Consider the following 57,671-nt stretch of genomic DNA (forward strand, 5'->3'; position numbering starts at 1 on the left):
AGCAAGGTATTTTTGCGTGATGATTTTTTCCAGTTTTAGTTCATTGCCATCAGCTGCATTCCAGGCCACTGTAATGGTAGAAAGTGCTGTGAAATTATTTCTGCTATCTTTTGGGTCAACATAGTTGATGGGTTTGCTTGTCGCATCAGCGAGGTAGGCGTCAACACCGGCTGCTCCCCAGTCTGCAAACGAGAGGCGTATTCCATTTTCATAATTTGTTTTGGCATCTCCTGCATTTGCCCATCCCCTTAAAGCCGCTTCTGCTTTTAAAAAGGCAGTTTCCGATGCGGTAAAACCTCTTCTGTTTTGGACAGATTTGAAATCGGTGCTCACGGTAGAGTATGGAACCCTGTCATCTTTGGCATTGATGTAAGCACCGCCGCGAATACCTTTATATTTGTATGTAGGATGGTCAGCAGCTAAAGTTGCATCACTTACTTCTGCAAAATATTTGGTGATGCGCCCATCTTTAAGCCCTACCAGAAATGATTCCATCGTTGCGCCCATACGGGTGTCGTTCCAGTCAAAACTGATCATCGAAACAGGCATAACCTCTCCATTTAACGAAATCAGAAAATTCTCGGCATTGGTGGTAATTAACCCGGCAGGATCAGCCAGAGCTTTTTCTCCTTGTGTTTTCGCAATGGTAGGGCTAACCTTAACCAAACGCATGGCCAAACGCAGGCGTACTGAATTGAGTAATTTTAGCCATGAAGCGATGTTTCCTTTATAGCTGGGATCGAATTTGGTGAAGCCGATATAAGAGCTGTTGGCTTTGAAGTTGGTTTCGATCTGATCCAACTGGGTAAACATATTGTTGTACAAATCCGACTCTTTGTCGTATTTGATCGAACCTAAACCCGGAGTACCATAGTTCGAATAAATTACGGGACCGTAAATGGCTGTTAATTTAGATATCGCCAATATCCTCACTAATTTAGCCCAATCGCCAAATAATGGCAGCTTTTTTTCTACGGAAAGCTCTATTACCTGTTTTGACGGAGACATCACGCTACCGTATATACGGTTCCAATAGGCATCAATCCAACGCAGGTAATAGGTTGTATTATTAACATTCGCTACAAAAGGGGTTGGCGTACCCATATATCCCATCCAGTTATCATAGCACAGATCTTCTTCAATCTGATGCCCCATCAGGTTAAATAACATACCTGAGAAGGAAGATCCAACCAGATTAAAATCCTGCTCTAACATTTTATCAGATATCTGATTAGGATTTGTATTTATCTCTTCGAAATTCTTAGTGCAGGAGTTGAGTAAGATCAAAGCAAGCACCATTAAACATAATTTTTTCATTATTTAAGATATTAGAAGTTTAACTTAAGATTTAGCCCGTAAGAACGTGTACCAGGTACTGCAAAGACGTCGTTAGCCTGCATGCTATTGCTTGTGCTCATCGCTTGCTCCGGATCGAAAGGTGATTTTTTATAGAAGAAAAATAAGTTACGGCCGATTAAAGAAACAGATGCCGATTTAATGGCCGAACCTTTAACAGGAATGGTATAGGCAAGTGATACCTGCGCTAAACGAACATTGGTCCGTGAGAATACGTAAGGCTCCATAATTCCATTTCTATCACCAATTGTCGAGTAGTATAATGCCGGGTCAATGGATGTTTGAGCGGTAGTGCCTTTAACGGCATTAATCGGGATACTTCCGGCATCCCGTGCGTCGCCAGTTCTTTTGCTTACACCATACGAATCAAGGAATGCCTCTGTTTTAGAGAAAGCCACACCGCCGAACTTAGCCGCTACCAAAGCACTCAAACTGAAGTTTTTGTAGGTGAACGTGTTATTCCAGCCGGTTATGAAATTTGGATTTAAATTTCCAACATATTCTTGTGTCGCCGCCTTTGTTGGTTTTCCTGCGTCATCCAATATAATCTGACCTGATGCATTGCGTGCAAATTTGTAAATATATAAGTCATTGAAAGAGCCGCCAGCTTTAATGATGGAGTTAAAACCTTCGCTATCGCTTCCTACCTGATAAGTAGGATTATCGGCAATCAACTCTACAATCTTGTTTTTGTTTTGCGAGAGGTTTACGGAGGTATTCCACTTGAAATTTTCATTTTTTATAGGATCTCCGCCTAATGTTAACTCAAAACCCTGATTGGTAACTTTACCCGCGTTCACGTAGTAAAAGGTGTAACCTGAACCCGAAGGAGCTGGTAAAGATAAAAATTGGTTGGTACTTGTATTTTTATAATAGGTGAAATCGAGACTTAATCTATCGTTCAGAAAGCGGCCTTCCAAACCAATTTCATTACTGGTTATTTTTTCAGGAACGAGGGTTGCAAAAGGTGTCTGCGTATTTCTGGTAATTCCTCCTATACCATTTGGTCCACCTGCACCACCAATAGTGTTGCCTGGGTTTACAATATTATAGGGAACTTCGTTTCCAACCTGCGAGGTAGATGCCCTTAACTTTAAAAAGCTGATTTCTTTCGGCAGGCTTAACATCTGACTGATGATAGCGGAAAGTCCAGCCGAATAATAAAAGTAAGAATCGTTTCCGGTAGTTGCCAGGGTAGACGCATAGTCGTTACGCCCTGACAGATCTACATAAATCATATCTTTGAATCCCAGAGAGGCGTTGGCAAATAAGCCCTGTTTCTGAACTCTGCTGTAAGTCTGGTTGATAACCAGGTTATAAGGCAGGTTGGCAAAACTGAAAAAGTTCGGGTACTGAAGCGGCGTGGTGCCGTTGGCAAAAATCATCCCGTCATTAAATGTGTAATCCTGGATACTTCCTCCCGCTACACCATTTAAGCTGAATTTGCCAAAAGTATTGTCGTAGCTTAAAATGGCATCACCATATAAGGCCTGGTCATTATACTTGGCGTAATTCCATGTGCCATTAGAACTGACACTTACTGAGTTGCCGCCAGCGGCATAACGATAGTCCAGTAGTCTGTCATTATAATCAATGTTTCCACGGACATCAAATTTAAAGTGTGGTAAAAACGCATATGATGCTTTTGCCGTAGCAATTACCCTTTTGCTGGTAGATAGTTTTGGGTCGTTATTTAATTCCCAATAAGGGTTGTTTTGCTTTTCTTCAGTAGAGTACCAGTTTTGTACATACAGGTTCCTGGTGTCGCTAAATTTTTGATAATTGCTTTTGAAATCATCAAAATTTCTTTCCCTTGCAAATAAATACAATCCCGTTAACGGGTTGTTATAATAACCTGCACCTGGTCGGTTCTTTGATTTTTCGTATGAGAACCTCACATTTCCACTCAATGTAAGTTTGTCATCAAATAACTTTGTTTCCTGACTTAAGGTAACGTTGTGTTTATTGTAAGTGCTGGTTGGCACAATGCCTGAGGCGTTATTATTTCCATAAGAAAAATAGGTAGTTGTCCGTTCATTTCCACCAGATACTGATACTGAATTAATAGTATTTACGCCCGTCTGAAAAAAATCATCAATATAGTTCCGCTGGTAATTCCCTTTCGTTTTAGACCAGCTGTAATCGCTACCGGCTATTGCGCCATAATCAAATTGAAATTCAGGTAATGTTGCGGCCTGACTAAAATTTACAGTAGAATTTAAGGCGATTGCGATCTTGCCGTTCTGGCCTTTTTTAGTGTTAATTAAAATCACGCCATTTGCGCCCTGGCTACCATATAAAATGGCCCCGTTCGCGCCTCTTAAAATGGTAACCGACTCAAAGTCATCCTGATTTAACGCAGAAAGGCCATCGCCACCATCGGTACCGCCATAAGAGCCGGGCTGCCCACCTTTGTTGTTTACTACAGGTACCCCATCAATTACGAAAAGTGCTTCGCTGTTTCCTGTAATTGATTTTGAACCCCTTAATACGGTTTTCGTTGAACCACCTACGCCAGAGTTACTGATTCCGACATCAACACCGGCAGCCTTGCCGCTTATAGCTTCCATAAAATTGGGACTTCCGGCCTTGGTTAATTCTGTACCTGCGAGTTGCTGAGCAGCAAAAGTAAGTGCCCTTTTTTCACGTTTTACACCTAAAGCGGTAACCACTACTTCAGTTAAATTCGAATTACCTGATGGAAGTAACTTAATGGTCACATTGGTCAGGTTGCTGATGTTTACTTCCTGCGAATTCATGCCGATATAAGAAACCACCAATACTGTGGCGTTATCGGGAACGGTTAACACGAACTTTCCATCAGGTCCTGTGAGTGTTTTAGCATTGGTTCCCTTGGCCACCACGGTTGCGCCGGGTAGTGGAAGCCCGGTTTCATCAGTTACTAATCCATTAATCGTTTTGGATAGCCTCTCGCTGATGCTATTAGAATGGTTTAGCGTAGCGAATGGAATTGGAATGATCTTTTTGTTTCTTGCAATGTCTTCGCCCTTGGCCGCATTTTGTAAGCCAAGGCCGGCAACAGCTACGAGTGTTAGTTTCCGCAGGCCTCTGGTTGCGCTAGGAAATTTGATCTCTAGGGCACTGATTGCGGAATAAATTTTCCTCATTTTCATACAATTTGTTGGTTTAGTTTAGTTTAATAATGCCCTCAATTAAATTTCGGTACTTCAAGCAATCTCTCTAACGAAAGACCTTTTGCTTATGAAAAAAAGACCTAAAACGTTTTACGCATCCATTAAAATGAATAATGGTGATCTATGCGATGAATAATAAAATTTTAGTCTTTAATTAATAAGTAATTAAAGGTTAAAGTTGATAGTTGTTTGTTATTCGGTTGTTATACCGATATTTAATTTGGTTGACGTAATTTAGTAAAAATCTTGATACAATGAAAAAAACAAAAAATAAATTTTAATTATTTCTGCTAACGCTTAGTACCCAAAAAGATTAATACTATAAACAGAGGACCTATAGTTTATTATTTGTTGCTAAACTGGTCGAAATGATACCATTTACTTACCATTATTGGGCTTAAAAAATAAATTATATCTTAATAATAATTATCTTGGTTTTCCAGCAATTGGCGATTTTAAGATTAATATGAAACATTTTATAAATAAATTACATCGATGAGAAAAAATATCTTTTTGCTTGGTATAGGCTGTCTGTTGATTGCGGGCCTTACTGAAAAAACGTTTGCCACAACAATCACAAAACCTGAGCGTACCGAACTGGTAGCAGAGCCTAATCAACTGATTGGCCGTTGGGACATCAGTGTTGATATAAATGGAAAACCGGCACCAGCCTGGCTGGAAGTAAAATTATCCGGAGTGAAAACACTGGTGGGCTATTTTGTATCTACTGCTGGTAGTGCCCGTCCGGTTTCTGAAGTGAAATTTGCCGATGGTAAATTTAAATTTGAAATTCCGCCACAATGGGAGAGTGGCACATCGAACCTCATTGTTGATGGAAATCTGACCGATGCCGGAATTCAGGGTAAAATGACCGATTGCAATGGTAAAGAATATAATTGGAAAGGTGTTAAGGCACCCTACCTGAAAAGAACAGCTATGCCTACCTGGGGAAAGCCGATCAGCCTGTTTAACGGTAAAGATCTTTCAGGCTGGAAAGCCAGTGGACAAAACCAATGGATTGTGAAAAACGGTATCCTTACCAGTCCGAAACCAGGATCAAACCTGATCACCGAAGAGAAGTATAACGATTTCAAACTTCATGTTGAATTTAAATATGCAAAAGGGGGAAATAGTGGGATATATTTAAGAGGCCGTTATGAAGTGCAGATTGAAGATAGTCAGAAAGATGCCCATCCCAACAGCGTATTGTTTGGTGGCGTTTATGGATTTTTAGCCCCAAATGAAATGGCTACCTTTGGTCCGGATGAATGGCAAACCTATGATATTACCCTTGTTGGCCGCTTGGTAACCATAGTGGCTAATGGTAAAGCCATTATCAGCAACCAGGAAATTCCGGGCATTACCGGAGGGGCATTAGATAGTAACGAAGGCGAACCAGGCCCGATATACCTACAAGGTGATCATGCACCAATCGAATTCAGGAAAATCGTGATTACACCTGCAAAATAAAAAAACGCTATGTCAAGTGTCAGATGGCAACATCTGACACCACGGCTGGCTAACACAAGGGTTAAACTAAAAAACTTCGAAACCCGTATTCAGCAGTAACATATAAACGGCTAAATAGCATACCAAAAATGCCGTAGATAAGGCAAAATACCTTGTCACTTTATGGCTCCCTTTCTTAAATGGCCAAAGAAATAGAATATTAAACATTTCGGATAGTAAAGCGCATATAAAATTCAAACAGACCATCACGCAGCTAAAAGCCACCACAAAAATAGCAGGTTGTATTATAATGCCCGATGGAAGACCATATAAGGCACCCATTACAAAACTAATTGGGAGAATAACCAATGCATATTTTAACCCTGATTTAAATTGAATAATAAAATATCTTCCCAATTTTGGAAGGGGTAATTTGGTTTTTGCTGGCTTTAGCACTTTGTCAGTTATATGATTTTCTTGATGCCCATCTAATGCCAATTGCTTTTTCTTGCCCTTCTTTTGCTTTTTATAACGCGGCCACCATATGATAAACCCTGTGATAAATAGTGCAAGTGGTATTAAACCCGCAATTATGGCAATCACCTGCGTAGGCCTGCCACCGAAACTACCATAGTGGATCGGGGTTAACCAGCTCAGATAAGCATTGCCCACGTTCGGGAAATCCTTCCGGCTGTTCAATAAAGTTTTTCCAGTGTACTGATCCACAATCAGCATTTCTCTTTTTCCAACCTTTGGTAGGTTTCCGCTTACCATATCAAGGCGATAGGTGCCCATTTTATCTGCCGGGAAGGCAATACCGCCGATGTAAGCATTGGGCATTTTTTCTTTTGCTGCACCAACAATAGCTGTAAGTGGCAATGGAGTTGCCTGAGCATGCCACGCAGATTTCGCCCCCAATAATTTTGCTACGCCCTGTGGCGATTTGCCGCTCAATAAGAACAACAACGGGATTACCAATGTAGAAAAAGTAATGGAGAATCCGGTTAAACTTAATATGGCTACAATAGGAGAGGAGTAAAACCCAAGTGAATTGTGCCAATCGTAATTTTGCCTTTTAAACGAACCACTAAACCTCACGGTGAGTACCGATTTTAATTGTTTCCATTTCTTGGGTATCCATAAGCGCAGGCCTGAAATGGTTAAAATTAAAAGGCAAAGAGAAGCCAGACCGCAGATATACCGGCCCGCAACAGGAATAAGTAAAGTTCTGTGCAGTTCGGTTACCACACGGATAAAAGAGCTGGTATATATTCTTTTCCCACTTATTTTTCCATTGTATGGATTGATAAAAGTTTGTTCGTTGGTTTTTAGATTTGTGATACTGTATGCCTCAATTGGATTTTTAATGTCGCCTAAAAACAGGTAATCTATTTTTAGTCTGGGATAATTCTTTTTTATTAAAGGCACAATTTCTTCAACAGGCATTTTTTGTTTTCCGGCAATTACTTCGAAAAGGTTTGGGTTTAGTGCACGGTCAATATCATCCTGAAAAACTAAGATACTACCTGTAAGGCCAACAAAAGCAACAATTGCTCCGGCGATAATACCAATATAGAGATGCCATTTACCAAACCACCTTTTCTGGTGTTTTGCCCAGTTTAAACTTTTAGGATTATGTTCTGATTTCATTTTTGAGCGTAGTATTCTCCCTACTTCTTATTATGAAAAGGAGAATTAGTTTTCGCTTACAAAGAAATCGTTTTAATTGCTTTTGTCCAAATTATATTTAATAAGTCTAAATAAGTGATTTCTTGAATTTGAAATTTTAATTCTGACAATTATTTCAATATATTAGTCATTAATGCAAAATAACTTATCTTTGATTTATGGTTAAAGGAGTAAATAAGCGTGTTATAGTGGTACAGTGGAAAAGGTTTGGTGGAAATGAATTCGACGTTTTTACAAGTTTAAAAGGATTTTGTGAAAGCTTTCCGAGTTATAATTACAACACACTGAACAATTATCTTTCAAAAAGAAAAATCCCTTTTGAAAATGATGAAGTGAAAATAGAACGTCTTCCGCTAATTACTAAAGTGAAGAAACCGGATTTACCTAAAACACTTTTCTGGGACTTTGACTTTGAAAAAATCGATTGGCGCAGAAGCTATAAAACTGTAATTGAGCGTGTATTAGATAAAGGGAGCTTAGTTGAGTGGGGGGAAATAATCCGTTTTTATGGGATAGAAAATATTCTGTATTCATTAAAAAATGAGATCAATTATCTTAGTGACATAACGGTTGACGAGGTTTGTAAATATTTTCATTTAACTGAAGATGAGCTTAAATGTTATACAAGGAAGCAGTTGAAGCAGGAACACTGGATCTGATTTTCAGATTAATGCGTGATCCCGAATTAAGTTTTTTTTACCTGGTTGGAGGTACTGCGCTTTCGTTAAAAATTGGGCATCGGCAATCTATAGATATAGATATGTTTTGTTCTGTTAATTTTGATGGAAACCTGTTGGCTCAGCATTTGATAAAGCAATATAATGCAGAGATTAAACGTGTCAAGTTAAATTATGTAAGTGGTAATATTGGTCTTGTCGCGTTTGACTTTATTTGCCATAATTACCCTGAAATAAAACCAATTGAACAAATAGAAGGGATAAGAATGATGTCGGTAGATGATATTTCTGCCATGAAAATAAACGCAATCGTAAATAGCGGGCAGCGGGTTAAAGATTTCATAGATATTTACTATTTATTGAAAATAGTGAGTTTACAAGAAATATTAGATAACTACTGTCTAAAATATCCTGACGTAAACACATCTATGGCTAAATCATCTCTTTCTTACCATGCTGATATTGATCTAAATGTACCGGTTATCCTGATGGATAAAACCCTGAAGTGGAAAAATATTGCGGATTGTATTCTGTTGGCAGTTAAAAATCTTCACTGACAATAACACTTAGGGATAAAGAAAAGATAGCGGCTGAGCTATCTTTTCCTGAAATCATATTTAAAATTATAATAATGATGATTAATTATCTCGGCTCAACCACATTCAACCGATTATAAGGGCTTAAATTATAGGTGAAATTTCCGTTGCTATCTGTGCCATTGATGCCTTTTACACTAGCCTTAAGTGTATATTTTGCTTTCGGGTTATAGTTGTTCAATTGTAAATGGTACAAAAAGCTTTTCGTTTTGTGTGTTCCCCTAAATTTATCGGCAATTCCGGTATGCTCATCCTGAACAACCACTTTTCCGTTTTCTAACAGTTCTACTTTTTTAATTTCCATAAAATTAGCTCCGCTGGTGTAATAAAAGCCGGCCATAATCCTTCCTTCGGAATAGGTTTTTTTGGTTACATCCCATTCTAAGTTCTGGTAATCGTTGCTCAATTGCTGCGGTCCCCATTTTCCTGTAATATATCCGCCTGGTTTATAATAGTCGATTTTTAGCGCATCAAGGCGGTTTAGATTTAGGTTAAGGCGACCCTTGAAATTCTCCAGATCGCGTTTCCCTTTAGGGATCCAGCCGATTTCGGCAAGCGCCAAAAGCCTTGGGAAATTTTGGATATTCATATCTTTCAGCTCTTGAGTAATCGCCGTCCACTGATTGGCCTGTACCCCTAAAACAAACTTCCCTTCGTCAGGGCTCAATCCCGTTTCTGGCTCATAATTGTACACTTTTTCCAATGAATTGATGTTGCCATAAGCCAGGTCACTCATCGTGCCATCGTTCCTGTCGGCCTGGGTAATGTCGAAGTAGAACGGATCGGTCGGGGTAGCCACTGCATAAAAGCCATTTTTCGCAGCATCGGCAATAGCCTCGTCACCCAACCACGACATAATTGCCGTTTCTTTCGTCAGGTTTTTCGCATCGCTTAAAATATCGTTCCAACCAATCGGTTTTTTCCCTTTTTGCTTAATAATGCTTGAAATTCTGCTCACGAAATAACTTTGCAATTCGTTGGTGTTTTTGAGTGATTTTTCTTTCATAAAAGCTTGCACATGGGGTTCTTTCTCCCAAAGTACGTGACGCACTTCATCACCACCAAAATGGATATATTCTGCCGGGAATAGTTGCGCAAGTTCGGTGAATACGTCGTCCAAAAATTCATAAACCTTTTCGTTTGTCGGGTCTAAGGTATTCGGTGTAAACTGGTTACCCCAGTGCGACCAGGAATCTAAAAACGGAAAGATATAATCGGGTTTGCGGTTTTGGTTTACGCCAAGTTCAGGGTAGGCCAGTACTGTTGGCCACGAATGCCCCGGAACATCAATTTCGGGTATAATCCTGATGTTGCGTGCTGCAGCATATTTAACCAGCTCGCGGATTTGTTCCTGGGTATAAAAACCGCTTCTTTCTGCAGGCTGTTTTGAACCCGCATCAAAAACTGTTGTTTGTTTAGAAGTAAGTTTAGGGTATTTCTTGATCTCGATCCTCCAGCCCTGGTCGTCGGTTAAATGCAGATGGAGCACATTTAATTTATAAAGTGCCATTACATCCATATATTTCTTCATTACATCCACGCCATAAAAGGTGCGGCTAACATCCTGCATATATCCCCGCCAGCTGTAACGGGGCTTGTCGATAATTTCGCCGCAGGGAATAGTCCAATTTGCTTTATTGCTCTTTTTGCTTTCGATCTGGCTTGGCAGGAGCTGCCTTAAAGTTTGTGTGGCATTAAAAATTCCTGCTCCTGTTTTGGCATAAACCCGGATAGATTGTGGACTGATCTTTAAATGATAACCTTCATTGCCCAGGCTGTTCAAGGTATCAGATATAATGAAGAGGATGCCTTCCTGTTCATTTTTTGCAGGAGTGGTTTTGAAGTTGATGCCTGTACTGCTTTTTAATAAGGCGGTAAATACACCGATTGGTGCCAGTGCATCCTTAGTATAATAAAATGTTGTGTTTGGTTTGAGCTCAAATGTCCCCTGACTGGCATTCACCGAGAGTGGTTTTGGGATAATATGGTTTGAAGGTAGGCTCTTCGTTTCAGTTTGCTGAGCAAAACAAACGGAGTGACTTATGCTCAGTGCGAGTGAAATTTTTAGAAATTTGGTTATCATTTGTGGTTTTTTGTTTTGGTTACCCACCAAATTAGAGATAAACAACCGATAAAGAAAGACAAAATAATGGGCAAACGTTTGCGTAATCGTTTAGTTCATTGCTGGAATTTTTGTTGTGGCATTTTTTCCCCCACATCCGATATTAATTGAGGTAAAAGTGGGCGGATCTCCCACTTTATGAAGGCTATAGGTGAGCGCTTTTTGATAAAAATCAGAAAATATGGACAAAAATGGGCGGACGTGACATTTTGCTTTAAAATATTTTAATCAGCTAATTATCAGTGTTTAATGCGCTTTTAGGTATGCTGAATAGTTTATTATAAGTATATTGTGAGGCCATTTATGTAACAAAAAGGATGTGGAAAACTTTTTTGTGGTAAAAAGTGGTAAAAAGTGGTAGAACTCTTTACTTTTACACTAGATAAAAAGTGTAGATACCACTATGACCCAACTTTTAGGAGAATTCGATTGTAAACTTGACGCAAAGGGCCGCCTTATGGTGCCTGCTGCGCTTAAGAAACAATTGCCTAATGCCGAAAATGATGGGCTCATTATAAACCGTGGTTTTGAGAAAAACCTGGTGATCTATCCTAAGCAAGTTTGGGATGCTGTTGTGGCCGATCTTGCCAAGCTTAATATTTACGATCAGGAAAACCGTGCTTTTGTTAGGGCTTTTACGCGTGGGGCAACCGAGCTGTCGCTTGATGCAGCCGGCCGTGTGTTGTTGCCTAAATCTTTGGTAGAATATGCCGGGATTGGTAGCGATCTTGTGTTGGCTTGTCAGTTAGATCGCATAGAAGTATGGGATAAAAAATCTTACGAAGATATTTTTGATGATGTTCCGGCCAATTTTGCAAGCCTTGCCCAAAAAGTAATGGGTGATAAGAAAGGAGGTGCAGATGGCGAATAATTACCATGTTCCTGTAATGTTGCAGCCTTGTATCGATGGTTTGAATATCAATCCTGATGGCGTGTATGTTGATGTAACTTTTGGTGGCGGAGGTCATTCAAAAGAGATTTTAAAACATTTGGGTCCAAAAGGAAGATTAATTGCTTTTGATCAGGATCCTGATGCGCAAGCCAATATTCCGGCTGATGACCGTTTTATTTTTATCGATCAGAATTTTGGTTTCTTAAAAAATAACCTCCGTTTAAAAGGTTTCAGGCAGGTTGATGGTATTCTGGCTGATCTTGGTGTTTCCTCGCATCAGTTTGATGTGCCGCAACGTGGTTTTTCTATCCGTCATAACGCTGATCTCGATATGCGTATGGATCAACACCGCGATTTAACCGCCGCCGAAATTTTAAATACATACACGGAGGATAAACTGCATAAAATTTTCGGGATTTATGGTGAGGTGAAAAATGCAAAATCTTTGGCTCGTGCCATTGTTACTTCGCGTTTGGAGCAGCCTTTTACTGATATAGACAGTTTAAAATCGGCTATTGCGGGTTATATCCCCAAAGGGAAAGAAAATAAATATTTGGCGCAGGTTTTTCAGGCGCTGCGTATTGAGGTGAATGCTGAAATCCAGGTGCTTGAAGATTTTTTACAGCAAGCTGCTGAGGTGTTAAAACCTGGAGGTCATTTGGTGGTAATGTCTTATCATTCATTGGAAGACAGGCCGGTTAAAAACTTTATGGCTAAAGGTAAGTTTCAGGGCGAGGTAGAAAAAGATTTTTTTGGCAATCAGCAAAAGCCATTTAATGTAATAACAAGAAAAGCGATTATTGCCACTGATGAGGAAATTGCCCTGAATAACCGGGCACGCAGTGCGAAACTTAGAATTGCGGAGAAGATATGAACAGGTTTAGGGAAGAGATAGAGGAAGAAGAGATTGGGCCCGAACCAGAGCTGAAAGCTGCGCCCAAACGGCCAAAAACTGCTGAAGAAAAAATGGATAGCAATTCATTTATCAGCAAGCTTTTTAATGATGGATTAGTAAGTAAAGAGGCGGCAACTGATGCTCTGCCTTATTTGTGTTTTTTGGCCCTTTTGGGAATGGTATACATTGCCAACAGCCACTTTGCGGTAAACAACGTTCGCCGTATTGATAAATTAAATAAAGAAGTAAAAGAATTAAGATGGGAGTATAAATCGTTAAAGGCCGACCTGATGTTTAAAAGCAAATTGACAGAGGTTGCCAAAAAGGTTGATACCCTTGGAATAAAAGAACTGATTGAACCACCAAAAAAAATAATTGTTAAAAGCGATGAATATTAGAGCAAACATCTTGCTTCGTGTATATCTGGCATTTGGCTTAATTGTGCTTTTTGCTTTCGCGGTGTTTTTACGCCTCGGTCAGGTACAGTTTGTGCAAGGAAAAAAATGGAAAGCTATGGCAGATAGTCTTTCTACAAGGTACGTAAATGTTGAGGCTACCCGTGGCAATATCTATTCTAATGATGGCAGTTTGTTGGCTACTTCGGTGCCTGAGTACGAACTGCGTATGGATATGTTTGCTGGTGGTATCGCTGAAGATAAAGTATTTAATGAGAAGGTAGATTCGCTGGGATATAAACTTTCGGAGCTTTTTAAAGATAAAACAGCGAAAGAATATGCCCGTTATCTGCGTTTGGGCCGTCAGGATAGTGCCCGTTATTTATTGATCCATCGTAAAGTAGGTTATGCCGATCTTAAAACCATCAGAACTTTTCCGTTATATAATATCGGTAAGTTCAGTGGCGGTTTAATCGCGGTTCAACAGAACAAACGTATTCTTCCTTTTCAGGCTTTAGCTGCCCGTACCATTGGTTACAAAAATGAAAATGTTAAAAACGGTGTAGGTCTAGAGGGTGCGTATAAAGAATATATTAACGGTGAAACCGGAAAAAGATTGATGCAGCGTATTGCCGGTGGTGTTTACATTCCGGTTAACGAAGAAGCTGAAGTAGCGCCGAAAGATGGAGCGGATATTATTTCCACCATTGATGTAAACATGCAGGATTTAGCGCAAAGTGCTTTAGAGAAACAACTGATTAAATCGCAGGCTGATCATGGTACAGTGATTTTAATGGAGGTGGCAACCGGAGAAATCCGGGCAGTGGCCAATTTCTCTAAAGTGGAAGAAGGCGTATATAAAGAGCAGTTTAATTACGCTATTGCGGGTAACCAGGATCCGGGTTCGACTTTTAAATTGGCTTCTTACATGGCGCTTTTAGAGGATAAACTAATTGATACCAATACCATGATTGGTACGGGATATTATCAGATTCCAGGTAAACTGATTACAGATTCGCATCCAAAAATTGAAACGGTTACCGCAAAAAAAGCATTTGAAACGTCTTCCAATGCTGCAATTGCAAAGCTGATCAATACACATTATGGTAACGATCCGATAAAATTTACCGACCACCTTTATGATTGGCAGTTGAACAAAAAAATGGACCTGCAGATTCCGGGTGAGGCAATGCCGGTAGTTAAAAACCCTAAAACAAACAGAAGTTGGAATAAAAACATGACCCTTCCTCAAATGGCTTATGGTTATGAAATGCAGTTAACACCATTGAAAATGCTTTCATTATATAATGCGGTGGCCAACAATGGTAAAATGGTAGCGCCAATTTTTGTAAAAGAGATCAGAAGGCTGGGTAACCCGATTGAGCAGTTTAAGGCAAGGGTAATTAACGATAAAATATGTTCGGATGTTACCTTAAGTAAAATAAAAAAAATGCTTGAAGGGGTAGTAACCGAAGGGAGTGGTAAACAGATTGTTTATAATCCGCTTTATCCGATTGCTGGTAAAACAGGTACTGCTCAGGTGGCTGATGCGAATAAAGGATATAAAGGGAAAAAACAATATCAGGCTTCTTTTGTAGGGTATTTCCCGGCTGATAAACCCAAATATTCTTTGATTGTAGTAATCAACGATCCAAAAGGTGCTTATTACGGTGCTACAGTTTCGGGTCCGGTGTTCAGGGAAATTGCCGATCGTATTTATGCCAGTGACATGCAGATGTATAACGATGTGCCAACCCGTTTAGTGGGAAATACAGGTAATCCGCCAACAAAAGCAGGACAGAGTAAAGCGACTCAGAAAGTATATAAAGCATTTGGGTTTAAACCGCTTTTTGCTTCAAAATCTGAGTATTATAATATTATAGATACCAGTGCCGGAACAGTTTTTCAGGAAAACAACGAACGTAAAGGTGTAATGCCTAACGTTTCGGGGATGGGCTTAAAAGATGCATTGTACCTTTTGGGTAATGCGGGTTTAAAAACCAAGGTTTCGGGTTCTGGAAAAGTAATCAGCCAATCCATTATCGCCGGAACAAAGGTGGGTAAAGGCGTTGGTGTACAAATAGAGTTGAATTAAGGTATAAGGTAAAAGGTACAGGGTTTAAGGTCTTGCTACTCAATACTTATTACTTGCTACAAAAAGAATAAAAAAAATGCAATTACAGGATTTACTTTATGGCGTAACGATTAAAGAATTGGTTGGAAAAACCGATAGGGAAATCAATGCGCTTAATTTCGATTCGCGTAAAGTGGCCAAAGATGATGTTTTCTTTGCTGTAGTTGGCACGGTAGCGGATGGACATCAGTTTATCGATCAAACCGTAAAACAGGGAGCAGGGGTAGTTATCTGTGAGAGTTTGCCAGAGATCGACGATTATACCGTAACCTATGTTAAAGTAGAAAATACTTCGGTGGCCCTTGGCATTATGGCTGGTAATTATTTCGGAAATCCATCGGCAGATTTAAAACTGATCGGCATTACCGGAACAAACGGCAAAACCACTATTGCTACGATTCTATTCAAGTTATTTAAAGATTTAGGGTATAAAACCGGGCTTTTATCAACGGTTGAAAATTATATTAACGATACTGTTGTTACGGCAACACATACTACACCGAATCCGATTGCGCTAAACGAGCTGTTAAGGCAGATGGTTGATGCAGGTTGCGATTATTGTTTTATGGAAGTGAGTTCTCATGCGGTATCACAGCACCGTATTGAGGGATTAACATTTGCTGGAGGAGTTTTTTCTAATATCACTCACGATCACCTGGATTTTCATAAAACTTTTGATGCTTATCTGAAAGCGAAAAAGGCATTTTTTGATGGTTTGCCTAAATCAGCATTTGCATTGACCAATATTGATGATAAAAACGGTATGGTGATGTTACAGAACACCAAAGCGTATAAAAAAACTTATGCGCTGAAACAACTGGCCGATTTTAAAGCAAAAATTATCGAAAACCAGTTTAGTGGTCTGCATTTAGATATCGATAACGAAGATGTTTATTTCAAGCTGGTAGGTTCTTTTAATGCCTATAACCTTTTGGCTGTTTATGGAACGGCAGTTTTATTGGAACAGGATAAGTTAAAGGTATTGACCTTGTTGAGTCGTTTATCAGGCGCTGAAGGTAGGTTTGACTACATCACTTCTGAAGATAAGATTATCGGTATTGTTGATTATGCACATACGCCTGATGCCGTTCAGAATGTATTGAGCACCATCGCCAATATCCGTAAAGGAACCGAACAAGTAATTACGGTGATAGGTTGTGGTGGCGACCGCGATAAAACTAAACGCCCGATAATGGCACAGGTGGCCTGCGATTGGAGTGATAAAGTGATTTTAACTTCTGATAATCCACGCACTGAAGATCCGCAAACCATAATTAAAGAAATGGAGGAAGGTGTTTCACCAACCAATAAGCGTAAAACCTTATCCATATTAGATAGGAGAGAAGCAATAAAAACAGCTTGTCATTTAGCAAAGCCGGGAGATATTATCCTGGTGGCAGGTAAAGGACATGAGAAATACCAGGAAATTAATGGCATAAGGAACCATTTTGATGATAAAGAAATTTTACTTGAACAACTAAAACCAATTAGCTAATGTTATATTTATTATTCGAATACCTACATAAGCATTACGATATCCCCGGATTGAGGTTGTTTCAGTACATCACCTTCCGCGCTTCCATTTCTATTATTTTGTCGCTGATCATCACTACGGTATATGGCCGTAGGCTGATCGATTTTTTGCATAAAAAACAAGTAGGTGAAACCGTAAGAAACTTAGGTCTTGAAGGCCAGATGCAAAAACAGGGTACACCTACCATGGGTGGTATTATTATCCTGTTGGGTATTCTTATTCCAACTTTATTATTTGCAAATATTTCCAATATCTATGTGATTTTGATGATCATTACTACGATTTGGATGGGTGCCATTGGCTTTTTAGATGATTATATCAAAGTTTTCAAAAAAAATAAAGAAGGCTTAGCTGGTCGTTTTAAAGTGGTTGGTCAGGTAGGCCTGGGGTTGATTGTAGGCACCACCATGTATTTCCACCCGAATATTGTAGTAAGAGAAACCGTTCAGGATAATGTAAAAAATACTTCAAGCGTACCTATGGTATTGCGTCAAAAAGGAGAAACATTTTATTATACCCAGGATGTAAAATCGACTAAAACCAACATGCCTTTTTATAAGAACAATGAGTTCGATTACGCGAAGGTGTTAAAGTTTTTAGGCGGCGATTATCAGAAATATGCTTTTATCATATTCCTGGCATTTACGGTATTTATCATTACAGCAGTTTCTAATGGTGCCAATATTACTGATGGTATCGATGGCCTCGCTACCGGAACCTCAGCGGTAATTGGGATCACCCTGGGTATTTTGGCTTATGTATCGGGTAACACCATTATGGCTGATTACCTGAATATCATGTATATCCCCAATTCGGCGGAGCTGATGATTTTTGCAGGTGCATTTGTCGGCGCGTGTGTGGGTTTCCTTTGGTACAACTCTTATCCCGCCCAGATTTTTATGGGTGATACCGGAAGTTTAGCCATAGGAGGCATTATAGCAGCATTTGCATTAATGATCCGTAAAGAACTTTTGATCCCGATTTTATGTGGAATCTTCCTGGTAGAGCTGGTGTCGGTAATTATGCAGGTATCTTATTTTAAGTATACCAAAAAGAAATTTGGCGAAGGACGGAGGATTTTCCTGATGTCGCCTTTGCACCACCATTACCAAAAGAAGGGTTATCACGAAGCAAAGATTGTAACACGTTTCTGGATCATCGGAATTATGCTGGCAATTATGACGATAGTGACATTGAAGTTGAGGTAGGTTGAGGTTGAAGGGAAAAACTGAAAGATAAAGAGAGAATAATAAAAATAAAACGTGGTGATATTAATGTCTATGTGCTTGATAATAACCACTTGATACTAAAAAATAAAATGTAATAGTATTCCTGTCTTGATACTCGATACCCATTACTTGATACTAGAAAAAATAAAAATGAGCACAAATAATACCACATCAGGCAATACTAGGTCAGCGATGGCAGGGCATGGCCGTGTAGTTATTTTAGGTGCTGGCGAAAGTGGTGTTGGCGCGGCAAAATTAGCCCAGGCAAAAGGCTTTGATGTTTTTGTGTCTGATTACGGTGTCATTACCGATAAATATAAAGCCGCTTTAGAAAAGTTAGCTATTCCCTTCGAGTCTGAAAAACATACCGAAGAGCTGATTTTAAATGCTAGCGAAGTAATTAAAAGCCCTGGTATTCCGCCAACCGCACCAATCATTAAAAAATTGGTTGCTAAAGGGATCTCAGTGGTTTCGGAAATAGAATTCGCTAAAAGATATACTAACGCAAAGACCATCTGCATAACCGGTTCAAATGGTAAATCGACCACCAGTTTGTTAACCTATCACATTTTAAAAAATGCTGGTTTGAACGTGGGTTTAGCGGGTAATATTGGGCAGAGCTTTGCTGCGCAGGTGGCTACAGAAGATTACGAATACTATGTGCTTGAGATCTCGAGTTTCATGCTCGATGATATGTTCAAATTTAAAGCCGATATCGCGGTTTTATTGAATATTACACCAGATCATTTAGACCGTTATGATTATAAACTGGAGAATTATGCTGCATCTAAAATGCGCATCGTTCAAAACCAGACCATAGATGATGTTTTTATTTACTGTGCCGATGACGAAGAGAGCCTAAAAGCCATCGCGTTAACTAAACCTTTGGCAAAAACCTTTCCATTTTCAATTATCCAAAAAGTTGAAACTGGTGCTTATTTAGAAGAAACTACTATACATATCCTTACAGAACCAAATAACGAACTAACCATGTCTATTTCAGATTTAGCCTTACAGGGCAAGCACAACATTTATAATTCTATGGCATCAGGCATCGTGTCGAAAGTTTTAGAATTAAGAAATGAAACCATCCGCGAAAGCATGGGCAATTTCAAAAATATTGAGCACAGGTTAGAGCATGTGGCCAAAATTTCGGGGATTGATTTTATTAACGACAGTAAAGCTACCAACGTAAACTCTACCTGGTATGCTTTAGAGAGCATGACCAGTGATGTGGTGCTGATTATGGGTGGCGTAGATAAAGGGAACGATTATAACATGCTTAAAGATCTTGTTAAAAGTAAGGTGAAGGCTATTGTATGTTTAGGTAAAGATAATAAACGTATTCACGATGCTTTCGAAGATGATGTTGAGGTAATCGTAAATACTTTTTCGGCAGATGAGGCGGCGCAGATTGCTTTTCATTTAGCCAAACGAGGTGATGCGGTATTATTATCGCCGGCCTGTGCAAGTTTTGATTTGTTTAAAAATTATGAAGACCGCGGTAACCAGTTTAAAGCGGCAGTTAGAGAATTATAATAGGAGGCTAAAATATGTTTCAGGCATTACTTAATAAAACAAAAGGCGACAGGTGGATCTGGTTGATCATCATCCTGCTTTCGCTTATATCAGTAATGGCTGTATATAGTGCAACAGGTACTTTGGCCTATAAAAAAGGGGAAGCTGTAGAAAAGCTTCTGCTCACCAAACACCTGATTTTTGTATTGATGGGCATAGGCATGATCTATATAGCCCATTTGCTCGATTATCGGTATTATGCAGGTATTTCTAAAATATTAATGATTATTACCATCCCACTTTTGGTTTATACATTGATTTTTGGTACAAACCTGAACGATGCATCCCGTTGGGTAAAAATTCCTGTTATCGGATTGACTTTTCAAACGTCCGATTTGGCAAAACTGGCGCTGATTACTTTTTTAGCAAGGATGCTGACCAAAAAGCAGGAAAATATTAAAGATTTAAGAGAATCATTTATTCCCATTATGGCTTCTGTTTGTACAGTTTTCGTGCTTATTGCATTGGCAAACATGTCTACAGCCTTAATGTTATTCGGCGTAAGTATTCTACTGTTAATTATTGGTCGTATCAGTATCAAGCAGATTTCAATTGTTTGCGCTGGTGGTTTAGTGTTATTGTTAATTGTAGGTTTCTTAGGTCCAAGGAGAGAAACTTATAAATCACGTATAAAAACCTTTATGCATCCCGAATTGGTGCATTCAGATAAAACTTTCCAGGCAGATCAGGCAAAAATTGCTTTGGCTACTGGTGGTGTTTTTGGTAAAGGACCAGGTAATAGTACGCAGCGCAATTTCCTGCCACACCCATATTCCGATTTTATTTTCGCCATTATTATTGAAGAATGGGGAACCTTGGGAGGAATTGTAATTATGGTGCTTTACCTGGTGCTTTTATATCGATGTATCAAGATTGTAACCCGGGCACCCAAGGCATTTGGGGCACTCCTGGCAGCCGGACTAAGTTTCAGTTTAACCATCCAGGCTTTTGCCAATATGGCCGTAGCAGTAGGTTTAGGCCCGGTAACTGGTGTTCCACTTCCATTAGTGAGTATGGGCGGTACATCGATGATTTTTACCAGTGTGGCCTTCGGGATTATACTGAGCGTAAGCCGTGATGTAGAAGAGAATGCAAAACTGACACCGAAAGAAGAGAAGACAAATAATAAAATAATTGTTGGAGAGATTCCGGCGATAGCATAAGAAGATTAATCGTCATTGCGAGGAAGCATGACGAAGCAATCTATTTAAAAAGGATATAAAGAAAATAACCACAGAGGACATAGAGAAAGGCACAGTGAAACACAAAGAAATGTTTGTATAGTTGTCCAATCTTTAATAAACTTGGTAATAAACGCTTTGTGCCTTGGTGAACTTGTGGTGAAATATAAGCTTAGTGAACTCGATGGTAAAAAAAATAAAACTTGGCTCTCTTTGCCGTTGAAATAAAAAATACTCAGTGCCCTCTGTGAAAACTAAGTGTACTCTGTGGTAAAAAATAGATAAACAATAAAATGAATAATTCCCCAAAAATTATCATATCAGGTGGTGGCACCGGCGGGCACATTTTTCCCGCCGTAGCCATAGCCAACGCGCTAAAGCGCTTGGTGCCCGCTTGTGAAATTTTATTTGTGGGTGCTAATGGCCGCATGGAAATGGAAAAAGTTCCTGCTGCCGGATATAAAATAATTGGTTTAAATATCAGTGGGATGCAACGTGGCTCGATCGTAAAAAACCTGTCGCTTCCATTTAAAGTAATTGGCAGTGTGCGCAGGGCCATGCAGATCATTAAAGATTTTAAACCAGATGCCGTTGTTGGCGTTGGTGGTTATGCTTCGGGGCCTTTATTGTATGCAGCCTCTTTAAAAGGGATTCCGTACCTCATCCAGGAACAGAATTCTTATGCAGGTGTAACCAATAAGTGGCTGGGAAAAAAAGCATCGAAGATATGCGTTGCCTTTGATGAAATGGATCAATTTTTTCCTGTAGATAGGATCTTAAAAACAGGAAACCCTGTGCGTAAGGAAGTGGTTGATATTCAGGGGAAACACTTTCAGGGTGCGGAGCTGCTAAAATTAGATCCTTTGAAAAAGACCATTATGGTTACCGGAGGAAGTTTGGGTGCCGGTACACTGAATAAAGCAATTGAAAAACATTTGCCCGAAATCCTCGCACAAGATGTGCAGGTGATCTGGCAAACAGGAAAATATTATTACCAGGGGATTATTGAAAGATTGGGATTAGAATATCACCCAAATGTTCGCATCCTGGAGTTTTTAAACAAAATGGATCTGGCATATGCCGCTGCAGATGTAATCATCAGTAGGGCTGGAGCAGGAACCATTGCTGAGCTTTGTTTGATTAAAAAACCGGTGATTTTAGTGCCCTCGCCCAATGTTGCAGAAGACCATCAAACCAAAAATGCGATGGCTTTGGTAAAAAACGGAGCAGCACTATTAATTAACGACCGTTCTGCTGAAGATACTTTGGTTAAAGCGGCACTTGAACTTTTAAATAATAAAGAACAAAGCGAAAAGCTTGCGGAAAACATAGGTAAAATGGCCTTGCAAGAAGCCGACGAAATTATTGCGGGCGAAGTATTGAAATTGATTAAATAAGGCATGAAAAAATAGATGTGAGATATGAGAAAGAAGATTTGAGATTAGGCATTACGTCGAAAATCTCACATCTCAAATCTCAGGTCTCACATCTCAACTCAAAAAAAATGGAATTAAGCAAAATAAACAGGGTTTTCTTTGTAGGTATCGGTGGTATCGGCATGAGCGCGCTTGCCCGTTATTTTGCTAAACGCGGACAGGTGGTTTGCGGTTACGATAAAACACGTACCAAGCTGACCGAAACTTTGGAACAGGAAGGAATTTTGATTACCTATCTTGATGACGATGCTTCTTTACCATGCGCATTTTTGGATCATCATGAAGATACCCTTATAGTATACACGCCCGCAATTCCTAAAGATTCTAAAATTTTAAATCATTTTATTAATAAAAGCTTTTCGCTTAAAAAGCGTTCAGAGGTTTTAGGTATTATCAGTAAAGGCATGTTCTGCATCGCCGTTGCTGGTACGCATGGCAAAACAACAACATCATCTATTGTAGCGCATATTTTAAAAGATACCGGTTACGATTGTACAGCTTTTTTGGGTGGAATAACCAGTAACTACAATAGTAATGTGCTTTTTGGCGATAACAATGTGGTGGTAGTAGAGGCTGATGAATATGACCGTTCTTTCCTGACATTGCATCCTGATGTAGCTGTGGTTACCTCGATGGATGCCGATCATTTAGATATCTACGGAGATAAAAGCCACCTCGAAGAATCTTTCAGGTTATTTGCCGGGCAGCTGAAGACCGAAGGTACACTTTATGCACATGAAGGATTGCCTTTAGAAAATAGCATCAGTTATGCCGCTAGCCCTACAGCAACGGCAAAAGCTGAGAATTTGAGGGTAGAAGGATCGAAATTTGTATTCGATTATGCAGATGCCACACAGCGCATAAATGATATCAGCTTGATGCTTCCAGGTAAGCACAATGTAGAAAATACAACCGTTGCCATTGCCATCGCGTTACAATTGGGTATTGATGCTGAAAAAGTAAAACAAGCCGTTGCAAACTTTAAAGGAGTTAAACGCCGTTTCGAATATATTGTGAATAATGGCGATCAGATTTACATTGATGACTATGCACATCACCCTGAAGAACTGAGAGCCTGTTTTGACGCAGTGAGACAGCTTTATCCTGATAAGAAGTTAACGGTGATTTTTCAACCGCACCTTTTCACGCGTACAAGGGATTTTGCGGATGAATTTGCAAAAGTTTTAAGTACCGCAGATGAGCTGTTACTGTTAGAAATTTATCCGGCAAGAGAATTGCCCCTTGAAGGCATAAACGCGCAGTTTTTGTTGGATAAAATCACTTTGGCAGATAAACAAGTATGTGGAAAAGATTTTGTGGTTCAGCATGTTAAGGACACAAAACCTGAATTAATTTTAACAGTAGGAGCGGGCGATATCGATACCGTTATTGAGCCCTTAAAAAATATATTGAACAATGCTTAAACGGATAAACTGGAGCGCAATTTTTACTGGCTTTGCCTGGCTGATTAGCCTGGCGGGCGTGGTTGTGCTTTTGAGTTTCATCAACGTTAAAAAGCAGACAGTTAAATGTACCGATGTTAAAATCCTGATCCCTGGTGCCGATAATTTTATTGAGCGCGAAGAGATTGATGCCATTCTGAAAGAAGATCAGGGGGTATTATTGGGGCGTAACCTCGAAAATATCAATATCCATAAGATCGAGAAAAAGCTGCAGTCTAACCCATATATCGGTTTTGCAAAGGTATATGTGGATATGGATGGTGTATTACATATCGAGGTGAAGCAAAGACAACCGATCCTCCGCATTCTGAATGAGAACGGGCAGGATTTCTATATTGATAACGATGGGTTGAAAATGCCGATATCATCAAACTTTACCGCTAACGTACTGGTGGCAACAGGCCACATTAGTGAGGTTTTTGGTAGCCGCGTAGATACGTTGCATACGCAATTGGCAAGAGATCTGTATAAAACAGCTCAATATATTAAAAAAGATACGCTTTGGGATTCGCAGATCGAACAGATTGTGGTTGATCAGAAAAACGACATCGAACTGATCCCGAGAGTGGGCAATCAGCGCATCATTTTAGGTGATGCAGATTCCCTGGAAAAGAAAATGAAAAACCTTTTATTGTTTTATAAAAAAGCAATGCCGCAGGTAGGCTGGGATACTTATAAAACCATCAATATTAAATATACCAACCAGATTGTTTGCGAAAAAAGAGATTCAACAGGTTTAGGAAAAAAAGCAAAAACATTTTCGGCGGCTGATAGTTTGAGGATACAGCGAAACGTAACTGATTCATTAATAAAAAATACCATTAGTACGGTAATGGACGATCGCCCAGAAGCTGATCAGCCGGAAGCCGTACAGCCTAAAAAGCCCGAACCTAAAAAACCGGAGCCCAAAAAGGTAGAAACAAAGAAGGTAGAGCAAAAGAAAACTGAACCTAAAAAGGTTGAGCCTAAAAAAGCCGAACCAGTTAAAACAGAAACAAAAAAGCCGGTAGTTGTGCCGGCCGCCAAACCAAAGGAAACAAAACCAGCGGATAAAAAGGAAAAACCGAAGCAAACGGGAACAACACAGCCAAAGCCGGCAAAATCTGAGGCGCAATTGAAAAAAGAGAAAGAAGCAAGAGAAAAAGAAATTAAAGCCCTGGAAAAACAGTATAAAACTCAGCAAAATTAACGAATATGGACAAGGCAAAATTTACCAGTCAGTCGCCCATTGTAGTAGGATTGGATATCGGTACTACAAAAATTTGTGTTATCGTTGGTCGTAGAACACAACACGGTAAGATAGAAATCTTAGGAATAGGCAAGGCAGAATCGGCGGGTGTGACACGTGGAGTGGTTTCTAACATTCAAAAAACCGTACAGGGCATTGCTCAAGCAGTTGAAGTAGCAAGCGGACAATCCAATGTAGAAATACAGGTGGTAAATGTGGGTATTGCTGGTCAGCACATTAAGAGCTTACAGCACAGAGGAATTTTAACAAGAAGAGAATTAAACAACGAAATCGGTAAAAAAGACATCGATAAGTTGATTGATGATATGTTTAAACTGGTAATGCCACCGGGTGAAGAGATCATCCATGTATTGCCACAAGAATTTACCATCGATAACGAACCGGGCATCAAAGATCCGATCGGTATGGCAGGTGTGCGCCTTGAAGCCAACTTCCATATCATTTCAGGTCAGGTTACCGCGGTAAAAAACATTATTAAATGTGTTAACAATGCAGGACTTCAAACTCAGGATTTAATCCTTGAGCCATTGGCTTCTTCTGAATCGGTGTTGAGCGAGGAAGAAAAAGAAGCTGGTATTGCATTGGTTGATATTGGTGGTGGTACTACAGATATTGCCATTTTCCACGAAGGTATTATCCGCCACACGGCAGTAATTCCTTTTGGTGGCAATAGTGTTACCGAAGATATCAGAGAAGGTTGCTCAGTGATGCGTAACCAGGCTGAATTATTAAAAACACGTTTTGGTTCTGCACTTGCTGAGGAGAACAAAGAAAACGAAATCATTTGCGTTCCTGGTCTGCGTGGCCGTGAACCAAAAGAAATTTCGGTTAAAAACCTGGCCTATGTAATTCAGGCCCGTATGGAAGAAATTATTGAGCACGTGTATTACGAGATCAAATCTTCCGGCTATGAGAAAAAACTGATCGGTGGTATCGTAATTACCGGTGGAGGTGCTTTGCTGAAACACTTATCGCAGGCAGTAGAATATGTAACTGGCTTAGATTGCCGCATTGGTTATCCGAACGAGCATTTATCTAAATATGAAGATATGCCTAAAGCCATTTACGATGACCTTAAAAGCCCGATGTATGCAACCAGTGTGGGTTTGTTGATCAAAGGAATCCAGAAAGCAGAAGAGCTGATCGAAGAAATGAAACAGCCAGGTGTTTTTGTTGAAAAACCAAAAACAGGAAAAGAAAAAGAGAAACGCGGACCAGGTTTGTTCGATAAATTACTTGCAAAAACAAGAACATTCATTCAGGATGATATGAATGTAAGTGATGAAGATTACTTAAAAAGTTAATTATTTTTCCACAAAGAAAGAGTTTTCCACATTATTAACACTTGTGGAAAACGTCTGTTGAAAAAGTGTTAATATTACATTGAGTAATGAACAGAATTTAAAAATTTTTAAACAACTGATTCATAAAGATATGCAGTTCGAAATGTTAAAAGATAAGTCTTCAATCATCAAAGTAATTGGTGTTGGAGGCGGTGGCGGCAACGCAGTGAACCATATGTACCTTTCAGGTATCACTGGTGTGGATTTTATTATTTGTAATACAGATGCCCAGGCTTTGGAATCTAGCCCTATACCTAACAAGGTACAATTAGGCGCTAGTTTAACCGAAGGTATGGGGGCTGGTTCTATCCCTGAGGTTGGTAAAAACTCGGCGATAGAAAATATAGATGATATTAAGGCGATGTTAGGTAATACCACCAAAATGCTTTTTATTACAGCAGGAATGGGTGGTGGTACCGGTACAGGAGCTTCTCCGATTATTGCCAAAGCCGCTAAAGAACTTGATATTTTAACTGTGGCCATCATCACCACGCCATTTTCTTTCGAAGGAAAGAGACGTAGGTTACAAGCTGATGAAGGAATGGAAGAGTTAAAGAAATATGTAGATTCTTACCTGGTGATCTCTAACGATCGCCTGCGCGAAATTTTCGGAAACTTAACTCTTGGTTCTGCTTTCGGTCAGGCCGATGATATTTTAACAACTGCTGCAAAAGGTATCGCAGAGATCATTACTGTTCCGGGTTATATCAACGTGGATTTTAAGGATGTGCGTACCGTAATGAAAGATAGTGGTGTAGCCATTATGGGTAGCTTTGCTGCCGAAGGTGAAGATCGTGCCTTACAGGCAGTAGAAGGCGCTTTAGCTTCTCCACTTTTAAAAGACAATGAAATTGAAGGTGCCCGTTACATTCTATTGAATATCAGCTCTGGCTTACGTGAAGTAACAATGGATGAAGTTTCGATCATTACCGATTACATCCAGGAAAAAGCAGGCTTATCTGCCGATTTGATCTGGGGTAACTGTACAGACGAATCTTTGAGTGACAAACTTTCGGTTACCATCATTGCTACCGGATTCCAGACTTCAGAAGAACGCGTAAAAGAAGAAAAAAATAAAAAGAAAATATCACTTTTAACACCAGAAGAAGCGCCATTGGTTCGCCCTGTTGAACCTGTAAATTCTTTTATGCAGCCAAAAGAGGTTCCTTCTTATGAGCCTGTTTTGAAAGTTAAAGAAGAAGTTTCTCAGGCAGATCTTTTTGGTGGAATGTTCAATAAATCTGAAGCTCAAAAAAATCAGGAGCCTGAGAATAATGTGGTTCGCCATACTTTAATGGAAGAAGAGCCGCAAGTTGAAGAAGCACAGGAAACCGGATTTGAATTTGAGGTAAAACTGGCCGAAACCAATTTTGTGTTCGAAACACCAGTAGCTCAGATGCCGCCAATGCCAGAGCCTGAACCAGAAATCGAATTGCCGGTTGTTGGTTTAGACGATGATAAAAGCGACGAATCGATGGAAGAGCAGCTGAAAAAATCTAAAGAACGTATCTTACGTTTAAAAGATTTAAGCATGAAATTGCGCACCACCAATGGTTTACAAGAACTGGAAAATGAACCTGCTTACAAACGTAAGCAAATGCAGTTGCAACAGGTACAGCATTCGTCTGAATCGCAGGTGAGCCGCTTTACTTTAAGCAACGATCAGGATGGCGGTACAGAGATCAGACCGAACAATTCTTTCTTGCACGATAACGTTGATTAGATCAAACCAAATATAATTTTAAAGCCCCGATGTAAAACCGGGGCTTTTTTGGCATAAAATTAGCGTGTTAAAAAATCTTAATTGACACCTAAAAGATCAAGTTGGTTGATTTTAAGACGAATAAAGCTTAAATTTGCAAAATTCTTATTATAAAAAAACAGATAATACATTGGATATATTTGATAAAATAGCAAAACACATGGGGCCGCTTGGTCAACACCAGAAATGGTCTCATGGGTATTTCTCTTTTCCAAAATTAGAGGGAGAAATTGCACCTCACATGCAGTTTCGCGGAAAAGAGCATTTGGTTTGGAGCTTAAACAACTATTTAGGTTTAGCCAATCACCCGGAAGTTAGAAAGGCAGATGAAGAAGCTGCAGCTAAATTCGGTATGGCTTACCCGATGGGTGCCCGAATGATGAGCGGTAACTCTAACTATCACGAGCAGTTAGAGCAAGAACTTGCAGAATTTGTTGGCAAGCCTGATGCATTTTTATTAAACTATGGTTATCAGGGCATGGTATCCATTATCGATACTTTAGTTGATCGGAATGATGTAGTAGTGTATGATGCCGAATCTCACGCCTGTATTGTAGATGGTTTACGTTTGCATATGGGTAAACGCTTTGTTTACAAACATAACGATATAGAAAGTGCACGTAAACAATTAGAGCGTGCTACAAAGCTTGTTGAAGAAACAGGTGGTGGTATTCTTTTAATTACTGAAGGTGTTTTCGGAATGAGCGGTGCCCAGGGAAAATTAAAAGAAATTGTTGAGCTTAAAAAAGAATTCAATTTTCGTATCCTGGTTGATGATGCACATGGTTTTGGTACGATGGGTAAAACTGGTGCAGGTACACACGAAGCACAGGATTGTATCGATGGTATTGATGTTTACTTTGGTACTTTTGCAAAATCTATGGCGGGTATTGGTGCTTTCGTAGCTTCAACAGAACAGATTACCAACTTTTTAAGGTATAACATGCGTTCTCAAACATTTGCTAAGGCATTGCCAATGCCAATGGTAATCGGTTTATTAAAGCGCTTAGAATTGCTGAAAAGCCAGCCTGAGTTGAAAGATAAACTTTGGGAAATCGCCATGACTTTACAAAAAGGTTTACGCGAACGTGGTTTCGACTTAGGTGTTACCGATTCGGTAGTTACCCCTGTTTTCTTAAAAGGAGAACTTTCTGATGCCACGGCAATTACCTACGATTTACGCGAAAACTATAGCATTTTCTGTTCAATTGTTGTATATCCGGTAATTCCAAAAGGAATGATCGAATTACGTTTAATTCCTACTGCAGTTCATACATTGGAAGACGTACAACGTACTTTAGATGCTTTTAGCGAAGTAGCCGAAAAATTAGAAAACGGATACTATAAGGAGAATCTTTTCGCAACTGTTTAAAATCACCTAAAATTTTACAAAGCCCTTTAAATGCATTTAAAGGGCTTTTTTATTTTTGTTGTTTTTTATAAAATACTGATTTTTAGTATTTTATATTGTTTTTCTGTCGCTTTTATGTTTATAAACATACTAAATGTGGAAAAAAACGATTTAGAAGGCCGTTTTTTATTGCACCAAAAATTTTTTTATTTCAGTAAACCCTTTAAATTAGAGTAGAAAATTAAAAATCAAACCTTAAAAGAACCATAAATTAATTAAAAATGAAAAAATTCGAAGAAGTAAAGAGTTTAGTGACAGCTTTGGAAGCTGATGCAGACAAATTTTATAACAAAGGTAACAGCGCTGCTGGTACCCGTGTACGTAAAGGTATGCAGGATCTGAAAAATTTAGCTCAGGCGATCCGTTTGGAAGTACAAGACACTAAAAACAAAGCTTAACAATCAAAATATTTTTATCTGAGCCTTGGGATATTTCCTGAGGCTTTTTTGTTTAACACAATTTTGAAAAACTTGTAGTGCATAAACATGTTAAATATTGTAAAATATATAAGACAATTTATCATTGATTAGGTAATTTGTTAGCTTTCTTCTTTTACAAACCGTATATTCATTTCGGTTAATTCGGCTAAGAATCCAAAATTTAAACTTCACTACTTAAGCATTATTATTGCCTGGCATTTAATTGTAAAACATAACAGAATACCAAACCGCTCTCAAAAAGATATCCGGTTTATCTGGCTACTCAGATAAACATGTATAAATAATTAACATTATTAACGGTATTAAGTGTCAGATTTACATTATAATCGAGCAAATAGCGAAGACGTCGGGCTTATCCTGGATGTTATGCGCACCGTACATCCCGTAGATGTTAAATTAACCGAAGCGTTTGATAAACACCTTTTGCGTTTAAAGATAAAAAAGGGACAGATCCTTTTCAGGGAAGACGAAGTGTGTGAGTACATGTATTTTATTGTGAAAGGTGCGTTAATGGGTTGTACTACACATAATAAGCAAAAAATTACCACTTATATATCTGTTGAATTTGATTTTGTTAGTTCCATCTCCGGCCTCCATGGATCTGATTACTCCAAAGAATATGTGGTGGCTGTTGAAGATACCGAATTGTTGGCCATGCACAATAATGAGCTTAACCAGCTCTTCGAATATCATTTCGAACTAAATTACATTTTCAGGGTAGTTTTGGAAAAATATTACAAAGATGCCCAGCAACGTGCACATATTATACGCGTAGGAAATGCAAAAGAAAGATATCTCTATTTTGCCAAAACCAATCCAGGTTATTTAGACCGTTTGCCTTTAGAGCTGATCGCCTCCCTTCTGAATGTTAAAACTTCAACGCTCTTGTCCATAAGAAAAAGCTTTTCTCTTTCTAAAGATCATGCAGAAGAGCTTCAGGAATGGGGACAAAAGTTAGAGTTGTATGTTAATAAACATCAGTCATTCCGTAATAAGAATATCAGGCTTCAATCCCTTGCCCTTGATATAGGAATTAGTAGTCACAGGCTTTCTGTTGTATTAAACAACTATTTTAATAAGAGTTTTATCGATTACATTAATCAATACCGCATTAACTGGATTAAAGACAGCATCAGAAATCCACAAATCATGCAAAACTTTACCTTAGAGGCATTGGCCTACAGCGCCGGCTTCTCGTCACGTAGTGCCTTTTATAGCGCTTTTAAAAAGCTTGTTGGAATGAGCCCGGTAGCGTACTTAAAAAACCTCTCTGATGAAAAACGTTAGCTTAACGTTTTTGTTACGTAAACACTTGCCAGAGGTACTTTTTTTGATATAGTTGTGTTGATTTATAATACAGGACAAACTTGTTTCTGCATTATAGGTAATAAGCATTTTGTTTAATTAATTTAGTATATCAAACATACACTATAGAATTTATAGGTTAATAAAATTGCTAAAATTGATTAAACTATGATTAGAATTATGCGCTCATCAGATTGGGACGAAGTCAGTGCTATTTATCGGGAAGGAATCGAAACAGGTACTGCAAGTTTTAGAAGCCCGGATATTTCCTGGAAAGACTGGGATTCATCACACCTTAAAGCCTGCAGATTTGTGGCTTTACAAAATAAAGAAATTATAGGTTGGAGTGCGCTTTTGCCAGTATTAGCCAATTATGATGTTGGTGGGGTTGGAGAAATTGAGGTGTATGTTAAACCTGGTTACAAAGGGCAAGGGATTGGTTCTTCTTTATTAAATGCTTTAATTACTGAAAGCGAAAACAAAGGTATCTGGATGCTTCAGGCGGGTATCTTCCTTCAGAATTCTGCTTTGTTAAAAATCCATGAAAAGGCTGGCTTTAGGGTAGTAGGGTATCGAGAGAAAATAGGTAAAGCAAAAGGCGTATGGCAGGATAATCTGCTAATGGAAAGAAGAAATAAATTAATTGCCTGATCTGATAAAAAAGAAGGTTGTATTACAGAGGTAAATTTCTTTATATGCTGTCATGTTGAGCCGGTCGAAACACATTAAACAAGTCCTTCGACAAGCTCAGGATGACAAATCTATATTTCTAATAGGTTCCCTTTTTTTCTACCTGATAAATTTATAATCATCAATTCGATCTGATTTAACAAATCGGCTCAATTTTCCCTGATAAAAATAAAAGAAGGTATATGGTTCTGGCTTAGGAATGAATGTTGTAGAGATACTGCGGTATATATTTGTACCATCATCACTAGCCAACATCAATTCAGCAGACCGGTTAACCCGTTTAAATTCATTTTCTGGCATACCAATAGTAATAGAAGATTCTTGGTACGACCTGCTTTTGCAGCCCATGGCCATTATTGCCACCAGGCCAATTAAAATTAATTTTCTCATTGTGTGTGTTTATTTGTGTGTGGAGAAACGCAATTCAATAATAATGCCCTGAACGACACTAAGACATCTATCAAACTAAAATTTTTGTTTTTAGTTCTAATGTGTTGATTATGAGTTTATTTCTTTTGGTAATTTTTTATTTACACAAAAAAACAGACTGCTATCTTTTGCACTTTTAGCAAAATCAAACAGTCTGTTCCTGAATATTATCGTTTATAGGGATTAAGCTACTACACTTAATTTTTCTACCTCTGCTATAATTAATTGTTCTAAGGCCGAAGAAGCTTTAACCAATGGCAATCGCACGGTATCTCCACAAATACCAAGGTGTTTAAGTGCGGCTTTAACTCCGGCAGGATTACCTTCTGCAAAAGCCAAACGAGTAAACTCAATTAAGCTTAAATGTGCAGGTAAAGCTGCTTTATAATCGCCGGCCAGGCACAGGTTTACCATATCGGTAAACTGTTTAGGCAATGCATTTCCGATTACCGATATAATACCGGCCGCTCCTAAAGCAATCATGGGTAAAGTAACCGGATCATCGCCTGAGATTAAAAGAAAATCTTTAGGTTTATCTCTCATAATCTGGTTAAACTGATCAAAACTTCCTGAAGCTTCCTTTGTTGCAATGATGTTTTTAAAATCATGTGCCAGTCTGCAGGTTGTTTCCGGACTCATATTGCTCCCGGTACGGCCTGGTACATTGTATAAAATCAGATCCAGAGGAGAAATTTCAGCTAAATGTTTATAGTGCTGATAAATGCCTTCCTGTGTGGGTTTATTGTAATAAGGACTAACCGATAAAATGGCGCTGTAACCTGTGGTATCGAATGATTTAATGTCTTCAGCAACAGCAAGTGTATTGTTACCCCCAATTCCGGCAACCAATGGTAATCTGTTATTGTTAATTTCAGCAGTATAGGCCCACACCTTCTTCTTCTCGTCCTTGGTCATTGTAGCGGTTTCGCCGGTTGTACCTAAAGAAACGAGGTAATCTATCCCTCCGTCTACCAAATGATTAATCAGGTTTTTTAAGCCATTATAATCAACTGATCCATCTGTGTTGAAAGGCGTAACCAATGCTACACCAGTACCCTGAAATTTGTTCATTATATAATTTTACTTTTTGTTTTTACCACGGAACCACGAAGGTAACGAGGTTTTATCTTTTGTTTTTACAAACAGTTTAATTTTTTACCACTAAGCCACAAAGGCACCAAGGTTTTGTTTTTTATAAATAGCCATTTATGATTAGCAATTTCATTCATCCCTTAAAGTTTTAAAATGGTTTTTAAAGCAATAGGGATACTTTTAATTAATTAACTTTGTGTTTTCGTGCCTTTGTGGTAAACTTAACCACTTATCATTTCCAATAACTCAGCATCGCTGATGATCGGTACGTTTAACTTGTTTGCTTTTTCCAGTTTTGAAGGGCCCATGTTATCGCCCGCTACCAAATAATTCAATTTACCCGAAATACCGCTCAGCATCTTGCCTCCATTGGCCTCAATCATGTCTTTTAGCTCATCGCGGCTATAGTTCTCAAAAACGCCCGAAATTACGAATGTTTTTCCAATAAGTCTATCACTATCAAGCGTAATTACCTTTTCTTCAATTTGGAACTGTAATCCTGCTAATTTTAATAATTCTACCTGCTTTAAGTGCTCTTCTTTTCCAAAATACTCAACAATACTCTCTGCAATGCGTTGCCCGATCTCATCAATTGCAATTAATTCTTCCACGGTAGCTTTTGAAAGATTGTCGATATTTTTTACTCCTGCAGCTGTTTTTCTCGCAACAGTTTCTCCAACATAACGGATTCCCAAACCAAAAAGCACTTTTTCAAAAGGCATTTCTTTCGACTTTTCAATCCCGGCAAGCATATTATCGATTGAACGTTCACCAAAACGCTCTAAAGTTTTAAGCTGATCTGATTTTTGATATAGCATATATAAATCACTGATGTGCCTTACCAGGCCTTGTTTATAAAAAGTTTCGATGGTTTCATCGCCAAGTCCATCAATATTCATCGCCTTGCGTGAAATGAAATGCTGGATTTTACCCACAATCTGTGGCGGACAACCTTCGTCGTTCGGACAGTAATGTACCGCTTCACCTTCTTTTCTGATCAGTTCGGTACCGCATTCAGGACAGTTATGCAGGTAATGTACTTTTGCAGCTCCCACTAAACGTTTATCAAGATTTACTTTAATAATTTTCGGGATAATCTCACCACCTTTTTCTACATAAACGGTATCACCTTCGTGAAGGTCTAAACGGTCAATTTCGTTGGCATTGTGCAAAGTAGCACGTTTAACCGTCGTTCCTGCAAGTAAAACAGGTTTTAAGTTGGCCACAGGGGTAACCGCACCTGTTCTGCCTACCTGATAAGTTACTTTTTCTAAAACGGTTTCTACTTCAGCCGCTTTGTATTTATAAGAGATGGCCCAACGTGGTGATTTGGAAGTAAAACCCAGTTCTTGTTGTTGCGCATAATTATTTACTTTGATTACAATACCATCAATATCGTAGCTTAATTTAAAACGCTCATCTTCCCAGTAATGGATAAATTCGAGAACAGCATCTATACCCGAAACTAACTTTGTGTGTTCACAAACATGGAATCCCCACTCTTTTACAGCATTTAAACTATCCCAATGGGTTTTAAATTCATTTTTATCGGTATACAAAAAGTAGATAAAGCCATCTAAAGGTCTTTTGGCTACTTCTTTGCTATCCTGCATTTTTATGGTACCCGAAGCAAAATTACGCGGATTGGCATAAGCAATTTCGCCCAATTCCTCACGGGCGGCATTTAAGCGTAAAAAAGCTGCTTTATGCATAAAAATCTCTCCACGAATTTCGAAATGTTCAGGCGCAACAGTTGATTTAATCTGATGGGGGATAGTGTGAATGGTTTTAACGTTACTGGTTACATCATCTCCTTTGGTACCATCACCGCGGGTAACGGCACGTAAAAGTTTTCCGTTTTCGTAAGTAAGGCTGATTGATAAGCCGTCAAATTTCAATTCGCAAACGTATTCGAAATTATCGCCAATGGCTTTACGGATACGTTCGTCAAAATCACGGAGATCTTGCTCATTATAGGTATTCCCCAACGATAACATGGGGTATTTATGGTTCACGGTAACAAAATTTTTGGTGATATCGCCACCTACGCGTTGTGTTGGTGAGTTAGGATCGGCAAAATCAGGATTTGCTTTTTCCAGCTCAATTAGTTGTTTTAGTTTTTTGTCGAATTCATAATCGCCAATAGTGGGCATAGCCAGCACATAATAATTATAATTGTGCTGATTCAATTCGGCCACAAGGGCATCCATTTCTTTTTGTATTGCAGATAGGGGCATTTACAAATATAAAAAAAGGTAAAGAGTGATTAATATTTAAGTTGTAATAGTTGTAAATCTACTTTTTTGCTAAAAATACCCATACGCTCCACAAATGGGATAACAAAGCTATCATTTAACCAACTGATATATTCTGTGTTGGCATAATATGAATTTTTTATATCATCCTTAGAGATCATATTAATTTTATTCATTTTGCCTGATTCAAGATCCATTTCGGCATATAGCGTAGCAACAGCTGTAATACCATCTGTTTGATTTGCTAACATACGCAAGGTGTTGTTTGCCAGATTGAAGGATACCTCAGAACCTTCTCCCATGGCACTGCTGACATAATCTCGGGGAATAAATTGATGATATAAGGGCTTCATTTCACTATTATAGGCATTTATTAAAACTGACCCTTCGGAAGTTGAAGTTCCATGGCTACTACTATATACAGAGCGGGGAGAGATGGTAACCAATAATTTATCGTTGTATTCTGTGATTTGCCTAATATCCATAAACTTGCTATTGGAAAAATTTAAATCCCTGAATTTTTTATTGGCTGGTACAAAAGACTTTTGAAGTTCTTTAAGGTGATCTTTATCGAATACTTCTCTCGTTGATGTATAGGTGCCATTATTAAAATCAATTTTAGCAATTAATGTGGAACGTTCCTTATTTGCATTTTTATAAAAGATGCCAATGTAATTTACCAGGGACTTCTTGCTGCTTGCAAAACTGATTGTTGAAATATCGTCCTGACTAATTGCATCGACAGGGATGCTTACCGTTTTAAGAGGGGTTGGGGTATTACTGAGATAGATTGCCACATTACATTTTCCCTTGGCTGCATCTACTGTACTGATAATGAAACTGCCGTCATCTCCGCAAGATGCTTTCCATGTATCGCCGTCGGGCATATCGGGTTCCATTTTTTGTATCTGCTCCAATTTGTCATTAAAGTCGATTACAGTATAGCTTTGCGACTCATTAAAATCCTTTTCCAGTTTTAATGCTGTAAAGAAACCAACAACAGGTAATCCAATATGTACCTTTCGTTTTAAGCCTGTTAGCCTTGTAGCCATTTTAAAATAGGAGCCATCTTTGGCTATGAAGAATTCTGGTGTTTCAACAAAATCTTTACTTCCCTCATAAATTATCTTTTCTGAAACGAGTTTGCCGGTTTTTTCTTCTAACAGATAAGCTTTAAACTGGTTGGTAAAACTTTTGAAAAAACTACGGTCAGAAGCTGCTATAATTATGACATCGTTTTTGAACTTTCCAATGGCCATTGGAAAACCAGAAAGTTCAGTTAACCACTTTTGGTTTAATTTATCATCAACGGTAACAACGGCAAAATCTGCTTTGGGAACATCAACAATCATTGCAATGGCATTGCCGGATAAATCTACTTTTGATCCGGATTTGCTATCATAGGAAGCTTTTATATTCCAGGTAGGCTTTTTAATCACATTTACCTGCGTTTGGGCAAGGCAACTAAAATGGTAAAAAATTGATAATAGAAATAAGAACGTTAGTTTTGTTTTCATGAAATTGTTTGGTTTTTCGCCAAATATATTAAAATATTTAAGCCAATTTCCCCTCAATTTCCTTAAAAATATCCATAAAATCTTTTTGTAAAACCGCTTTAAAAATCCCAAGTTCGAAAGTAAGTTGTTGCAGCTGTATTTCGTTCAATGTTTCGGGCCAGAGGCGCATGCATATCCTGTTAAGCGCATAACTGATGTTTTCGAGTTGCTGATAGCTTAAGAGGTATTTACTGCTGATAAACTTCTCCAGGAAGTTAAAAAATACTTCCGGCTCCTTGAGCTTACAGTGTTCCAGGAAATCGCTTAAAGATTCTTTTTTTACGGTATTGAGCTTATCGTAAAAATGATGTACCTGAATGAGGTTATGTTCGATCAATAAATGATCAAGTAAAAGCTCTAAGCCAATATGGGCAAGAAATGAGGGCCTTACAGCGGTGTTTTCTACAATCGGCTTAATAAGCTGTTTAAGTTCGGTGGTTTTCTCCAGAAAAAAATCAGATGAGTGGAAAAACAGATCTACTGCTAAATGTCTCTTCCAGCCAACTAACAGATTTTCTTCATCAGGATTTCCTTTAAACAGGAATTCATTCTTTTGTGGGTATAAATTAGCCTCTTTAGAAGCATTTTTGACCAGATCGGGCAAAACAGTTCCCATTACCACATTGGCATCAATATTAGCCCTATCGAAATAGTAATGGGATAAAAAGTTCATTTTGCAAGGTAATGTTTTCTTGTATAGTTGTAAAGTGCGAAAAGTAAAATATTAATAGCGTGTTCAAAATCAATCCATTTGAATTCATCCTGCTTTGAAACATGTACTGGCTAAGTATATTTAAAGCCGCAAAAAATGATTTTAAGAACTGTTTTACAAAACCAACTAATTTGCTTTAAACTAAGCTAAAATTTTATCTTTGCACGCACATTATTAAAGTGTTTGTACAATGACGAATTTTGTTGAAGAGTTAAGATGGCGTGGCATGCTGCATGATATTATGCCGAATACTGAAGAAAAGTTAAAAGAGGGTATGACATCTGGTTATATCGGTTTCGACCCTACTGCAGATTCGTTGCATGTTGGTCACTTAACGCAGATCATGACGCTGATCCATTTTCAAAATGCAGGTCACAAGCCATTTGCTTTGGTGGGTGGAGCTACAGGTATGGTGGGCGATCCATCAGGGAAGTCTGATGAGCGTAATCTTCAAACGCCCGAAATGATCGAGCATAACCTAAAAGGAATGAAAAAGCAATTGGCTAAATTCCTGAAATTTGAAGAAGGTGGTAATGGAGCGGTAATGGTTAACAATGCGGATTGGTTTAAGGATATGAACCTTTTTACCTTTATCAGGGATGTTGGTAAACACATTACCGTAAACTACATGATGGCAAAAGACAGCGTTAAAAGACGTTTGGAAGGCGATTCTGGTTTGTCTTTTACCGAATTTTGTTACCAGTTGATTCAAGGTTACGATTTTTACCATTTATGGAAAAATGAAAACTGTTTGGTGCAGATGGGTGGTTCCGATCAATGGGGAAACATTGTTACAGGTACAGAGCTAATCAGAAGGAAAGATGCCGGAACAGCTTATGCAATTACCACGCAGCTGATCAAAAAAGCAGATGGAACAAAATTCGGTAAAACCGAGAGTGGTGCCGTTTGGTTGGATCCTGAGAAAACCTCACCATATAAATTTTACCAGTTTTGGTTAAATGCATCAGATGATGATGTGAAAAAATGGATCCGCATTTTTACCCTTAAAAATAAAGAAGAGATTGAGGCTTTGGAAAAAGAACACGATGCTGCACCACACCTGCGTATTCTTCAAAAAGCGTTAGCAGAAGATATCACCATCAAAACGCACTCGGCAGAAGCTTTAGAAACTGCTATTAAAACATCCGAATTTTTATTTGGAAACGGATCATTAGAGTTCTTAAGGGGCTTATCTGATGCAGCAGTATTAGATATATTTGATGGGATTCCCCAGTACAAGATTCTGATAGAAGAACTTGGCGCCGGAATTGATGCAGCAAGTTTACTGGCCGAAAAATCAGCAATTTTCCCTTCAAAAGGAGAAGCTAAAAAAACCATTCAAGGTGGAGGCGTTTCTGTAAATAAAGAAAAAGTAGCTGAAATGGCTCAGGTATTTAATGCGGATCATTTAATAAACGATAAATTTATCGTGGTTCAAAAAGGAAAGAAAAACTACTTTCTTTTAATTGCAGAATAAAATTTTCGGGCCCAATGAAATTAAAAGATTGGGCTCGAATTTAAAATTACATTAAAGAAAATTAGAGTTACCTGCTTTTTAAGAATTTTTCTTTAACCTTGAAGCTTTCTATCAATCGGTCGGCTATAAAGTTGAGCATTGATCCTGGACTATTCTCTTCTGCCTCAAAACTGTTCATATAATCCAACTTATTTATCGATTTTATGAAAATTGGCGGGTATTTAGATTTAAGTAGGATGATGTTCATTATGATTCTCGCGATTCTTCCATTTCCATCACCAAAGGGATGAATATTGTTTAGGAACTGAAAATGAAAGTCTGTTACAATTTTTAAGATATGGTCATCTTTCCATTAGGAATTAAAATTTGGGGCAACAAACTCTTTAAGTAATTGTATGGTTTGCCCGTAAGTCAGTGCATTACCTTCAATCTTATTTGAGTTGTAAGTGAAATCTATCTTGATTTTTTCAATGAAGTCTTGGTCCCAGTCTTTGTTTGTACCAGCTTCATCTATTTTTTTTTTAGGCGCTCAATTTTTTTTAATTTTGCTGAAATCTCCATTAAAGAAACTTAATATCATAATCAAACCCTTTGGTCTTAATTTTAAGAAGCCAGTTTCTATAAAGGTTTTTCCCGATAACAGGTTTTCCCTCTTTAATCATCAGGGTTTCTCCAAAAATAAAATGCTGGAGATCCTGCCGGAATTCTTTACGGACATCGTGTAGAAATATTGTTTCCTTTTTATCCGGGATTTCAGACAGGTGTTTTAATCGCTTTGATATTAGATTCAAACTTGGCATTTCTATTTTTAAGATTTATCCTATATGTCAAAATTAACAGTTTTTGATCAATTTTTCTATATAAAGGATATAAAGTTGGCTTTCTTTCAGAAAAAACCTTTCCCACGATGATATCAGATCTAAAAGCTTTTATCTTAAGTTTACTTTATTTGTTTTTGATTTACTCCTGATCCGGCAACCTGTCCTTTTCATCTTTCTTGCGGTTAAAACGGTAAACCAATGTAGCGGTGGTTAATCTTCCGATACCCTTAAAACTCGATTCTAAATAATAAGTAGCTGTTGAGGTAATCTGTTTATCGATAAATGAATCGAAAATGTTGTTCACCGCTATGGTTAAAGATACCTTATCTTTAAAAAAATCTTTACTTAAAGCAATGTTGGCACGGTACTGCGCTTTATTTACCGATTGGATATCGGTATTTTTAGCCCTATAGTTAAAACTGAATTCGATCGAAAAACTCTTTTGGAACTTCATGCGCGAATTGATACGGGTAAACCAGGTATGGTCTTCAGATCCATATTTTTTATCTTCAAAAGTACCCTGCTGTTTAAAAGCATAGTAATTAAAATCCCACGATAGGCGCCACCAGGATAGGGGATTGTAAGTGGTCGATATTTCGAGCCCATAACGATCTTCGTAATCTAAATTGACAGGGGTGTTTACAAAACCATTAGCAGATTGCTTGAGTATAAATTCGAAGTAATTGGTGGCATGTTTGTAATACACAGATGGATTGAAAGTGAGTTTCCCCCATCTTTGTAATGCACCCAGTTCGAACGAATTAGTGTACATTGGATTTAAATCAGGGTTGCCTACGGTTAAATTTCTTGTGTCTGATAAACCTGAAAAGGGGTTTAACTGCCAAAACTGCGGCCTGTTTATTCTTCTGCTATAACTCAACCTCAAATCTGTGCTCTTTTGCAGTTTATAGGTAATATTTGCGGTTGGGAAAAGATCGATATAATCCTTAGAAGCCTGAAAAGAACCCTGCCGGTCTGAAATGCCAATATCCGATAGTTCTGCCCTTAAGCCCAGCAGATAATTGAATTTTTTAAATTTGTTCTCATACTGAAAATAAGCACCATAAATGTTCTCATTGTACTTAAGCTTATTATCATAGGTGGGGAGCAGTACATCATCCGCCATTGCCCAATAATCGCTTCTGATCGATCGGATATTTCCTCTTATACCGGCCTCGAATTTCGAACCGCCGGAAAAAGTACCCACAAAATCGCTCTGAATAAATATTGCATCACTACTTTCAATGTCCCTTGAGGTTAAACGGTTAATGTTGCTTAAAGCTGGGAAAGTTTTTTGCTGGATAATATCCTGGTTCTCATCATCATTCCAAAAAACATACTGTAAACTCGTATTCCATTTCTGATCCTTATTATCAAAGGTTTTTACATAATTCAGTTCGAGCTGATTGTATTTTTGCGGCTCCCGGTAATTTTCGAAACGTTTAATCACGCTATCGGGTGCATCATTTTTATCGTAATAATTGTACCGGTAACTGGTAGTATCTTTATTTACCAGTAAATCATGATAAAAACTGCCTGTTAAGGTGTTTTTTGGATTGATGTAGTAATCCATTCCGATATAAGCATTATAAAGGTCGTCATTTCTACCCTGCTCATTATGCTGTCTCAGTATGGTCTGTATTCCATTATTCAAAACATTTTGATAGCGCTGTTCCGACCCGTATAGGTTTCTATACCTGTAACCGATATTGGTAAAGATGTTGATTTTTTCGGTTTTATAGCTCAGGTTTAAATTGCCATTATAATTTGCCGGATCACCAATACCTACCTGTACTGAGCCGTTAAAACCGCTTAGTGTATTCTTTTTTAATACAATATTGATAATGCCTCCACCACCCTGTGCTTCATATCTGGAAGAGGGGTTGGTAATCACTTCCACCTTTTCAATATTGCTGGCCGGTATCTGTTCTAATCCATTGTTATTGGTCAGCATGGATGGTTTTCCGTTAATCAATACCTGTACACTTCCATTTCCACGTAAACTTATGGCGCCATTGGCATCTACATTTACAGAAGGCACATTGTTTAAAATGTCATTTGCAGTGCCTCCTTTCGAGATAAGATCTTTACCCACATTAAATACTTTTGGCAATGACATACTACTTTACACTAGCTTTTATTGTAAAAGCAAACTTATATGATAACTTTAAAAAGTCAAGTACTAACATTATTTAAATTTCGTATCGTTTTTAATTAGGTTTTCAACTCTATATAACATTCTAGTTTTTTAAAGACTCCGTTAATTCTAGTTCCAATACCTTCTACGTTTACTACTTTACTTTCATTTAAACTTTTAGTGAAAATTGAATTAGACAAACTATCACCTACCGTATAAACATGTAATTTAACTCTGTAATAATCTTCTGTGTCATCTGGGTACAAACGAGCTCGTCCTTTTCCAGTTTCTGTGTTCATATCATAAACTAATATCCTGTATGATTGAGGAGTCGGATCAACAATAATATTCTCAATATATAACTCTTCCTCATTGTGTAAAATTTTAGAATCAATAAGGGCTTTATAATCCTCAATCAGATAGCCTATCGTTGAAAAACCTCCATTATCGTCTGTATATCCTAGTAAAATAGAGTCAAAACTATTATTGCTTTTTAAATACTCTGTAACCTCAGAAAGTTTTTCTGCTGAACTACTGATATTTTCAACCAAAATATCCGAAACAGCTGACAGGGGTTCAGTATTATAACTTGTAAATATTTCTTCATACTTACTTTTAAGATCAGAAAAGCCTTTGGATTTTTCTGGATTATCTTCTAAAAAACCATCATCCTCTTCTGGCAGGGAATATGAAATGTAGTTTAAATAAGTCTGGAGAAATTCGCCAACCTTTTTTTTATCGATTGGGAACATACTCATTTGCTGTTCTTGTTTAAACTCTATATCAAAATTAAGTCTATAACTAGCTGCTTGAGAAGGTTGAGAATATACGATTGGATTAAGTTGAAATACATTTAGCGTTTCTAAACTGTCTTGAAGGTAATTGTATATTCGCTCATTGACATTATTTATATCATTAACTTTTGCTTTGTGTAGGTCAGCTAATTTTCCTTTTAAGCTAAAAGCAAAATTTAGATTATTTTGAGTTTGTTTTTGTAGAGGGATAAATGATTTGATATGAGGTAAATAATCAGCTGGGATACTTTCTAATGGCACATGGAACGTATCTATTATATGGTCATTTATATCTTTATCGATTATGAATAACGATTCATTAGTTTCTATCAAACTCCTATATGAGATTTTCCCGTTGTAAAAATCAACATATTGTTTATCACTAACAATTATTAAAAAATATCTAAATAAATCAGTCTCATCATCTTCATATGAATATGAGCCAATAAGTTTATTTCCATAGTTATTTGTTCCCGAAAATAAGATAGGAAATTCATCATAATGAAGAATTTTATAATTACCCGTAATTACAGGTAATGATGTTTTAATTCTATATTGAAGGTTTAATTCAAACATTACGATATAACTAAGGGAATCATTTCTATTAATTCAAGACTATCAATTGAGAACGAATCTTCCTTATAAAAGTCATAATGAAATTCATTATATTCGATTTGATCAGGTGTATATTTTGTTAAACCACTATTTGGTTTAAAACTTACAAGACAAAGGTTATTTTTTGACTGAGGACTTAAAGCCAGTGTTGTCAAATATTTTTTCATAAGTAAATCAGAACTCTGGGAATTCCAAATTTCAAAAGAGAGAGCATTCTTACCACAAACCTCATTGCAGTCATTTTTGTCTTCTGCAACTTTTCCTCTTTCAGCGTGAGTTCTAAAGTCACGATCTTTAAGAGTGGGAGATTTAGTTACCTTTCTAACAAATTTATCGGTATTATTTTCGATCGTATCGGTGAGGCAATTACATGTATTGCCTTCCGAGATTTTAGTGAACTGCATAATGAGGGCGTATTACATTTTTTATTATGTGCTATTTAATAAATATTCGCTAAATAAAAAAATGATAATTGTTTTTATTTTTTAGGAGGTGGGACTTTTAATAACCCACTGAGCAACTGATCAAATGTAGGTTGAGGTTTTTCTTTAATTTCTTGCTCACCTGTTAATTGCTTCAATGCTAAATAAGAAAGTTCTTTTAGCAATTCTGCAGCCTTTGCTGATAAGGTTTCAGTCTCTGCTTTCTCAACAAGATTGAAGAGTATTTCTGGTATCTCCTTTAGATATAAACCATTGTTCCATTTCTTTTTGGAGTTCCAAAAGGCAACTGGTTTAATGTCTTTAATCTCATTAGCAGTAACATTTAAAAGCTTTGTTATGCTGCTATATGCAATCAAAACAGCATTATTATCTAATACTGCATAGTTGATTTTAGTACCATTAAAATCAAACTTGTCTTCATGAACAACAATTAAATCTTTATCTTCTTTAGGCATTGTCCCTTGCGCTTATAAGTTTTGAATAGCTCAATCTACCTGCAATATTACCTAAAACATAATTAAATCTCTGTGAAGTTGAATTATGTCTGGTATTGAATCTTAATACAAACTCATCAACATAACTCTGAAGGTGATGTTTACTAACCCAATGATACTGTGAATCCACACCTCTTTTAAGATGTGACCAAAAATTTTCCACACCATTGGTAGATGCCATCTGGTTAACAAATTCCTTAGCACCATGATTAACCCTTTGATGAATATATTTTTCATGAAGCTTATTATAAGCCAACCACTCATCAGTATAAACTGTTGCGCCAAGTGGTATCATGCTTTCAATCATTGGTTGAAGAGTAGACATACCAACATTATTTACGACTTTAGCATAAACATTTCCACCTCGTTCTCTCATGCCAACTACAGGTTTCTTTGATGTAACATTTCGACCTTGCGTTTTACCTGCTTTTTTGTTTTTATGTTTATTCTTTTCTTTACCGCCCATGTATGTTTCATCTACCTCAACATGGTCTGTAAATTCAGCTTGAAAATCTGGATGCTCAAAAGCATAACGCAATCTATGTAGAATGAACCATGCTGTTTTCTGGGTTACATCAATATCCTTTGCTAATTGATGAGAAGAAATCCCTTTCTTATGAGAAGAGAATACATACAAAGCTAAAAACCATTTCTGTAAGGGAATTTTGGTATTATCAAAGATAGTTTGAGTTTTTACATTAAAGTATTTGCCAGTGTTTTTACACTTGTACTTGTTACCAGCACAGGTATAAACTTTGGATTCAGTATCAAAAGGCGATACCACATCACCATTCCACCTAATCTTTTCCAAATGATCAATGCATGATTGTTCATCAGGGAATTTCTGTAGAAGATCGATAATACTTTTAAACTCTGGAATCATGGTGTAAATATAGTATTAAAATTTTGAAAAATAAAATTTCAAGAAGTTATTTACACTATTTGCAAATCATAAATATTACATGATATTTATGGATATGGAAAATTTATATAATGAAAAGGATAAATCTTTGTTCGTTTTTTTGGAATTATACACTTGTGCAAATAGCTATATAGAGTCGTTAACTTACATTAATAACACAGATAAGTTTAGCAATGAAGAAAAGGTTGAATTATCAATAAAAAAACTAAATAATTACCTTAAAGAGAATTATGATTTAACTCTGGAACTTTCGAAAATGGATATTTCAGAACTAAGAAACCTACACAGTTCAGCTCTGCAGGATTTTCAAATTCATCCTCTGTAATTAATTCATATCGCTTTAAAATGTATTTATTTACAATTGAGTCAAGTCTAGTGTTGAAAACATGTACCCTTGCATAATTTATATAGCTAATATGCTGAGGGAATTGTTCAATAGTAATTTCCCAAGCTTTTAGGTCATATTCAAACAATTCGTAATCACTTAATTTGATTCGTTCTATCGAACTATGAATATTCTGTATTTTTTTATTTGTCTTTTCTTGTGAGTTCATTCTTCTAAAAGTTTATCAATAGTTACACCCAATGCATTTGATATAGCATGAGCGGTACTAATCGTACAATTAACAATTCCTCTTTCCACAGTACTAATTGTGCCCAACTCCACATCACAGAGTGTAGCAAGGTCATTCATCGTCAACCCTTTTGCATTACGGTACTTTCGTACGTTTGCACCAAATAACGTAATTACTTTATCATTCCTGGGGTTCTTGGTTGCCATCAAAACAAAACTAATTCACTAAAATTTTGGATCATGCACGACATGTCGTATATTTGAATTTTAACTATTTTAAATAATCATGTATGAAGAAAACTCTAATCCTTCTAGCTTTCATAGCTCTTATCTCCTGCAAAAAATCAGATTCAAATCCTTCCGAACTCAAACCTTTACCACCATCAACCGATGGTAGGAAAACAGGAACTGTAAACATTAATGGTATCGAATACTCAACTGTTGTAATTGGTAACCAAACTTGGACTAGCGTTAATTACAACGGAAACGGTGGAATGGTAAACCCAAAAGCTACTGGTGATAACTATGGTAAACACTACACCTACAAAGAAGCACAGGCGATTACTTTACCCAATGGATGGAGGTTGCCCTCAGAAAATGATTTCGTTGAACTTATGAGAAATTATGATGGTACTTATGGTTATAGTAACACAACTACGCCATATTCAAATGATTTTCAGGTAATTGATTTAATGTCTAAAAGTAGTTGGGTGATTCAAGGAAATAAATATTTACCGACTAATAAATCTGGTTTTAACGCTATTGCAGCAGGGACATATAATGTAACCTTCAAATACTTTGTTCAAGAGGGATATCAAACTGGGTTTTGGTCTCTACCTTATTACAGACCATTTACTATTACTAATGAATTCACTAATGGGGTAGGCATATTTAAATTCTCTAGGGGATTTTCCACAGATAACGCAGAGGCTAGATATTCAATAAGATTTGTGAAACCCAATTAACATCAAAATTAAATCTATTAATTAATGGAACAAAACGAAAACGATCAAAAGCTCAAATCTTGCTTAGGTGCATTTGTATTAATTGCTGTAGTGTCACTCGGAATTTATTTAGCTGTTGAGCTAACGGGTTCTGATTCAGATTGCATAAGGATGCGTGTGAATGGTGCAGTTAAATGCAAATGTGATTTCAAATCATACGAGGACTGGAATAACTTCAAAGAGGATACCAAAGGATTAAATCACGATGGCTGGGAAGCTGTAGCAGTTGATGATCCATGTAAATAATTAAAAATGTTGATTTTTAAATTTTCTATGTTATTGTTGTAATTAATAAAGTATTTATAAGAAATAATAACATGGAAATAACATTAAAAGATATTGAAAAACTATTGGATTCTAAATTAGAACCAATTAAGAATGACCTTAATTCAATGAAAACTGATTTATCTGCTATTAGGATTCACGTAGAATCTATTAATAATAGATTGTATAAACTTGAAGATAGAATTGTTAGATTAGAAATTCATTAAATATTTAAGCCCCAAATTTTGGGGCTTTTTATTTATAACTAGTTACCTTCATCTCTTTTACGTCTCGCCTCTTCTGCTAAACTAGGCATTATCTTTTCTCCTAAATTTTGAAGATCAAGTGGTAAGTTCGAAATACCACCATCATCATACTGGTCAAAATCATCATCAGGTTCATCTGGGAGCTGTGATGTATCAAAATACACTCGGTTACCTTCAAGTCCATCAATCTTATCAAGAACTTCCTGTGAAGAACCATCTTTGAAAACTACATAATAACCGTAAATGAATCCATCTTCACTATTGTCAGTCTCTATCTCAAAATTAGTTTCTCCTAATTCATCATACGAAATGCCTAACTCTTCAGCAATACTTCTATCTCTTTTTTCTTCATTTAATTCATCTAATTGTCTACTGCTCATAAATTTTATATTTAATGTAAATGCAATTTAAGGATTATAACCTTGAAATTTTACAACTATGTTTTACATTTGACTTAGTAATGATATCTAGTGTAAAGTAATATATCATTGCCATACTTTTTTATCAAGACTTAGCTCCACAGTAGTTTTTTCTGCAGTTATATCAACCGATTTCAATAGCTGTACATCTTCTTTGAGTATAATATCTTCGATTTTAAGGTTTTTGGTTATTTCCCTGTTTTCGAGCAGTTGTGTTTTATAGGCAATAAACTCGATTTTAACGTGATACCTGCCAGGTTGTGAGAAGAGCACAAATTCACCCTTAGCATCGGTAACGGAGCTTTTTATAACGCTACGGTCGGTTGAAGATAAAAGCTTAATACCTACGTTTTCGAGTGGTTTTAACGTTTTTTCATCTAACACCCTTCCGGTAAGTTTAACTTCTGTTTGGGCAAAACTTTGCAGGGCAGAGAATAACAGGAGTAGGAAACACAGTTGCCTCATTTGATTCATGGTTGGTTTATTTTTCTACGAATATGGATATTAGTGTAAAGTCAAAACTTAATGAGAGATAGATAGGATTGTATAGCAGCTAAAAAAGAACATTTTAAAGGCGAAACCTTTTTATATGCTTTTCAACCTTATTTATATGCAGTTTTACCCTCTTCGTCGACTACCTATATCTGAATACTTAAGAATTGTATATTTGTGTAGATGCCGTTAATCGAGAGGATAGCCAAGTTTAGTACCGCACACCGGTTCCTCAGCCATGTTATTTTCTGGCTGATCACCACCGTTGTGTTTTTTAACCGGTATGATATAGGAGAATACAATGATTTTGGTAATATCCTTGTCAGGCATACTTTCTATATTTCATTCACCATTATTGCTTCTTATTTTCTGGCCTATATTATTATTCCCAGATTGATTACGGCAACAAATTATTATCCAATAGCGGCTTATTTTTTTATAGGAAGTTATGTCATTTGCGTAAGTGCCAGGATTGTTGTGGTGCACATTTTGGAACCCATTATAAGAACACCACCATTTGACCAGGAATCTGTTTGGGAAATTATGTTGGATGTACCTAAACTCATTACCCATTACTTTGCGCTAACTTTTTCTGCGGCATGGATTTTTGCCTTCATCAAATTGATCAAAGAACAATATACTGCGCAGCAGCACAAACTTTCTGTCGAAAAAGAAAGAGCAGAGACAGAGTTGAAAGCACTAAAAGCGCAGCTAAATCCACATTTCCTTTTTAATACCCTGAACAATATTTATTCGCTGTCGTTGGTGAATTCTCCCATTACTTCAAAATCTATTGCTGGCCTGTCAGAAATATTGGATCATGTACTGTACAGGTGTAATGGAATGTATGTTCCTTTATCTGCCGAGATCAATCTGATTAAAAATTATACTGAGCTTGAAAAATTAAGGTATGGTAACCGTTTAGAAGTGAATTTTAAGCATTCAATAGATCGGGAGGCCAATATTGCCCCTTTGATTTTACTTTCTCTGGTAGAAAATGCCTTTAAACACGGTGCAGGAGAAGATATTGGGCAGCCGGTAATCAATATCGATTTGAAATTAACAGATAACCGTTTCCGCTTTATGGTTTCTAATGGTTTTATTCCGAACAGGGAAGAAGGGAATGATAGAATTGGCATCAATAACATCACCAAACAGCTCCAGTTGCTTTACCCCGGATTATATGATTTAAGTATTTTTGACCAAGATAATATCTTTGTCGTATTGCTAAATATTAACTTGCAAAACCATTTCATTAAACAACAGAATCACTATGAACGTCAGATGTCTTTTAGTTGATGATGAACCTTTGGCTATTCAACTGATACAGAATCATATTAGTTAATTGGATACCTTTGAGGTGGTGGGTACCTGTTCAAATGCAATTAAGGCGTTGGAGGTGCTGAGGTCTATACCAGTAGATCTCTTGTTCCTGGATATTAAGATGCCTCAGATTACAGGGATTGATTTTCTTAAAACATTAAAAAATCCACCTGCTGTAATCATTACAACGGCTTACCGTGAATACGCAATAGAGGGGTACGACCTTGACCTGGTGGATTATTTGTTGAAACCCATTACCTTTGACCGGTTTTTTAAAGCGGTAGACCGTTATTTGAGGTTAAAAAAACCTGTTGCTAAACCAGAAATATCAGCTCCCGCAACTCAACAATTTTTACACATAAAAGCTGGTGGTAAATTCCATAACCTGAATAAAGAAGAACTTTTATATGTAGAAAGTTTAAAGGATTATATTGTGATTCACTGCACAGATAAAAAAATCACCGCTAAATACAAAATCGGCGATTTGGAGGCCGAACTGGAAGAAAATGCTTTCTTGCGTATTCACCGCTCATTTATTGTTAACCTGAAAAAGATAACGGCCTTTACTGCCTATGATGTTGAAATTGGGACAAAAGAACTCCCTATTGGCGCAAGTTATAAAGAATATGTGTTTAAAAAGCTACAACATGCTGCACTTAAATGATTTTAACCTGTAATACCGGCAGAAATTATACTAAAAAAGCCACTTTTCGGGCGGCTTAATTGAGATGTTAATTTATAAAGGAAACTATTTAAATACGTAAAATTTATTAAAACATTTGTAGCATTTGTATCTTTTGATCGATACCCATGGCATTAGTGTTTTAAATATAAAACCTCTCGGTACCCTATAAGTCTCAAAATTTTTGCATTTCGGACATGATGGACAGGTTGAAACCACAGTTAATTCCTTCGGGGATATCATAATAAGTATAGTTGTTTGGGAAATCAAATTTAAACAAAATAAATGCAAATAATGTAGTAGAAAAACTACCATTTTATTCATTTCGTCGACTATTTTATCATATTACCTGCTCAAAGGGGTTATTGAATGCTTTTCTTGCTTTATAATCTTTAATTTCGTTAGTAGTTAATAAACATGTAGTTAGTGATTTTTTTAGTTCCTCGCTGTCCATTTCCTGACCGATAAAAACCAGTTCATTCTTACGGTCGCCAAAGTCATTATCCCAATCTGCATGTATTGCTGTTCTGTTTTCCACATAATCGCTGTATTGTTCGCGTTCCTGCAGGTTCATACTTGCCCACCAAACACCAGCCGGATCGATGCGTAAAGAACCACCTGCCTGCGAAAAATTAATGGCTTGCTCGGGCATGGCGGCAAGATAAAATATACCTTTTGACCGGATCACATTCTGCGGGAATTCTTTATTGATATAATTCCACAACCTTTCAGGGTGAAAGGGTTTGTTAGAGCGAAATACCATCGAGCTGATGCCATATTCTTCGGTTTCTGGCTGATGGATTTCTTCCAGCTCTTTTTTCCATCCTGCACCTTCTGATGCCGATTCGAAGTCGAATAACCCTGTATTTAAAATCAGGGCAGGATCTATTTCTCCAAAAAGTGTTTCGTAAATTTTAGCGCCGGGATTTAATTTGCCGATCAATGCCTTTAATACTTTGATATCATTATCGCTTACCAGATCAACCTTATTTAATAAAATTACATTGGCAAATTCAATCTGATCGGTAAGCAGGTTTACAATGGTTCGCCTATCCGCCAAATCATCAACCATGTTCCTATCCGCCAGTTTTTCTGCCGATCCAAAATCCTTATAAAAATTATAGGCATCTACCACAGTTACCATGGTATCCAATTGGCTAAACCTACTTAGATCGATACCCGAGGTTTCATCAATAAATGAAAACGTTTGTGCTACTGGGATAGGTTCTGATATTCCGGTACTTTCGATCAACAAATAATCGAAACGGTTTTCTTTTGCCAGTTTTTCCACTTCGATCATCAGGTCTTCCCGCAAAGTACAGCAGATACAACCATTGCTCATTTCGACCAGCTTTTCTTCAGTTTTAGATAAGGTGTATTGGTTTTTAACCAAAGAGGCATCAATGTTTACCTCGCTCATGTCGTTCACAATTACAGCTACTTTTAAATCTTGCTTATTCTTTAAAATAGCGTTTAGTAAAGTGGTTTTGCCACTGCCCAGGAAACCGCTTAATACGGTTACCGGTAATTTCTTTATCATGTTAATGCAATTATGTTGCAAATATAGCGTTGAATATTTTAAATGCAACTGTATTGCTTTTATATTTGTAGACTAAATTTATTTTTAATGAAATTACGGAGCTACAAAATCAACCTCGACCGGATCGGTATTACCGCCTCAACACTTTGTGCCATACATTGTGCAGCTTTGCCATTTTTGATTACTGTATTACCAATGTGGGGTATGGACTTTTTGGCCAACGAAGCGGTTGAAATTACGATGATCGTGGTTTCATTGATTCTGGGTATCTGGAGTTTAAGTTCTGCTTACCGGAAACAGCACCGCCGCATTATACCAATTTTAGTGCTTATTGCAGGTTTTGCTTGTATTGCAATGGGGCATTTCTCGGGGATTGAGCTATTGGAGCCTATTTTGATTCCTTTAGGAGGCTTTACCATTGCTGCTGCACATTTCATCAACCTGCGGATGCTCAAATCCTGCCCGTTAGATCATCAACACTAAAAATAGCCTTATGTCTAAAAATTATAAAATCCTGTTTATTCCTGCTTTGCTGTTCATCACGATGTTGAATCCTGCGTGTAAGCACGGCACAAATGATGGCATAGACCTTTACAGGCGTTATGCCATCAAAAATATCATGGTAAAAAAAATGCAAAAGGTGGTGCCTCATGATTAACATCAAATCATTATCTCATGTTTATGAGCAGGGAAGAAGAATAAAATTCCCTGATTGGGAAATTGCAGATATGGAGCAATGGCTTTTACTTGGTGCATCGGGCTGTGGCAAGAGTACCTTACTGAATATCATTTCTGGTTTGTTAAAGCCAACGCATGGTGAGATTTTGATCAACAATACCAATATCTATGATTTAACCGCAAGGAATATGGACAGATTTAGGGGTAGGCATATCGGCATTATTTTTCAAAGACCTCATCTGATCCGCTCGCTTAATGTGCTTGATAACCTGGAGCTTGCTGCGGTAATGGCTGGTTTGCCCATTGATCAGGAGCGTAATCTTTTACTTTTAAAAGAGCTTGGTATTATAGGATTGGCCAAAAGGTATCCGGATGAACTGAGCCAGGGGCAGTTGCAAAGGGTTTCGGTAGCGCGGGCATTGGTGAATAAACCCGACCTGTTGATTGCTGATGAACCTACTTCTAGTTTGGATGATGAAAATGCGGCGCAGGTAATTAAGATGTTGACCAGCCAGGCGAAAGATAACGGTGCTGCGCTGATTATTGCTACACACGATCAAAGGGTTCGGGACCATATTGCTAAAACCTATCTACTCTAATGAATATTTTTACAATCAGCAGCAAAAACCTCGTCAGGAATAAACTGACCACCATCCTGAACATTATTTTAGTTGCTTTTGGTGTGGGCATCTTATCCATACTTTTTCTGGCATCCAATCAGATTGGCAATAAACTCGAAAAAAATGCGAAGGATATCGATCTTGTGGTGGGGGCTAAGGGAAGCCCATTGCAATTGATATTAAGCAGCATTTACCACATCGATTACCCAACAGGCAATATCCCGGCTAAAGATGCTTACCAATTGGCACATAACCCAATGGTTAAACGGGCTGTTCCGTTGGCCCTGGGTGATAATTACAATGGATACCGCATTGTGGGCACCGATACCACTTTCAGTCATCTTTATGGTTTATCCATCCAGAGAGGGGGTTTCTGGCAAAAAGATTTAGAGGTAACCATTGGCAGTACAGTAGCCTCTGAATCGAAACTGAAAATTGGCGATTCTTTTTTTGGTGCGCATGGTTTAACCGGCAATGGTGATATCCATAAGCAGCACGCCTATTTGGTAAAGGGAATTTTAAAGCCGCAGGGCAACATTACCGATAACCTGATCCTGACCAATATTGGCAGCGTGTACAAAATGCATGAAGAAAAACATGAGGAAAGCCATCATTCCCCGGCAGCGGAAGCCAAAGAAATTAATGATAAACAGATTACGGCCTTATTGATCCAGTATAAATCGCCGATGTCGGTTATTCTCTTTCCAAGGATGGTAAACCAGAGTACCAATATGCAGGCGGCCTCACCAGCGATGGAAAGCGCCAGGCTTTTTTCACTGATTGGAGTTGGGATTGATACCCTGCAATGGTTCGCGGTGTTTATCATGGCCATAGCGGCACTAAGTATTTTCATCAGCTTGTATAATGCCATGAAAGAGCGGAAATATGATCTGGCAGTGATGCGCTGTCTGGGTGCATCCAAATCTAAACTGTTTTTTCTGGTGATGTTTGAAGGTATTTTGGTTACACTGATCGGTGCCTGTTTGGGCTTATTGATCGGACATATTGCCCTCGAGGTAATCGGGGCTTATCAGGAATCCTCACAGGCGAAATTAACGGGGCTCACTGCAGTTCCGCAAGAAGTATATTTAATCTGGATCGGATTGTTTATCGGGGCTGTAGCCTCGCTTATTCCGGCCATGCAGATATACAAGGTTGATATTGCAGCAACTTTAACGAAAGACCGTTAAGTGATGAAGAAATTAGGTTTGTTAGTTTTTTTATGTTTAGGTTTCCAGGTAATGGCGGCGCAGGTTCGGGTACACACCGACTTGCGTACGCCAACTTGGAATATCATTGGGATGAGGTATGATGCCGAACTTGCACCTGGCAAATGGGGAAGTGTTTTCCCACCTGCTTTAAAAGCTTTAAACAATAAAGTAATCGAACTGCCGGGTTACATCATCCCCACCAAAGTAGGCGCTAAATTCAGCGAATTTATGTTCTCCATTGTACCGATCGCTTCCTGCCCTTATTGCGGTTCGGGCGATATTCCTGCAATGATCCAGGTAAAAATGATGACGGCTATTCCGATTACAGAAAAACCAGTCAAACTCAAAGGAATATTCATCATTAACGATTCGGGTGATGACCGGAGCGAGTTTTTTCTTTTAAATGCAAAACAGTTATGATGAAAAAATATATAACGGTTTTACTGATATTGATCTCTTCTACGTGCTTTGCACAGGTAAATGTACATACCGATATGCGTACGCCCACCTGGAACCTGATTGGCCTGAAGTATGATAAACAGGTTAAACCGCTGGTATGGCAGGCAATTTTTCCACCCGCGTTAAAAGCAATCAATAATAAGGTGATCGAACTGCCTGGTTTTATTATCCCTACAAAAGTTGGCAATAGCTTTACCGAATTTATGTTTTCAATTGTGCCGGTGGCTTCCTGCCCATATTGTGGTACCGGCGATATCCCTTCAATGATAGAAGTTAAAACGTTAAAGCCGGTTACCTGGACAGAAGAACCCATTACCCTTAAAGGAAAATTTGTAATCAATGATTCTGGTGATAGCCGGTCAACCTTTTTTTTATTAGATGCCGTGAAAAAATGAAAAAGCTATATTTTATTTTCCTTTTGTTATTGGTGAACGTTGCTGTAGCGCAAACACAGAAACATAATCCTAACGATCAGTTGCGTTCCCTAAACTGGGATGTAATCGGTTCGGTAAAATTCGAGCTGACCGAAAAGAACGAACTTTTTCCGATGTTCTCTGAATCGATCAAACGTTTTGATAACCGCGAATTTGACCTCACAGGTTACCTGATCCCTATAAAAAGCGGACAGAAACAACAGAAATTCTTGCTGGCCACGCTACCCATCAACCAGTGTTATTTTTGTGGACAGAACGGTGTTCCGGTGATGATTATGATAGAAATGGAAAATGCTACAGCTTACAGCGAAAAACCGATCCATGTAAAGGGGATTTTAAAACTGGAACAGAAAGATGCGAGTTATGCCCCACCAATCACCATCAAAAATGCCAAACTCATTAATTAATTGCTTATTTTTGTATTGCTATGGAAAACAAAACAGAGCGTTTCGAAAAACTTTTAGTTAAAAACGGATTAAAAAGAACTGCGCCACGGTTACAGGTGCTGGAAATTTTGAGCGGGAGAGATTCTGCAACTTCACAGCCCTATTTAGAACAGGTAATGGGTAAAGATGCAGATCGCGTTACCTTGTACCGCGTATTGCAGGCTTTTGAAGAAAAAGGGATTATCCATAAGGTTTTAGATCAACAGGGAACAGCAAATTATGCCATCTGTTCGGATGGTTGCAGTGCGCATGAGCATCACGATGAGCATGTGCATTTTAACTGCGATAACTGCCATAAAATTTATTGTTTAGATGCCGTTAAAGTTCCGGCGTTAAAAGTTCCTGCAGGTTTTAAGGTAGAGCATTTAAACCTGATCGCTACCGGAATATGTGCCAGTTGTTCGGATAAGGTAAATTAATTACTGTACCAAAAGGTTACAGCCCCTTATATCCGCATTGTCAAACCTGCCCAGTACTTCAAAACTTTGATCGGGATTGATCCTGCCTAAATCCTGAGTGGCAATAAATGAGCATGAATTGATGTTTGCCAGATCGATTACGTTAATTCCACCGGTTCTGCCATTTTGGATTAAACTCAAAGGATCATTGGTATCGCGGATCAGCACCTGCATCCAGTTTGGACAGTTGAAAATACCTTCACCTAGAGAATAAGCCTGAGAAAGTAATTCTGTCATCCCGTATTCACTGTGGATGGCTTTTACGCCAAATCCTTTGGTTAACTGTTCATGCAGCTCTTCGCGCACCATTTCTTTGCGTTTACCTTTCATGCCACCAGTTTCCATTACAATCAGTTCAGGGAAATCGATATCGAAATTTTCAATGAAATCAAGCAAGGCATAGGTAACACCAATTAAAACAGTTTTCTGTTTTTTCGATTTAAGATCGAGCAGGGTTTGCAACAGTTCATCGTGGTTGTATAAAAAGTAGCCACTTTGCGGATGTGCGCTTTTTTCAATCAGATCGTTCACCATATAGATCAAAGACGAGCCTGAACGTTGCTGGTAGGAAGGAAGCAGCGCTAAAAAGCAATATTCGGCAACATCTCCATAAAACTCGGTAAAGGCCTGCAGATAACTTTGTTCATACAGTTTTACATCGGTTACATGGTGGCTACTCTGCACCATACCTGTTGTGCCCGAGCTGCTGAAAGTGATTTCTACAGGAGCTGAATTGCTCAATACTGAATGGCTTTTAAAAAAACTGATCGGTAGAAATGGAATCTGCGCCACTTCTGTTATTTCATCAGCATCAACCCCCAAATGAAAGATATATTCGCGGTAAACATTACAGTTCTGCGCCTGTAATTTAAAAATATTCAGGGCAAGCATATTAAACTCATCCGCACTTTTTATAGAAAATATATCCTCAGCTGTTAAATTCACGCTGCAAAAGTACAAAGCATTATGCTATTTTTTCGTCAGTTTTTTTCGCCAGCATGGCCATACGGAACTGATATCCGCAATAACCACTAATGCCAGCCACCAAACCGCTTAAAATACCGGTAACCAAT

At 37.9% G+C, this 57,671-nt stretch carries 55 protein-coding genes (2 of these 55 cut by a window edge); 33 read left to right on the forward strand and 22 right to left on the reverse strand.

Translation table 11 applies throughout. The annotated features are described in order from the left end of the window. A protein-coding gene (locus U859_RS0116705; protein WP_025144479.1) for a SusD/RagB family nutrient-binding outer membrane lipoprotein crosses the window boundary here: on the reverse strand, nt 1–1,317 show its 5' portion. Its footprint begins 261 nt before the window's first position; 1,317 of the gene's 1,578 nt are visible here — the first part of the coding sequence; the start codon lies at nt 1,315–1,317; the stop codon falls past the left edge of the window. An 11-nt stretch (nt 1,318–1,328) separates the two neighbouring features. Further along, on the reverse strand, nt 1,329–4,484 hold the full coding sequence (locus tag U859_RS0116710; RefSeq protein ID WP_084153101.1) for a SusC/RagA family TonB-linked outer membrane protein: 3,156 nt from the start codon (nt 4,482–4,484) through the stop codon (nt 1,329–1,331). Between the two features lie 522 nt (nt 4,485–5,006). On the opposite strand from U859_RS0116710, the gene U859_RS0116715 reads away from it, so the two are divergent. Continuing rightward, on the forward strand, nt 5,007–5,981 hold the full coding sequence (locus U859_RS0116715) for a DUF1080 domain-containing protein (protein WP_025144481.1): 975 nt from the start codon (nt 5,007–5,009) through the stop codon (nt 5,979–5,981). Between the two features lie 66 nt (nt 5,982–6,047). On the opposite strand, the gene U859_RS0116720 is transcribed toward U859_RS0116715, so the two are convergent. Then, on the reverse strand, nt 6,048–7,610 hold the full coding sequence (locus U859_RS0116720) for a PepSY-associated TM helix domain-containing protein (RefSeq protein WP_025144482.1): 1,563 nt from the start codon (nt 7,608–7,610) through the stop codon (nt 6,048–6,050). A gap of 197 nt (nt 7,611–7,807) precedes the next feature. On the opposite strand from U859_RS0116720, the gene U859_RS31660 reads away from it, so the two are divergent. Next, nucleotides 7,808–8,308, forward strand: coding sequence for a DUF6922 domain-containing protein (locus tag U859_RS31660; protein WP_025144483.1), 501 nt, complete (start codon nt 7,808–7,810; stop codon nt 8,306–8,308). Further along, nucleotides 8,266–8,883 carry a nucleotidyl transferase AbiEii/AbiGii toxin family protein gene (locus U859_RS0116730; protein WP_025144484.1) on the forward strand — a complete coding sequence of 206 codons (618 nt, stop codon included), beginning with the start codon at nt 8,266–8,268 and terminating at the stop codon, nt 8,881–8,883. Before U859_RS31660 ends, U859_RS0116730 begins: the two co-directional genes overlap by 43 nt. Before the next feature lie 85 nt (nt 8,884–8,968). Here the strand turns inward: U859_RS0116730 and U859_RS0116735 are convergent, their stop codons facing one another. Beyond that, complete coding sequence (locus U859_RS0116735) at nt 8,969–11,005, reverse strand: beta-N-acetylhexosaminidase (RefSeq protein ID WP_084153102.1); 2,037 nt, start codon at nt 11,003–11,005, stop codon at nt 8,969–8,971. A 442-nt stretch (nt 11,006–11,447) separates the two neighbouring features. On the opposite strand from U859_RS0116735, the gene mraZ reads away from it, so the two are divergent. The 17 genes from mraZ to U859_RS0116825 all read left to right on the forward strand — a co-directional run bounded on the left by mraZ (nt 11,448) and on the right by U859_RS0116825 (nt 31,942). Next, entirely contained in the window at nt 11,448–11,915 is a 468-nt protein-coding gene (gene mraZ / locus U859_RS0116740) for a division/cell wall cluster transcriptional repressor MraZ (protein WP_025144486.1), read from the forward strand. After that, the gene (gene rsmH / locus U859_RS0116745) at nt 11,905–12,810 is read left to right on the forward strand and encodes a 16S rRNA (cytosine(1402)-N(4))-methyltransferase RsmH (RefSeq protein WP_025144487.1); all 906 of its coding nucleotides are present in this window, start codon (nt 11,905–11,907) and stop codon (nt 12,808–12,810) included. Before mraZ ends, rsmH begins: the two co-directional genes overlap by 11 nt. Further along, nucleotides 12,807–13,229, forward strand: a complete 423-nt coding sequence (locus tag U859_RS0116750) for an FtsL-like putative cell division protein (protein ID WP_025144488.1) — start codon at nt 12,807–12,809, stop codon at nt 13,227–13,229. The genes rsmH and U859_RS0116750 overlap by 4 nt, the downstream gene beginning before the upstream one ends. Then, nucleotides 13,219–15,321 (forward strand): penicillin-binding protein, encoded by a 2,103-nt coding sequence (locus U859_RS0116755; protein ID WP_025144489.1) that lies wholly within the window; start codon nt 13,219–13,221, stop codon nt 15,319–15,321. Before U859_RS0116750 ends, U859_RS0116755 begins: the two co-directional genes overlap by 11 nt. Nucleotides 15,322–15,397: 76 nt before the next feature. Next, on the forward strand, nt 15,398–16,855 hold the full coding sequence (locus U859_RS0116760; RefSeq protein ID WP_025144490.1) for a UDP-N-acetylmuramoyl-L-alanyl-D-glutamate--2,6-diaminopimelate ligase: 1,458 nt from the start codon (nt 15,398–15,400) through the stop codon (nt 16,853–16,855). Then, on the forward strand, nt 16,855–18,102 hold the full coding sequence (gene mraY, locus U859_RS0116765; protein ID WP_025144491.1) for a phospho-N-acetylmuramoyl-pentapeptide-transferase: 1,248 nt from the start codon (nt 16,855–16,857) through the stop codon (nt 18,100–18,102). Before U859_RS0116760 ends, mraY begins: the two co-directional genes overlap by 1 nt. A 171-nt stretch (nt 18,103–18,273) precedes the next feature. Further along, on the forward strand, nt 18,274–19,662 hold the full coding sequence (gene murD / locus U859_RS0116770; RefSeq protein ID WP_084153096.1) for a UDP-N-acetylmuramoyl-L-alanine--D-glutamate ligase: 1,389 nt from the start codon (nt 18,274–18,276) through the stop codon (nt 19,660–19,662). Between the two features lie 14 nt (nt 19,663–19,676). Further along, nucleotides 19,677–20,864, forward strand: coding sequence for an FtsW/RodA/SpoVE family cell cycle protein (locus U859_RS0116775; RefSeq protein ID WP_025144493.1), 1,188 nt, complete (start codon nt 19,677–19,679; stop codon nt 20,862–20,864). Nucleotides 20,865–21,175: 311 nt separating this feature from the next. Beyond that, the gene (gene murG, locus U859_RS0116780; protein ID WP_025144494.1) at nt 21,176–22,279 is read left to right on the forward strand and encodes an undecaprenyldiphospho-muramoylpentapeptide beta-N-acetylglucosaminyltransferase; all 1,104 of its coding nucleotides are present in this window, start codon (nt 21,176–21,178) and stop codon (nt 22,277–22,279) included. Nucleotides 22,280–22,386: 107 nt separating this feature from the next. Then, on the forward strand, nt 22,387–23,742 hold the full coding sequence (murC, locus tag U859_RS0116785) for a UDP-N-acetylmuramate--L-alanine ligase (RefSeq protein WP_025144495.1): 1,356 nt from the start codon (nt 22,387–22,389) through the stop codon (nt 23,740–23,742). Then, entirely contained in the window at nt 23,735–24,970 is a 1,236-nt protein-coding gene (locus tag U859_RS0116790) for a cell division protein FtsQ (protein ID WP_025144496.1), read from the forward strand. The genes murC and U859_RS0116790 overlap by 8 nt, the downstream gene beginning before the upstream one ends. Nucleotides 24,971–24,975: 5 nt before the next feature. Next, a complete protein-coding gene (ftsA, locus tag U859_RS0116795; RefSeq protein WP_025144497.1) occupies nt 24,976–26,334 on the forward strand; it encodes a cell division protein FtsA in 1,359 nt (452 codons plus the stop codon). Between the two features lie 130 nt (nt 26,335–26,464). Next, nucleotides 26,465–28,096 carry a cell division protein FtsZ gene (gene ftsZ, locus U859_RS0116800; protein WP_025144498.1) on the forward strand — a complete coding sequence of 544 codons (1,632 nt, stop codon included), beginning with the start codon at nt 26,465–26,467 and terminating at the stop codon, nt 28,094–28,096. A 169-nt stretch (nt 28,097–28,265) separates the two neighbouring features. Then, nucleotides 28,266–29,507, forward strand: coding sequence for an aminotransferase class I/II-fold pyridoxal phosphate-dependent enzyme (locus U859_RS0116805; RefSeq protein WP_025144499.1), 1,242 nt, complete (start codon nt 28,266–28,268; stop codon nt 29,505–29,507). 260 nt (nt 29,508–29,767) lie between these two features. Further along, the gene (locus U859_RS0116815) at nt 29,768–29,944 is read left to right on the forward strand and encodes a histone H1 (protein WP_025144501.1); all 177 of its coding nucleotides are present in this window, start codon (nt 29,768–29,770) and stop codon (nt 29,942–29,944) included. A 408-nt stretch (nt 29,945–30,352) separates the two neighbouring features. Then, nucleotides 30,353–31,273: a helix-turn-helix domain-containing protein gene (locus U859_RS0116820; RefSeq protein ID WP_025144502.1), complete on the forward strand. Its 921-nt coding sequence runs from the start codon at nt 30,353–30,355 to the stop codon at nt 31,271–31,273. A 186-nt stretch (nt 31,274–31,459) separates the two neighbouring features. After that, a complete protein-coding gene (locus U859_RS0116825; RefSeq protein ID WP_025144503.1) occupies nt 31,460–31,942 on the forward strand; it encodes a GNAT family N-acetyltransferase in 483 nt (160 codons plus the stop codon). Between the two features lie 138 nt (nt 31,943–32,080). Here the strand turns inward: U859_RS0116825 and U859_RS0116830 are convergent, their stop codons facing one another. From U859_RS0116830 to U859_RS0116850, 5 genes are all read right to left on the reverse strand, one after another. Next, entirely contained in the window at nt 32,081–32,371 is a 291-nt protein-coding gene (locus tag U859_RS0116830; protein ID WP_025144504.1) for a hypothetical protein, read from the reverse strand. Nucleotides 32,372–32,593: 222 nt separating this feature from the next. Next, nucleotides 32,594–33,481: a 4-hydroxy-tetrahydrodipicolinate synthase gene (dapA, locus tag U859_RS0116835; RefSeq protein ID WP_025144505.1), complete on the reverse strand. Its 888-nt coding sequence runs from the start codon at nt 33,479–33,481 to the stop codon at nt 32,594–32,596. A 242-nt stretch (nt 33,482–33,723) separates the two neighbouring features. After that, nucleotides 33,724–35,739, reverse strand: a complete 2,016-nt coding sequence (gene ligA / locus U859_RS0116840) for an NAD-dependent DNA ligase LigA (protein WP_025144506.1) — start codon at nt 35,737–35,739, stop codon at nt 33,724–33,726. Nucleotides 35,740–35,768: 29 nt separating this feature from the next. Further along, nucleotides 35,769–37,274: a hypothetical protein gene (locus tag U859_RS0116845; protein ID WP_162799969.1), complete on the reverse strand. Its 1,506-nt coding sequence runs from the start codon at nt 37,272–37,274 to the stop codon at nt 35,769–35,771. Between the two features lie 37 nt (nt 37,275–37,311). Then, a complete protein-coding gene (locus U859_RS0116850; protein WP_025144508.1) occupies nt 37,312–37,986 on the reverse strand; it encodes an ACP phosphodiesterase in 675 nt (224 codons plus the stop codon). A 229-nt stretch (nt 37,987–38,215) separates the two neighbouring features. On the opposite strand from U859_RS0116850, the gene tyrS reads away from it, so the two are divergent. After that, complete coding sequence (gene tyrS / locus U859_RS0116855) at nt 38,216–39,502, forward strand: tyrosine--tRNA ligase (RefSeq protein ID WP_025144509.1); 1,287 nt, start codon at nt 38,216–38,218, stop codon at nt 39,500–39,502. Between the two features lie 67 nt (nt 39,503–39,569). Here tyrS and U859_RS32680 read toward each other — a convergent pair whose 3' ends face one another. The 8 genes from U859_RS32680 to U859_RS32685 all read right to left on the reverse strand — a co-directional run bounded on the left by U859_RS32680 (nt 39,570) and on the right by U859_RS32685 (nt 46,509). Continuing rightward, the gene (locus U859_RS32680; RefSeq protein ID WP_084153097.1) at nt 39,570–39,839 is read right to left on the reverse strand and encodes a Fic family protein; all 270 of its coding nucleotides are present in this window, start codon (nt 39,837–39,839) and stop codon (nt 39,570–39,572) included. Nucleotides 39,840–40,462: 623 nt separating this feature from the next. Continuing rightward, nucleotides 40,463–42,436 carry an outer membrane beta-barrel family protein gene (locus U859_RS0116870; protein WP_162799970.1) on the reverse strand — a complete coding sequence of 658 codons (1,974 nt, stop codon included), beginning with the start codon at nt 42,434–42,436 and terminating at the stop codon, nt 40,463–40,465. Between the two features lie 101 nt (nt 42,437–42,537). Next, the gene (locus U859_RS0116875) at nt 42,538–43,830 is read right to left on the reverse strand and encodes a hypothetical protein (protein WP_025144513.1); all 1,293 of its coding nucleotides are present in this window, start codon (nt 43,828–43,830) and stop codon (nt 42,538–42,540) included. Continuing rightward, nucleotides 43,830–44,273 (reverse strand): hypothetical protein, encoded by a 444-nt coding sequence (locus U859_RS0116880; RefSeq protein ID WP_025144514.1) that lies wholly within the window; start codon nt 44,271–44,273, stop codon nt 43,830–43,832. Before U859_RS0116880 ends, U859_RS0116875 begins: the two co-directional genes overlap by 1 nt. Before the next feature lie 74 nt (nt 44,274–44,347). Further along, entirely contained in the window at nt 44,348–44,767 is a 420-nt protein-coding gene (locus U859_RS0116885; RefSeq protein WP_025144515.1) for a hypothetical protein, read from the reverse strand. Continuing rightward, on the reverse strand, nt 44,760–45,689 hold the full coding sequence (locus tag U859_RS0116890; RefSeq protein WP_025144516.1) for an IS1595 family transposase: 930 nt from the start codon (nt 45,687–45,689) through the stop codon (nt 44,760–44,762). Before U859_RS0116890 ends, U859_RS0116885 begins: the two co-directional genes overlap by 8 nt. Before the next feature lie 257 nt (nt 45,690–45,946). Then, nucleotides 45,947–46,282, reverse strand: a complete 336-nt coding sequence (locus U859_RS0116895; protein WP_025144517.1) for a hypothetical protein — start codon at nt 46,280–46,282, stop codon at nt 45,947–45,949. Next, a complete protein-coding gene (locus U859_RS32685; RefSeq protein WP_025144518.1) occupies nt 46,279–46,509 on the reverse strand; it encodes a helix-turn-helix domain-containing protein in 231 nt (76 codons plus the stop codon). Before U859_RS32685 ends, U859_RS0116895 begins: the two co-directional genes overlap by 4 nt. Nucleotides 46,510–46,592: 83 nt before the next feature. Between U859_RS32685 and U859_RS0116905 the strand changes: the two genes are divergently transcribed. Beyond that, nucleotides 46,593–47,267, forward strand: coding sequence for an FISUMP domain-containing protein (locus tag U859_RS0116905; RefSeq protein WP_025144519.1), 675 nt, complete (start codon nt 46,593–46,595; stop codon nt 47,265–47,267). 24 nt (nt 47,268–47,291) lie between these two features. Then, nucleotides 47,292–47,552, forward strand: coding sequence for a hypothetical protein (locus U859_RS0116910; protein WP_025144520.1), 261 nt, complete (start codon nt 47,292–47,294; stop codon nt 47,550–47,552). Nucleotides 47,553–47,835: 283 nt separating this feature from the next. Here U859_RS0116910 and U859_RS31195 read toward each other — a convergent pair whose 3' ends face one another. Together U859_RS31195 and U859_RS0116925 are read right to left on the reverse strand one after the other, a co-directional pair. After that, nucleotides 47,836–48,216, reverse strand: a complete 381-nt coding sequence (locus U859_RS31195) for a hypothetical protein (RefSeq protein ID WP_025144521.1) — start codon at nt 48,214–48,216, stop codon at nt 47,836–47,838. 105 nt (nt 48,217–48,321) lie between these two features. Further along, on the reverse strand, nt 48,322–48,720 hold the full coding sequence (locus U859_RS0116925; RefSeq protein WP_162799971.1) for a carboxypeptidase regulatory-like domain-containing protein: 399 nt from the start codon (nt 48,718–48,720) through the stop codon (nt 48,322–48,324). A 210-nt stretch (nt 48,721–48,930) separates the two neighbouring features. Here U859_RS0116925 and U859_RS0116930 point away from each other — a divergent pair, with 210 nt between their 5' ends. Continuing rightward, a complete protein-coding gene (locus U859_RS0116930) occupies nt 48,931–50,046 on the forward strand; it encodes a sensor histidine kinase (RefSeq protein WP_025144523.1) in 1,116 nt (371 codons plus the stop codon). Between the two features lie 46 nt (nt 50,047–50,092). Further along, on the forward strand, nt 50,093–50,734 hold the full coding sequence (locus U859_RS30510) for a LytR/AlgR family response regulator transcription factor (RefSeq protein ID WP_205314410.1): 642 nt from the start codon (nt 50,093–50,095) through the stop codon (nt 50,732–50,734). Between the two features lie 358 nt (nt 50,735–51,092). On the opposite strand, the gene U859_RS0116940 is transcribed toward U859_RS30510, so the two are convergent. Then, nucleotides 51,093–52,292 carry a GTP-binding protein gene (locus tag U859_RS0116940; protein WP_025144524.1) on the reverse strand — a complete coding sequence of 400 codons (1,200 nt, stop codon included), beginning with the start codon at nt 52,290–52,292 and terminating at the stop codon, nt 51,093–51,095. Nucleotides 52,293–52,379: 87 nt separating this feature from the next. Between U859_RS0116940 and U859_RS30515 the strand changes: the two genes are divergently transcribed. Genes U859_RS30515 through U859_RS0116980 form a run of 8 tightly spaced genes read left to right on the forward strand, consistent with a single transcriptional unit; the run spans nt 52,380 to nt 56,559 of the window. Further along, the gene (locus U859_RS30515; protein ID WP_025144525.1) at nt 52,380–52,775 is read left to right on the forward strand and encodes a MerC domain-containing protein; all 396 of its coding nucleotides are present in this window, start codon (nt 52,380–52,382) and stop codon (nt 52,773–52,775) included. 10 nt (nt 52,776–52,785) lie between these two features. Continuing rightward, complete coding sequence (locus U859_RS32025; RefSeq protein ID WP_162799972.1) at nt 52,786–52,950, forward strand: hypothetical protein; 165 nt, start codon at nt 52,786–52,788, stop codon at nt 52,948–52,950. Then, nucleotides 52,943–53,569, forward strand: a complete 627-nt coding sequence (locus U859_RS0116955; protein WP_025144526.1) for an ABC transporter ATP-binding protein — start codon at nt 52,943–52,945, stop codon at nt 53,567–53,569. The genes U859_RS32025 and U859_RS0116955 overlap by 8 nt, the downstream gene beginning before the upstream one ends. Further along, on the forward strand, nt 53,569–54,780 hold the full coding sequence (locus U859_RS0116960) for an ABC transporter permease (RefSeq protein WP_025144527.1): 1,212 nt from the start codon (nt 53,569–53,571) through the stop codon (nt 54,778–54,780). The genes U859_RS0116955 and U859_RS0116960 overlap by 1 nt, the downstream gene beginning before the upstream one ends. Then, nucleotides 54,781–55,221, forward strand: coding sequence for a DUF3299 domain-containing protein (locus U859_RS0116965; protein ID WP_162799973.1), 441 nt, complete (start codon nt 54,781–54,783; stop codon nt 55,219–55,221). Beyond that, a complete protein-coding gene (locus U859_RS0116970) occupies nt 55,218–55,655 on the forward strand; it encodes a hypothetical protein (protein WP_162799974.1) in 438 nt (145 codons plus the stop codon). The genes U859_RS0116965 and U859_RS0116970 overlap by 4 nt, the downstream gene beginning before the upstream one ends. Beyond that, complete coding sequence (locus U859_RS0116975) at nt 55,652–56,101, forward strand: hypothetical protein (RefSeq protein ID WP_025144530.1); 450 nt, start codon at nt 55,652–55,654, stop codon at nt 56,099–56,101. The genes U859_RS0116970 and U859_RS0116975 overlap by 4 nt, the downstream gene beginning before the upstream one ends. Nucleotides 56,102–56,121: 20 nt before the next feature. Continuing rightward, nucleotides 56,122–56,559 carry a Fur family transcriptional regulator gene (locus U859_RS0116980; protein ID WP_025144531.1) on the forward strand — a complete coding sequence of 146 codons (438 nt, stop codon included), beginning with the start codon at nt 56,122–56,124 and terminating at the stop codon, nt 56,557–56,559. Here U859_RS0116980 and U859_RS0116985 read toward each other — a convergent pair whose 3' ends face one another. Together U859_RS0116985 and U859_RS0116990 are read right to left on the reverse strand one after the other, a co-directional pair. After that, nucleotides 56,560–57,489, reverse strand: coding sequence for an acyltransferase (locus tag U859_RS0116985; protein ID WP_051584724.1), 930 nt, complete (start codon nt 57,487–57,489; stop codon nt 56,560–56,562). Nucleotides 57,490–57,562: 73 nt separating this feature from the next. After that, a protein-coding gene (locus U859_RS0116990) for a hypothetical protein (RefSeq protein ID WP_025144533.1) crosses the window boundary here: on the reverse strand, nt 57,563–57,671 show its final stretch. It continues 251 nt past the right edge of the window; 109 of the gene's 360 nt are visible here — the last part of the coding sequence; its start codon lies off the right edge, out of view; its stop codon occupies nt 57,563–57,565.

Origin of the sequence: Pedobacter jeongneungensis (assembly GCF_000633455.1) — a bacterium.
GTDB lineage: Bacteria > Bacteroidota > Bacteroidia > Sphingobacteriales > Sphingobacteriaceae > Pedobacter > Pedobacter jeongneungensis_A.

Excerpts from the sequence above, each read along its gene's own strand:
- U859_RS0116710 (WP_084153101.1), bottom strand. The coding sequence starts at position 4,484 with ATGAGGAAAATTTATTCCGCAATCAGTGCCCTAGAGATCAAATTTCCT.
- U859_RS0116715 (WP_025144481.1), top strand. The coding sequence starts at position 5,007 with ATGAGAAAAAATATCTTTTTGCTTGGTATAGGCTGTCTGTTGATTGCG.
- U859_RS0116720 (WP_025144482.1), bottom strand. The coding sequence starts at position 7,610 with ATGAAATCAGAACATAATCCTAAAAGTTTAAACTGGGCAAAACACCAG.
- U859_RS31660 (WP_025144483.1), top strand. The coding sequence starts at position 7,808 with ATGGTTAAAGGAGTAAATAAGCGTGTTATAGTGGTACAGTGGAAAAGG.
- U859_RS0116730 (WP_025144484.1), top strand. The coding sequence starts at position 8,266 with ATGTTATACAAGGAAGCAGTTGAAGCAGGAACACTGGATCTGATTTTC.
- U859_RS0116735 (WP_084153102.1), bottom strand. The coding sequence starts at position 11,005 with ATGATAACCAAATTTCTAAAAATTTCACTCGCACTGAGCATAAGTCAC.
- mraZ (WP_025144486.1), top strand. The coding sequence starts at position 11,448 with ATGACCCAACTTTTAGGAGAATTCGATTGTAAACTTGACGCAAAGGGC.
- rsmH (WP_025144487.1), top strand. The coding sequence starts at position 11,905 with ATGGCGAATAATTACCATGTTCCTGTAATGTTGCAGCCTTGTATCGAT.
- U859_RS0116750 (WP_025144488.1), top strand. The coding sequence starts at position 12,807 with ATGAACAGGTTTAGGGAAGAGATAGAGGAAGAAGAGATTGGGCCCGAA.
- U859_RS0116755 (WP_025144489.1), top strand. The coding sequence starts at position 13,219 with ATGAATATTAGAGCAAACATCTTGCTTCGTGTATATCTGGCATTTGGC.
- U859_RS0116760 (WP_025144490.1), top strand. The coding sequence starts at position 15,398 with ATGCAATTACAGGATTTACTTTATGGCGTAACGATTAAAGAATTGGTT.
- mraY (WP_025144491.1), top strand. The coding sequence starts at position 16,855 with ATGTTATATTTATTATTCGAATACCTACATAAGCATTACGATATCCCC.
- murD (WP_084153096.1), top strand. The coding sequence starts at position 18,274 with ATGAGCACAAATAATACCACATCAGGCAATACTAGGTCAGCGATGGCA.
- U859_RS0116775 (WP_025144493.1), top strand. The coding sequence starts at position 19,677 with ATGTTTCAGGCATTACTTAATAAAACAAAAGGCGACAGGTGGATCTGG.
- murG (WP_025144494.1), top strand. The coding sequence starts at position 21,176 with ATGAATAATTCCCCAAAAATTATCATATCAGGTGGTGGCACCGGCGGG.
- murC (WP_025144495.1), top strand. The coding sequence starts at position 22,387 with ATGGAATTAAGCAAAATAAACAGGGTTTTCTTTGTAGGTATCGGTGGT.
- U859_RS0116790 (WP_025144496.1), top strand. The coding sequence starts at position 23,735 with ATGCTTAAACGGATAAACTGGAGCGCAATTTTTACTGGCTTTGCCTGG.
- ftsA (WP_025144497.1), top strand. The coding sequence starts at position 24,976 with ATGGACAAGGCAAAATTTACCAGTCAGTCGCCCATTGTAGTAGGATTG.
- ftsZ (WP_025144498.1), top strand. The coding sequence starts at position 26,465 with ATGCAGTTCGAAATGTTAAAAGATAAGTCTTCAATCATCAAAGTAATT.
- U859_RS0116815 (WP_025144501.1), top strand. The coding sequence starts at position 29,768 with ATGAAAAAATTCGAAGAAGTAAAGAGTTTAGTGACAGCTTTGGAAGCT.
- U859_RS0116820 (WP_025144502.1), top strand. The coding sequence starts at position 30,353 with ATGCGCACCGTACATCCCGTAGATGTTAAATTAACCGAAGCGTTTGAT.
- U859_RS0116825 (WP_025144503.1), top strand. The coding sequence starts at position 31,460 with ATGATTAGAATTATGCGCTCATCAGATTGGGACGAAGTCAGTGCTATT.
- U859_RS0116830 (WP_025144504.1), bottom strand. The coding sequence starts at position 32,371 with ATGAGAAAATTAATTTTAATTGGCCTGGTGGCAATAATGGCCATGGGC.
- dapA (WP_025144505.1), bottom strand. The coding sequence starts at position 33,481 with ATGAACAAATTTCAGGGTACTGGTGTAGCATTGGTTACGCCTTTCAAC.
- ligA (WP_025144506.1), bottom strand. The coding sequence starts at position 35,739 with ATGCCCCTATCTGCAATACAAAAAGAAATGGATGCCCTTGTGGCCGAA.
- U859_RS0116845 (WP_162799969.1), bottom strand. The coding sequence starts at position 37,274 with ATGAAAACAAAACTAACGTTCTTATTTCTATTATCAATTTTTTACCAT.
- U859_RS0116850 (WP_025144508.1), bottom strand. The coding sequence starts at position 37,986 with ATGAACTTTTTATCCCATTACTATTTCGATAGGGCTAATATTGATGCC.
- tyrS (WP_025144509.1), top strand. The coding sequence starts at position 38,216 with ATGACGAATTTTGTTGAAGAGTTAAGATGGCGTGGCATGCTGCATGAT.
- U859_RS0116875 (WP_025144513.1), bottom strand. The coding sequence starts at position 43,830 with ATGTTTGAATTAAACCTTCAATATAGAATTAAAACATCATTACCTGTA.
- U859_RS0116880 (WP_025144514.1), bottom strand. The coding sequence starts at position 44,273 with ATGCAGTTCACTAAAATCTCGGAAGGCAATACATGTAATTGCCTCACC.
- U859_RS0116885 (WP_025144515.1), bottom strand. The coding sequence starts at position 44,767 with ATGCCTAAAGAAGATAAAGATTTAATTGTTGTTCATGAAGACAAGTTT.
- U859_RS0116890 (WP_025144516.1), bottom strand. The coding sequence starts at position 45,689 with ATGATTCCAGAGTTTAAAAGTATTATCGATCTTCTACAGAAATTCCCT.
- U859_RS0116895 (WP_025144517.1), bottom strand. The coding sequence starts at position 46,282 with ATGAACTCACAAGAAAAGACAAATAAAAAAATACAGAATATTCATAGT.
- U859_RS32685 (WP_025144518.1), bottom strand. The coding sequence starts at position 46,509 with ATGGCAACCAAGAACCCCAGGAATGATAAAGTAATTACGTTATTTGGT.
- U859_RS0116905 (WP_025144519.1), top strand. The coding sequence starts at position 46,593 with ATGAAGAAAACTCTAATCCTTCTAGCTTTCATAGCTCTTATCTCCTGC.
- U859_RS0116910 (WP_025144520.1), top strand. The coding sequence starts at position 47,292 with ATGGAACAAAACGAAAACGATCAAAAGCTCAAATCTTGCTTAGGTGCA.
- U859_RS31195 (WP_025144521.1), bottom strand. The coding sequence starts at position 48,216 with ATGAGCAGTAGACAATTAGATGAATTAAATGAAGAAAAAAGAGATAGA.
- U859_RS0116925 (WP_162799971.1), bottom strand. The coding sequence starts at position 48,720 with ATGAGGCAACTGTGTTTCCTACTCCTGTTATTCTCTGCCCTGCAAAGT.
- U859_RS0116930 (WP_025144523.1), top strand. The coding sequence starts at position 48,931 with ATGCCGTTAATCGAGAGGATAGCCAAGTTTAGTACCGCACACCGGTTC.
- U859_RS0116940 (WP_025144524.1), bottom strand. The coding sequence starts at position 52,292 with ATGATAAAGAAATTACCGGTAACCGTATTAAGCGGTTTCCTGGGCAGT.
- U859_RS30515 (WP_025144525.1), top strand. The coding sequence starts at position 52,380 with ATGAAATTACGGAGCTACAAAATCAACCTCGACCGGATCGGTATTACC.
- U859_RS32025 (WP_162799972.1), top strand. The coding sequence starts at position 52,786 with ATGTCTAAAAATTATAAAATCCTGTTTATTCCTGCTTTGCTGTTCATC.
- U859_RS0116955 (WP_025144526.1), top strand. The coding sequence starts at position 52,943 with ATGATTAACATCAAATCATTATCTCATGTTTATGAGCAGGGAAGAAGA.
- U859_RS0116960 (WP_025144527.1), top strand. The coding sequence starts at position 53,569 with ATGAATATTTTTACAATCAGCAGCAAAAACCTCGTCAGGAATAAACTG.
- U859_RS0116970 (WP_162799974.1), top strand. The coding sequence starts at position 55,218 with ATGATGAAAAAATATATAACGGTTTTACTGATATTGATCTCTTCTACG.
- U859_RS0116975 (WP_025144530.1), top strand. The coding sequence starts at position 55,652 with ATGAAAAAGCTATATTTTATTTTCCTTTTGTTATTGGTGAACGTTGCT.
- U859_RS0116980 (WP_025144531.1), top strand. The coding sequence starts at position 56,122 with ATGGAAAACAAAACAGAGCGTTTCGAAAAACTTTTAGTTAAAAACGGA.
- U859_RS0116985 (WP_051584724.1), bottom strand. The coding sequence starts at position 57,489 with ATGCTTGCCCTGAATATTTTTAAATTACAGGCGCAGAACTGTAATGTT.